Source organism: Deinococcus arcticus, from assembly GCF_003028415.1.
Classification (GTDB): domain Bacteria; phylum Deinococcota; class Deinococci; order Deinococcales; family Deinococcaceae; genus Deinococcus; species Deinococcus arcticus.
In genome coordinates this window covers 1-57671 of sequence record NZ_PYSV01000001.1, presented here as the reverse complement: position 1 = coordinate 57671, position 57671 = coordinate 1, and the positions used below count along the sequence as shown (strand labels likewise).

General features: G+C 67.3%; 51 protein-coding genes (1 of these 51 running past the window's edge). 20 read left to right on the top strand and 31 right to left on the bottom strand.

Annotation, left to right across the window (positions count from 1 at the left end; genetic code table 11):
- The 13 genes from C8263_RS00255 to C8263_RS00195 form a co-directional block, all read right to left on the bottom strand.
- Positions 1-165, bottom strand: the 5' portion of a protein-coding gene (locus C8263_RS00255) for an M-like protein (protein WP_107136100.1). Its footprint begins 114 nt before the window's first position; the window shows 165 of its 279 coding nt (coding positions 1-165); its start codon is at positions 163-165; the stop codon falls past the left edge of the window.
- Positions 166-262: 97 nt separating this feature from the next.
- Positions 263-1387 (bottom strand): DUF58 domain-containing protein, encoded by a 1125-nt coding sequence (locus tag C8263_RS00250; protein WP_107136099.1) that lies wholly within the window; start codon positions 1385-1387, stop codon positions 263-265.
- A 43-nt stretch (positions 1388-1430) separates the two neighbouring features.
- A complete protein-coding gene (locus C8263_RS00245; protein ID WP_107136098.1) occupies positions 1431-2429 on the bottom strand; it encodes an AAA family ATPase in 999 nt (332 codons plus the stop codon).
- Positions 2426-3841, bottom strand: coding sequence for a DUF4129 domain-containing protein (locus C8263_RS00240; RefSeq protein WP_107136097.1), 1416 nt, complete (start codon positions 3839-3841; stop codon positions 2426-2428). The genes C8263_RS00245 and C8263_RS00240 overlap by 4 nt, the downstream gene beginning before the upstream one ends.
- Before the next feature lie 132 nt (positions 3842-3973).
- Positions 3974-5617, bottom strand: coding sequence for an RNA polymerase sigma factor RpoD (gene rpoD, locus C8263_RS00235; protein ID WP_107136096.1), 1644 nt, complete (start codon positions 5615-5617; stop codon positions 3974-3976).
- 493 nt (positions 5618-6110) lie between these two features.
- A complete protein-coding gene (locus tag C8263_RS00230) occupies positions 6111-6476 on the bottom strand; it encodes a hypothetical protein (protein WP_107136095.1) in 366 nt (121 codons plus the stop codon).
- A 102-nt stretch (positions 6477-6578) separates the two neighbouring features.
- A complete protein-coding gene (pdxR, locus tag C8263_RS00225) occupies positions 6579-7997 on the bottom strand; it encodes a MocR-like pyridoxine biosynthesis transcription factor PdxR (protein ID WP_233218550.1) in 1419 nt (472 codons plus the stop codon).
- On the bottom strand, positions 7994-8305 hold the full coding sequence (locus C8263_RS00220) for a hypothetical protein (protein WP_107136094.1): 312 nt from the start codon (positions 8303-8305) through the stop codon (positions 7994-7996). The genes pdxR and C8263_RS00220 overlap by 4 nt, the downstream gene beginning before the upstream one ends.
- Before the next feature lie 567 nt (positions 8306-8872).
- Positions 8873-9931, bottom strand: coding sequence for a 3-isopropylmalate dehydrogenase (leuB, locus tag C8263_RS00215; protein WP_107136093.1), 1059 nt, complete (start codon positions 9929-9931; stop codon positions 8873-8875).
- Between the two features lie 194 nt (positions 9932-10125).
- Positions 10126-10620: a 3-isopropylmalate dehydratase small subunit gene (locus C8263_RS00210; protein ID WP_107136092.1), complete on the bottom strand. Its 495-nt coding sequence runs from the start codon at positions 10618-10620 to the stop codon at positions 10126-10128.
- A 10-nt stretch (positions 10621-10630) separates the two neighbouring features.
- Positions 10631-10969, bottom strand: coding sequence for a hypothetical protein (locus C8263_RS00205; RefSeq protein ID WP_107136091.1), 339 nt, complete (start codon positions 10967-10969; stop codon positions 10631-10633).
- Position 10970: 1 nt separating this feature from the next.
- Positions 10971-12206 (bottom strand): hypothetical protein, encoded by a 1236-nt coding sequence (locus C8263_RS00200; protein WP_107136090.1) that lies wholly within the window; start codon positions 12204-12206, stop codon positions 10971-10973.
- Between the two features lie 52 nt (positions 12207-12258).
- A complete protein-coding gene (locus C8263_RS00195) occupies positions 12259-13539 on the bottom strand; it encodes a homoaconitate hydratase family protein (protein ID WP_107136089.1) in 1281 nt (426 codons plus the stop codon).
- A gap of 275 nt (positions 13540-13814) precedes the next feature.
- Here C8263_RS00195 and C8263_RS00190 point away from each other — a divergent pair, with 275 nt between their 5' ends.
- Both C8263_RS00190 and C8263_RS00185 read left to right on the top strand, forming a co-directional pair.
- The gene (locus tag C8263_RS00190; RefSeq protein ID WP_146160537.1) at positions 13815-14273 is read left to right on the top strand and encodes a hypothetical protein; all 459 of its coding nucleotides are present in this window, start codon (positions 13815-13817) and stop codon (positions 14271-14273) included.
- A 317-nt stretch (positions 14274-14590) separates the two neighbouring features.
- A complete protein-coding gene (locus C8263_RS00185) occupies positions 14591-17218 on the top strand; it encodes a COG1470 family protein (protein WP_146160536.1) in 2628 nt (875 codons plus the stop codon).
- A 56-nt stretch (positions 17219-17274) separates the two neighbouring features.
- Here C8263_RS00185 and C8263_RS00180 read toward each other — a convergent pair whose 3' ends face one another.
- Positions 17275-17598, bottom strand: a complete 324-nt coding sequence (locus C8263_RS00180) for a hypothetical protein (protein ID WP_107136086.1) — start codon at positions 17596-17598, stop codon at positions 17275-17277.
- A gap of 147 nt (positions 17599-17745) precedes the next feature.
- On the opposite strand from C8263_RS00180, the gene sdhC reads away from it, so the two are divergent.
- From sdhC to C8263_RS00160, 4 genes are read left to right on the top strand one after another with little or no spacing between them, the layout of a single operon-like run.
- Positions 17746-18162 carry a succinate dehydrogenase, cytochrome b556 subunit gene (gene sdhC / locus C8263_RS00175; RefSeq protein WP_269845081.1) on the top strand — a complete coding sequence of 139 codons (417 nt, stop codon included), beginning with the start codon at positions 17746-17748 and terminating at the stop codon, positions 18160-18162.
- Positions 18162-18539, top strand: a complete 378-nt coding sequence (locus tag C8263_RS00170; RefSeq protein WP_107136084.1) for a succinate dehydrogenase hydrophobic membrane anchor subunit — start codon at positions 18162-18164, stop codon at positions 18537-18539. Before sdhC ends, C8263_RS00170 begins: the two co-directional genes overlap by 1 nt.
- A gap of 36 nt (positions 18540-18575) precedes the next feature.
- The gene (gene sdhA / locus C8263_RS00165; protein WP_107136083.1) at positions 18576-20327 is read left to right on the top strand and encodes a succinate dehydrogenase flavoprotein subunit; all 1752 of its coding nucleotides are present in this window, start codon (positions 18576-18578) and stop codon (positions 20325-20327) included.
- A gap of 18 nt (positions 20328-20345) precedes the next feature.
- Positions 20346-21107, top strand: a complete 762-nt coding sequence (locus C8263_RS00160; protein WP_107136082.1) for a succinate dehydrogenase iron-sulfur subunit — start codon at positions 20346-20348, stop codon at positions 21105-21107.
- A gap of 563 nt (positions 21108-21670) precedes the next feature.
- On the opposite strand, the gene C8263_RS00155 is transcribed toward C8263_RS00160, so the two are convergent.
- The 4 genes from C8263_RS00155 to C8263_RS00140 form a co-directional block, all read right to left on the bottom strand.
- Positions 21671-23227, bottom strand: coding sequence for a GGDEF domain-containing protein (locus C8263_RS00155; protein ID WP_107136081.1), 1557 nt, complete (start codon positions 23225-23227; stop codon positions 21671-21673).
- A gap of 63 nt (positions 23228-23290) precedes the next feature.
- Positions 23291-23482, bottom strand: coding sequence for a hypothetical protein (locus tag C8263_RS00150; RefSeq protein WP_107136080.1), 192 nt, complete (start codon positions 23480-23482; stop codon positions 23291-23293).
- A 275-nt stretch (positions 23483-23757) separates the two neighbouring features.
- Positions 23758-24114 (bottom strand): hypothetical protein, encoded by a 357-nt coding sequence (locus C8263_RS00145; protein WP_107136079.1) that lies wholly within the window; start codon positions 24112-24114, stop codon positions 23758-23760.
- Positions 24115-24245: 131 nt separating this feature from the next.
- Positions 24246-24755, bottom strand: a complete 510-nt coding sequence (locus tag C8263_RS00140) for a hypothetical protein (RefSeq protein ID WP_107136078.1) — start codon at positions 24753-24755, stop codon at positions 24246-24248.
- A 271-nt stretch (positions 24756-25026) separates the two neighbouring features.
- Between C8263_RS00140 and C8263_RS00135 the strand changes: the two genes are divergently transcribed.
- Positions 25027-25347, top strand: coding sequence for a hypothetical protein (locus C8263_RS00135; RefSeq protein WP_146160535.1), 321 nt, complete (start codon positions 25027-25029; stop codon positions 25345-25347).
- Between the two features lie 230 nt (positions 25348-25577).
- On the opposite strand, the gene C8263_RS00130 is transcribed toward C8263_RS00135, so the two are convergent.
- The 5 genes from C8263_RS00130 to C8263_RS00110 form a co-directional block, all read right to left on the bottom strand.
- A complete protein-coding gene (locus C8263_RS00130; RefSeq protein ID WP_107136076.1) occupies positions 25578-26135 on the bottom strand; it encodes a cyclin-dependent kinase inhibitor 3 family protein in 558 nt (185 codons plus the stop codon).
- Positions 26132-27136: a porphobilinogen synthase gene (hemB, locus tag C8263_RS00125; protein WP_107136075.1), complete on the bottom strand. Its 1005-nt coding sequence runs from the start codon at positions 27134-27136 to the stop codon at positions 26132-26134. Before hemB ends, C8263_RS00130 begins: the two co-directional genes overlap by 4 nt.
- Positions 27137-27545: 409 nt before the next feature.
- On the bottom strand, positions 27546-27866 hold the full coding sequence (locus tag C8263_RS00120; RefSeq protein WP_107136074.1) for a roadblock/LC7 domain-containing protein: 321 nt from the start codon (positions 27864-27866) through the stop codon (positions 27546-27548).
- On the bottom strand, positions 27863-28204 hold the full coding sequence (locus C8263_RS00115) for a roadblock/LC7 domain-containing protein (RefSeq protein WP_107136073.1): 342 nt from the start codon (positions 28202-28204) through the stop codon (positions 27863-27865). The genes C8263_RS00120 and C8263_RS00115 overlap by 4 nt, the downstream gene beginning before the upstream one ends.
- Positions 28201-28551, bottom strand: coding sequence for a roadblock/LC7 domain-containing protein (locus tag C8263_RS00110; protein ID WP_107136072.1), 351 nt, complete (start codon positions 28549-28551; stop codon positions 28201-28203). The genes C8263_RS00115 and C8263_RS00110 overlap by 4 nt, the downstream gene beginning before the upstream one ends.
- Before the next feature lie 441 nt (positions 28552-28992).
- Here C8263_RS00110 and gyrA point away from each other — a divergent pair, with 441 nt between their 5' ends.
- From gyrA to C8263_RS00090, 4 genes are all read left to right on the top strand, one after another.
- The gene (gyrA, locus tag C8263_RS00105) at positions 28993-31428 is read left to right on the top strand and encodes a DNA gyrase subunit A (protein WP_107136071.1); all 2436 of its coding nucleotides are present in this window, start codon (positions 28993-28995) and stop codon (positions 31426-31428) included.
- A 275-nt stretch (positions 31429-31703) separates the two neighbouring features.
- Positions 31704-32309: a helix-turn-helix domain-containing protein gene (locus tag C8263_RS00100; protein WP_199188248.1), complete on the top strand. Its 606-nt coding sequence runs from the start codon at positions 31704-31706 to the stop codon at positions 32307-32309.
- Positions 32310-32451: 142 nt separating this feature from the next.
- Positions 32452-33813 carry an FAD-dependent oxidoreductase gene (locus C8263_RS00095; RefSeq protein ID WP_233218549.1) on the top strand — a complete coding sequence of 454 codons (1362 nt, stop codon included), beginning with the start codon at positions 32452-32454 and terminating at the stop codon, positions 33811-33813.
- A gap of 49 nt (positions 33814-33862) precedes the next feature.
- The gene (locus tag C8263_RS00090) at positions 33863-34870 is read left to right on the top strand and encodes an NAD(P)/FAD-dependent oxidoreductase (RefSeq protein ID WP_107136069.1); all 1008 of its coding nucleotides are present in this window, start codon (positions 33863-33865) and stop codon (positions 34868-34870) included.
- A gap of 15 nt (positions 34871-34885) precedes the next feature.
- Here C8263_RS00090 and C8263_RS00085 read toward each other — a convergent pair whose 3' ends face one another.
- Positions 34886-35698, bottom strand: a complete 813-nt coding sequence (locus C8263_RS00085; RefSeq protein WP_107136068.1) for an AAC(3) family N-acetyltransferase — start codon at positions 35696-35698, stop codon at positions 34886-34888.
- A gap of 157 nt (positions 35699-35855) precedes the next feature.
- Positions 35856-38012 (bottom strand): glutamine synthetase III family protein, encoded by a 2157-nt coding sequence (locus tag C8263_RS00080; protein WP_107136067.1) that lies wholly within the window; start codon positions 38010-38012, stop codon positions 35856-35858.
- A 327-nt stretch (positions 38013-38339) separates the two neighbouring features.
- Between C8263_RS00080 and glnA the strand changes: the two genes are divergently transcribed.
- From glnA to C8263_RS00045, 7 genes are all read left to right on the top strand, one after another.
- A complete protein-coding gene (gene glnA, locus C8263_RS00075) occupies positions 38340-39704 on the top strand; it encodes a type I glutamate--ammonia ligase (RefSeq protein ID WP_107136066.1) in 1365 nt (454 codons plus the stop codon).
- A 413-nt stretch (positions 39705-40117) separates the two neighbouring features.
- On the top strand, positions 40118-41275 hold the full coding sequence (locus tag C8263_RS00070) for a branched-chain amino acid ABC transporter substrate-binding protein (RefSeq protein ID WP_107136065.1): 1158 nt from the start codon (positions 40118-40120) through the stop codon (positions 41273-41275).
- A 341-nt stretch (positions 41276-41616) separates the two neighbouring features.
- Positions 41617-42630, top strand: coding sequence for a branched-chain amino acid ABC transporter permease (locus C8263_RS00065; RefSeq protein ID WP_107136064.1), 1014 nt, complete (start codon positions 41617-41619; stop codon positions 42628-42630).
- Positions 42627-44447 carry a branched-chain amino acid ABC transporter permease gene (locus tag C8263_RS00060; RefSeq protein WP_233218547.1) on the top strand — a complete coding sequence of 607 codons (1821 nt, stop codon included), beginning with the start codon at positions 42627-42629 and terminating at the stop codon, positions 44445-44447. The genes C8263_RS00065 and C8263_RS00060 overlap by 4 nt, the downstream gene beginning before the upstream one ends.
- The gene (locus tag C8263_RS00055) at positions 44444-45253 is read left to right on the top strand and encodes an ABC transporter ATP-binding protein (protein WP_107136063.1); all 810 of its coding nucleotides are present in this window, start codon (positions 44444-44446) and stop codon (positions 45251-45253) included. The genes C8263_RS00060 and C8263_RS00055 overlap by 4 nt, the downstream gene beginning before the upstream one ends.
- Entirely contained in the window at positions 45246-45968 is a 723-nt protein-coding gene (locus C8263_RS00050) for an ABC transporter ATP-binding protein (protein WP_107136062.1), read from the top strand. The genes C8263_RS00055 and C8263_RS00050 overlap by 8 nt, the downstream gene beginning before the upstream one ends.
- Before the next feature lie 811 nt (positions 45969-46779).
- Complete coding sequence (locus C8263_RS00045; protein WP_107136061.1) at positions 46780-48216, top strand: hypothetical protein; 1437 nt, start codon at positions 46780-46782, stop codon at positions 48214-48216.
- 66 nt (positions 48217-48282) lie between these two features.
- Here C8263_RS00045 and C8263_RS00040 read toward each other — a convergent pair whose 3' ends face one another.
- Complete coding sequence (locus C8263_RS00040; protein WP_107136060.1) at positions 48283-48963, bottom strand: hypothetical protein; 681 nt, start codon at positions 48961-48963, stop codon at positions 48283-48285.
- A gap of 232 nt (positions 48964-49195) precedes the next feature.
- Here C8263_RS00040 and clpB point away from each other — a divergent pair, with 232 nt between their 5' ends.
- Positions 49196-51754 carry an ATP-dependent chaperone ClpB gene (gene clpB, locus C8263_RS00035; RefSeq protein WP_199188247.1) on the top strand — a complete coding sequence of 853 codons (2559 nt, stop codon included), beginning with the start codon at positions 49196-49198 and terminating at the stop codon, positions 51752-51754.
- Positions 51755-51929: 175 nt separating this feature from the next.
- Here the strand turns inward: clpB and C8263_RS00030 are convergent, their stop codons facing one another.
- The 4 genes from C8263_RS00030 to C8263_RS00015 all read right to left on the bottom strand — a co-directional run bounded on the left by C8263_RS00030 (position 51930) and on the right by C8263_RS00015 (position 55555).
- Complete coding sequence (locus C8263_RS00030) at positions 51930-52454, bottom strand: SRPBCC domain-containing protein (protein ID WP_107136058.1); 525 nt, start codon at positions 52452-52454, stop codon at positions 51930-51932.
- A complete protein-coding gene (locus tag C8263_RS00025; RefSeq protein ID WP_107136057.1) occupies positions 52451-52795 on the bottom strand; it encodes an ArsR/SmtB family transcription factor in 345 nt (114 codons plus the stop codon). The genes C8263_RS00030 and C8263_RS00025 overlap by 4 nt, the downstream gene beginning before the upstream one ends.
- Before the next feature lie 136 nt (positions 52796-52931).
- Positions 52932-53387: a hypothetical protein gene (locus C8263_RS00020; protein WP_107136056.1), complete on the bottom strand. Its 456-nt coding sequence runs from the start codon at positions 53385-53387 to the stop codon at positions 52932-52934.
- Positions 53388-53425: 38 nt separating this feature from the next.
- Positions 53426-55555 (bottom strand): ABC-F family ATP-binding cassette domain-containing protein, encoded by a 2130-nt coding sequence (locus C8263_RS00015; RefSeq protein ID WP_107136055.1) that lies wholly within the window; start codon positions 55553-55555, stop codon positions 53426-53428.
- Positions 55556-55673: 118 nt separating this feature from the next.
- On the opposite strand from C8263_RS00015, the gene C8263_RS00010 reads away from it, so the two are divergent.
- The gene (locus C8263_RS00010) at positions 55674-56018 is read left to right on the top strand and encodes a hypothetical protein (protein WP_107136054.1); all 345 of its coding nucleotides are present in this window, start codon (positions 55674-55676) and stop codon (positions 56016-56018) included.
- A 175-nt stretch (positions 56019-56193) separates the two neighbouring features.
- On the opposite strand, the gene C8263_RS00005 is transcribed toward C8263_RS00010, so the two are convergent.
- Positions 56194-57576, bottom strand: coding sequence for a choice-of-anchor I family protein (locus tag C8263_RS00005; RefSeq protein ID WP_269845082.1), 1383 nt, complete (start codon positions 57574-57576; stop codon positions 56194-56196).
- Between the last annotated feature and the right edge of the window lie 95 nt (positions 57577-57671).

The window sequence follows — 57671 nt, the reverse complement described above, 5'->3', positions numbered from 1 at the left end:
ACCGGGCGACTTGTTCTCCTTGTCCACCGCCGCTTCAATCTCGGCCTCGGCACTGGGGCGGCCCATGAACTGCAGGTCCACGTTGCTGATCTCGCCCTCGTGGCGCACAGTGCCTTCTGCCGGGGACGCAGGCGGTGTGGGGGTCTGGTCATCGCGCTTGGTCATGGCTGTACGCTACCGCTGGGGCGCGCCGCGTACCTGAACAGCTTCTTCATGCACCCCTGCGCCCGTCCGGGCCCCCGCGCCTGACCCCACGCGCCGTTCAGGCATTCAGCTGCAGCACGCTCTGATTGCCGCGCAGCACATACACCAGCACGCCCAGGCCTGCCAGCGCCGCCGCCCGCTGTTCCAGGTCACGCACGGTGTCGGGGGGCGCGCTCCACTGCCGCCGGGGCTGCTCGCCGGGCTCCAGATAAAAACCCTCTGGAATGGCCACAAGGCTCACGCGGCTGGCCGTGGCGCGGGCGCGCAGGGCCTGCTCCACCAGTTCGGGGGCCGCGCCCGCGCTCAGGATAATCAGGTTGCCCCCGGCCCGCACGGGGGGTAGGGCCGACACGCTCCGGGTGGGAGCCAGCCGGGCCAGCACCCCCAGGGCCGCGCGCAGGGCCCCGGGGTCGCGGCCCATGGGGGTTGCCTGGGGGCCAGTGGCCACCGCCACGGGCAGGTTCAGGTCCAGCGCGGCCTGCACCAGACTGGCGCCCAGACGCGCGGCGCTGTCGGCAAATACCTCGCCGCCCCCGCTGGTGTCCACAAACACGGTGAGGCTGCTGGCAGCGGTGCGCTCCAGTTCGCGCACCGTCAGGGTGCCGGTGCGGGCTGACAGGCGCCAGTGTACGCGCCCCGGTGGGTCGCCGGGCACGTAAGGGCGAGCCCCCCGCAGGCTGATGGGATCGTCCAGCCCCAGGCTGCGGCTCAGCTCGCCCTCGCTCAGCAGGGGACGCAGCACCTCCGGCAGGCGCAGGCCGTGGGTGCCGGGAAACACCTCCAGGGTGGTGGGCGGGCCCGGCAGCGGCAGCTGGTGCCAGAACAGGCCCAGGGGATCGGCCCAGTGCAGGGTGGCCCCGGGCCAGGTCAAGGCCCCCCGGCGGTTGAGCCGCACCTGGGTGTGCCAGTCGTGCGTGGTCTCGCCCAGGTGCAGGCCCCCGGCGGCCAGCGGTTCGTCCGGCACCACGGCGCCCGGGGTGGGGTCGGTCACGCGCACCCGCAGCGGTCGGCGGCTGTGCAGGCGCACGGTCACGGTCAGGGGCACGCTCTGGCCTTCAAACGCGGCGGGCGGCAGGGTGCGCGTGAGGGTCACGGCGGGGGGGCGGCGCGACAGGACCCACAGCCCCAGCGCGACCAGGCCCACCAGCCCCAGATACAGCAGGGCCGCCAGCACAGGGTTCATGCGGCCCCTGCCGCCACGCCGCCGGCCTCAGCCACCGGCCCGGTCACCCGGCACCTGCCCCCACCGTCATCGCCGCAGCCTCGGCAGCCGCCGTTTCAGCCGGCACAGGCTCGCGGGCCAGCACCTCCCCCACGATGGCCTCGGCGGGCTGGCCCTGCAACCGGGCCTCGATCTTCAGGCTCAGGCGGTGGGCCAGCACCGCGGCGGCCACCCGCTGCACATCGTCCGGGGTCACGAAGGCGCGCCCCGAGAGCCACGCCAGCGCCTGCGCCGAGCCCTGCAGCCCCAGACTGGCGCGGGGCCCGCCGCCCAGCGTCACGTGGGTATGGGCGCGCGTGGCCGCGCTCAGCCGCGCGATATACCCCTGCACCGCCTCCGAGACGAACACGCCCCGCACTGCCCGCTGCGCCGAGAGCAAGTCGGCCGGGGCGACCACCGCCCCCAGCGCCGCGATGGGGTGCTCGCCCTGCAGGCGCCCCAACATCCGCACCTCTTCTTCCAGCGTGGGGTACCCCACCGAGAGGCGCAGCAGAAAGCGGTCCAGCTGCGCTTCGGGCAGGCGGTAGGTGCCCTCGTGCTCCACGGGGTTCTGGGTGGCGATCACCACGAACGGCCGGGGCAACAGGTGGGTCACGCCCGATTCCGTGACCTGCCCCTCGCCCATGGCCTCCAGCAGCGCGGCCTGGGTCTTGGGGGTGGCGCGGTTGATCTCGTCGGCCAGCAGCAGGCCGGTGAAGATGGGCCCCGGCACGAACTCGAATTCACCGCTGCCCGGGCGGTACACGCTCACGCCGGTCACGTCGCTGGGCAGCAGGTCCGGCGTGAACTGCACGCGGCGAAAGCCCAGGCCCAGGCTCAGCGCCAGGGCGCGCGCCAGCATGGTCTTGCCGGTGCCGGGGGCGTCTTCCAGCAGGACGTGGCCCCCGGCCAGAATGCCGGCCAGGGCCAGCGTGGTGACTTCTTCCTTGCCCACCAGCACCTGGGCAACGTTGTGCAGCACAAGACGGGCGAACTCGGGGGTAGGGGCAGGGGTGTGGGTCATGGAGTGTCCTCGGGGGGGGTCAGGGTGGGGGCCAGGGTCTGAAGGGTGCGGGCAGCGGCCTCGGCGGCCTGGGCGTCCTGTTCGGTCAGCTGGCCGCCGTAGCGCACAGGCTCGTAGGCGGCGGTCAGAGCCTGCAGGGGAGCGGCCAGCGCGGGGTGGGCGGCGCCCAGGCGCGCGGCGTAGGCGGCGGGGGTTTCGGCGGGCGTGCGGGCCAGTCCGGCGGCGGCCAGTCCGGCGCTGGCCTCGCGGTATGCCTGACGCACGCGGTGCAGGGCTTCGGGGGCGGCGCCCTGAGCATGTGCAGCGCCCGGCTCGTGGGGGCTTTCGGCCAGGGCGGGGTCGGCACGCAGCCGCAGGCACAGCAACCACAGACCCAGGCCCAGAAACAGCAGGGCCGTCAGCCAGGGCAGTGCCTTCAGCAGCAGGGCCAGGGGCAACAGGCGCGGGGCAACGGCTTCCCCTTCTGCCCCGCCCTGGCCCAGTTCGTTCCGTGTTTCCTGGATCGGGAACCCAGGCACGCCGCTTCCATCGCTGTTCAGGAACAGCAGGCCAGCCGCCACGCCCCATGCCAGCCCCAGCATCAGCAGCCCCAGCACCATGGCCAGTTCCACCGGATGTGGAGGCCCCCGGCGCCGCGTCCGGCCCTGAAAGACCCGCCACGCCGCCGCCAGGCACAGCAGACCGCCCAGCAAGGTCAGTTCGCCCGGCAAGCCCAGTTCGCCCAGATTCATCTGTGGCGTCGGCGCGACAGAACCGCTGGCCCCCGGTTCCGGGGCTGGACGCTCGGTTTTTCGTGTAGGCGGCTGGGCGACGGCCTGTTTCCCCCCCGCCACCCTGCCCGTCTCCAGGCGCACGGCGGTCCACAGGGGCGGCGCTGGAGGCAGCAGCGCCGCCAGCAGCGCCGCCAGCAGGGTGACACCCAGGAGTCCCGCACCCAGCAGGCCCCACCACGCCCGCCGCTCGGGCCACAGCGGGTCAGCCGCGTGGTGCCCCGGCCGGGCCAGGGCTCCGCCCACCAGCGCCGCCAGGACCAGAGGCTGCGGGAACAGCAGGCCAATCAGGAGTGGGGCGAGGAGCCCGCGCCGCCGGCCCTCTTCCAGGATGGTGGCCCCCCAGATCAGCGCGAAGCCCAGGACACTGAACAGCACGTACTGAGCGCCCAGCGCTGCCAGGGCCTCCGGCTGGCCCAGCACCCCGGGCAGCGCCGTAAGCAGCCACAGCCCCAGCAGCAGTTGTGTGATCAGGGTGCGGCCCTGGGTCCACACTGGCCAGCGCACCCCGAGCGCCAGCAGGGCCGACAGCGCGGCCACCGTCCACCACGGCAGCGCCCCGGCCAGGGCCAGCGGCAGCAGGGCCACGCCGTAAGGGGCCAGGCGCGTGCCCGGCGACAGAGGCGGGGCGGCGCTTACCACAGTTCGTTCCGCACAGGGATGGGCATGACGGCGCCAGGATACGGTGTGCGGGCGCTGCGTACCTGGAGATCTGCCCAAGAGCAGCCCCGCCGCCGTCAAAGCCGGCAGCGGGGCAGGGCTAGACCTGAATGCTCAATCCAGGAAGTCGCGCAGCTTGCGGGTGCGGGATTCATGGTACTTGAGCTTGCGCAGCGCCTTGTTCTCAATCTGGCGAATGCGCTCGCGGGTGACGCTGAAACGCTGCCCCACCTCTTCGAGGGTGTGCTCGCGGCCGTCCACCAGGCCCTTGCGGAACTTCAGCACCATGGCCTCGCGCTCGGTCAGCTTGGAGAGGGCCTTTTCCAGTTCCTCGGACAGCAGGGTCTTGGCGGCGTTCTCCACCGGGCTGTCCAGGTTCTCGTCGGGAATGAAGTCGCCGTAGAAGGAATCTTTCTCGTCCCCGATGGGGGTTTCGAGCGACACCGGCTCCTGGCTGACCTTCTGCACCTCTTCGACCTTGGCGGCGTCCCAGCCGGGGCCCATCGCCTCAGCGATTTCCTCGTAGGTCGCCTCGCGCGAGAGTTCCTGCTGCAGCTGCCGCGCGGTGCGGGTGAGCTTGTTGATGGTCTCGACCATGTGCACCGGAATGCGGATGGTGCGGGCCTGGTCGGCAATGGCGCGGTTGATCGCCTGCCGGATCCACCACGTGGCGTAGGTGGAGAACTTGTAGCGGCGGCGGTACTCGAACTTCTCCACCGCGCGAATCAGGCCCTGGTTGCCTTCCTGAATCAGGTCCAGGAAGCCCAGGCCGCGCCCGGTGTACTTCTTGGCAATAGACACCACAAGGCGCAGGTTGGCTTCAATCAGGCCCTGGCGGGCGGCGGCGCCGTCTTCCATCTGGCGCATCAGGCGGCGGCGGCCCCGGTCGTCCAGGTCCAGGTCCTCGTCCAGCACCTTGCGGGCTTCCTCGCCCTCTTCAATGCGGCGGGCCAGCGCAATTTCTTCTTCCAGGGTCAGCAGCGGCACCCGGCCGATCTCGTGGAGGTACTGGCGCACCGGGTCGTTGGACACCGCGCGGGGCATGTCGTCGAAGTATTTCTCCTCGTCGTCATCCTGCGCGGCGGCCGCGACGGTGCCCTCCTCGGCGTCTGCCTCGTCGGCGTCGTCCTCGTCCTCATCCAGATCCTGAACCTCGATGTTCTGGCCGGCCAGGAACAGCTGCATGTCTTCAAAGGCGTCGGGGCTTTCGGGGTCCAGGCCCGCCGCTTCCAGGGCCGCCGCCAGCGCCGTGGCAATGTCCTCGCTGGACAGCACCCCCGCCGCGCGCCCGGCTTTCAGCAGCTCCTGAATGCTGGGGTGGGCGTAATACGGCTTCTCGGCGGGGCCGCCGGCCTTGGGGGCCAGCGCGGGCTTGGCGGTCTTGGCCGCTTTGGGCGTGGCCTTGCCGGCCTTGGGGGCCGGTTCGGGCAGGGCCGGGGCCTCGGCCACGCCTTCAGGGGCGCTGGCCGGGGCCGCTTTCTTGGTGGCCTTGGGCTTCTCGGCTTTGGGGGCCTTGGGGGCCGGGGCGCTGGCTTCGGGGCTGGCCGCCTTGGCCTTGGCAGCGGGTTTGGCGGCTTTCTTGGCGGGCGCGGCCACCGGGGTGGGAGCGGCGTCTGCGGCCGTGGGTTCAGCGGGGGCCGCTGCGCCAGCGGGCACGCGGGCGCGCGCGCGCGCAGCGGTCTTCGGGGCGCCTGGGGCAGCGCTGGCGGCGTCGGGGGCGTCTGCTTTTTTACGGGTGCGAACGGGAGAATCTGCCATGCGGCCTCCTGCAGGTGCGGGGAGAGGAAACTGACGGGAAGTGCGCGGGCCCCGGGTCCGGGCCCTGGAAGGGGGTGGCGGGGGGAGCCAGCTGAAAGCGCGTCAGTCTAGCAAACGGGCCGGGCGCGTCTGGAAAGTGAAAGCACGGGCGGTGAAGGGAAGGCCAACAGACAGGGTACGCGCTTTGGTGGGGGATGGTTCCCGGCCTGCTGGCCGGGGCCCAGGCGCCCTGCGGCTTCCGTCTGTTGCGCCGACACAGCGGACAAGCACCGCTGGGCCGGCGCGACGCCCGGAGGGGCGCCCACCTCTCCCTCGCGCTGCGGCGCCTGAAACGAGTTCCGAACCGACCGGAGGAAGCAGGAAAGAGTGCGGATGTCCGGGAATCGGAGAAACAGCCAGTTCTTTCCCGGATGTGACGGAAATGGACGGCAGTCCGTCTGACAAGTCCGCTCGGCTTGAAGCGCTGACAAAAGCGACGGGAGCGGAGTCCGTCCTACTGCCGGGCTTCTTTGATGTCCAGCTTGCCGGTAAATCTGCTGTACTCCACGACCAGTTCGTATTTGCCCTGCGCGCCGTTGGCCAGCACATTCAGCCCCCATTCGCCCTTGGGGCACACCTGCCCGGCCACCTGCACGCCCCGGGGGTCCAGCAGGCGCAGGGTGATGGTGCCGCGGTTCACCTCGCAGACCCCGCGCATGCCCAGGGTCTGCTTTTCGTCGAAGGCGTTCAGGCCGTAGCGGCTTTCCCCGGTGGCGTTGAGCATATAGGTCGGGGTCAGGGTCACGTAGCCGAAGCGCAGGCCGAACGTGAAGTACATCAGCGTCAGGACCAGGGCCAGAGCAGCAAGCAGCAACCGCATTCCCGGTAGTGTACTCCGTCTGAAGGTCCCGTGAAGACCCCCTCCCCCACCCAGGGGCGCGGCGCCAGGAAGCGGGCCCCGGTTCGCCCGCCCCCGCCGCGTTCAGGAGGTCAGGGCCGCCGAGAGCCGCGCGGCGCCGTCTTGCAGGGTGCGTTCGGGCAGATGCGCAAAACCCAGCAGCAGCGCGGGCGCGCAGGCCCCGCTGGCCAGCGGCCCCACGGCGCTCAGGCCCACGCCCAGGCGGGCGGCGCGGGCCAGCACCTCGGCCTCGGTCCAGGGCGCGGGCAGCGGCAGGTACAGGTGCAGCCCGGCCGCCACCGGCACCGGGGCCCAGCCGGGCAGCGCGCGCTGCAGGGCCGCGCACAGGGCCGCCTGCCGCCGGGCGATCACCTCGTGGGCGCGGCGCAGGTGGCGGCTGTAGGCGCCGCTGCCCAGCACGTCAGCCAGGGCCAGGGCGTCCAGCCGCGCCGGAAAGCGGTCGGTGAGGGGCCGGGTGGCGGCCAGCACGCGCAGCACTTCTGGCGGGGCCACCAGAAAGCCGCTGCGCGTGACCGGCGCCAGGCTCTTGCTAAAGCTGCCCAGCAGAATCACCTGTTCAGGGGCCAGCCCCTGCAGCGCGGCTGGGGGGCGCCCGGTGTGGTGCAGATCGGCGGCGTAGTCGTCTTCCAGCACAAAGGCCCCGGTGCGCCGCGCCCACACCACCAGCGCCTGACGCCGCGCCGCGCCCAGCGGCACCCCCGTGGGGTACTGGCAGCCCGGCGTGACATACGCCAGCGTGGCCCCGGCCGGCAATTGACCGGGCTGCACTCCCTGCGCGTCCACCGGCACCGGCACCACCTGGGCCCCGGTGGCGGCCAGCGCCGCGCGGGCGCCGGGATAGGTGGGGTCCTCCACGGCGGCCACCCGCCCGGGTTCCAGAAACACGCGGGCCAGGGCGTCCAGGGCGCTCTGGGTGCCGCCGGTGAGCATCACCATCTCGGGGGTGACCTGCGCGCCGCGCCCGGCGTTCAGGTGAGCGGCCAGGGCCCGGCGGGTGGCCAGCGGCCCCAGGCTGCCGGCGTCCTCGTGGGCGGGCTGGTCGCCCGCGCGCCGGGCCAGGGCCTGGGTCCAGGCGCGCTCCGGGTACAGTTCCGGCACCGGCTGACCCACGCGGAAATCCACGGCAAAGGGCCCGCCCGCTTCCTCCACCTGCCCGGCCAGGGCGCGCTGGGCCCAGCGGCTCAGGGGCAGGGGGGCCGGGGAGGGCGGCGGGGCCCCCAGGGGCGGGGCGGCCATCACCGTACCGCTGCGGCCCTGAGCACGCACGTAGCCCTCGGCCTGCAACTGTTCCAGGGCGTCCACCAGGGTGTTGCGCGACACGCCCAGCGCCTCGGCCAGTCGGCGGTGGCCGGGCAGGCGCGTGCCCTGGGGCACCAGACCGCGCGCTGCGGCCTCGCGCAGGGTGCGGGCCACCAGGGCGCGCCGGGTCTCGCCGGGCTGCGGGCTCAGCGGCGGCAGGCGCTCAATCCAGGCGTCACTCACGCGCCGCTCAGTTCACGCGCCAGCCACTCCGTCCGGCCACCCTCGGCCTCCAGCGCGGGGCCAGCCAGGGCCAGAAAGCGGTCACGCGCGGCCTGGGCGTCGGCCAGGGTAATCCCGTGCGCGCCTGGGTCGCGCAGCAGCGCCTGCAGCAGCGGGGCCACCGGCGTCTGGGGATGCAGCTGCCCCGCCACCACGACATCGGCGGCCCAGCGCAGCAGCCAGTCCAGCGCGTAGGGGGCCGGTTCCAGCACACAGCCCCCGGGGTAGGGAATGCGGCCCGGGGCAGGAAAGGCGACGGCGGCAGTCATGGGCCCAGGATGGAGCAGTGGGTGGGTTGGGGAACAGGAGGCCCGTTACGTGGGACACGAGAGAAGGGGCCAGGCTTGGCGACCTGACCCCATGGTTGGGGTGGTTTGGAGAAGCTGCGGAGGTTGCCCCAGCCCCCCTCCCCCGGACACGCAGAGCTGCGCAGTAGAGGGGGGGGCTTTTCCGCTGCGCTGGGCAAGAGTTCTTACTGGGGTTGGCGGCCTTGCTCCATTCGTTGGCGTGTCCGGCCTCGGCACCATCCTTCGCCGCCACGCAATGGCCCGCGCCCTTCGGACCTCAGCGCGAGTCAGCCTCTGTCACCGAATCAAGAGGAGCGACGTGCAGAGCTGCCCCGCAGAGGGGCGGTCCCCGAGCGAGTGGGGCCACGTTCGACAGCCTCGTCTGCACCTGGGCGGTACGGGGGCAAGCAGGCCCGGTGCGGCCTATCAGGTTCGACGTTCAAAAGCACAACACCGTGCGCCGTCTTTTCCTCCGCGGTTCCCACTCCCCTCTCCTGCGCACCGCTTCCTGCCTCCTTTCTTGTCCTACACCCCACGACCCACAACCCCTCACCCCACCGCTGGCGAGGTTTCCAGGGCGCGCAGCACCGCCTGGGTGAAGGTCTGGGTGTCGGCCTGCCCGCCCAGGTCGCGGGTGGGGTGCTGGCGCAGGGCCAGGGCCACGGCGCGGTCCACCTGGTTGGCGGCGTCGGGGCGCCCCAAGCCGTGGCGCAGCAGCATGCCCGCGCTCTGAATGGCGGCGGCCGGGTTGGCCATGCCCTGGCCGGCAATATCGGGTGCGCTGCCGTGAATGGGCTCGAACAACCCCGGACCGTCACCCAGCGAGGCACTGGGCATCAGCCCCAGGCTCCCGGGAATCACGGCCGCCAGATCCGAAAGGATGTCCCCGAACAGGTTTTCCGTTACCACCACGTCGTAGCGGCTGGGGTTGGCCACGATCAGCATGGCCACTGAGTCCACGTATTCATGGTTCAGGTGAATGGAGCGGTATTCGCGGTCGCGCAGCGCCTGCACGTCGCGGCGCCACAGCTCGGAGACCTCCAGCACGTTCGCCTTGTCCACGCTGGTCACGCGGCCCTTGCGCTGTTCGGCCGCCCAGAAAGCCACTTTCGCCACCCGCTCCACCTCTGGGGTGGTGTAGCGCATGGTGTTGTAGGCCACGTGGCCCTCAAGGCGGCGGTCGCCATCAAAGTAGATGCCGCCCAGCAGCTCGCGCACAATCAGAATGTCCACGCCCCGGGCCAGTTCGGGCTTGAGGGGCGAGAGGTGTTCCAGGCCCGGCTGCACCCGCACCGGGCGCAGGTTGGCGTAGCACCCCAGCGCCTTGCGCAGCGCCAGCAGGCCGGACTCCGGGCGCAGGTGCCGGGGCAGGCGGTTCCAGGGGCTGTCGTGCGCGCCGCCCACGGTGCCCAGCAGTACGGCGTCGGCGTCCTGCAGGGCGTCGCGGGTGCGCTGGGGAAAGGGGTCGCCGTGCGTGTCAAAGGCGCCGCCGCCAATGGCGTGTTCCTCGGTAATGACGTCCGGCGCCACCTCGCGCAGCACCGCCACCGCCGCTGCGGTTACTTCGGGGCCAATGCCGTCGCCGGGCAGGGTAATGATCTTGGGCATGGGGAACTCCTTGTTGGGGGGTGTGGGCTGTGGGACAGGAGCTAAGTAGCTCGCTGTTGATCTTGAGATCAACCGAGCGGGCTGGAACAGCTGCGCCGCAGAGCGAGTATCGAAAAAAGGACGTTGCACCGGGAGTGGAGACTTTGCGGTGCTCTCCTGCAAAGTCGTAACGTGAGGTGCAACGTCTTTAGAACCTACAGCCCACGACCTGCGCCCTCTTTCATGTATTCCAGCCAGCCGCCAGCCTGCTGCACGTCCAGGGCGAACTGGGGCACCGGCACAAAGCGCAGGGTCTGCCCGGTGCGGGTATTCGTGACCGTGCCGCCCGTCAGGTCCAGCTCGGCCGGGTCGCCGTCCTGAAAGGCGGCCACGATGCCCTCACATTCCAGGGCCAGAAAGCCGTTGTTGATGGCGTTGCGGTAAAAGATGCGCGCGAAGTTGGGGGCGATCACGGCCGCCACGCCAGCGCCACGCAGGGCCCAGACCGCATGCTCGCGGCTGGAGCCGCAGCCGAAATCCGCCCCCGCCACGATGATGTCGCCCACCTGGACCCGCTTCACGAAGTCCTTGTCGTAGTCCTCCATGGCGTATCTGGCCAGTTCGGCTTCTATGTCGGTGGTGAGGTGGCGGGCGGGAATGATCTCGTCGGTGTTGATGTGGTTGCGGGCAAAGACATGAACGGTGGGCATAGCGGGCTCCTTAGACAGAGGCGAAAAAGGCCAGGAGAGCAGTGAGCAGCCCCGTGGCGGGCAGGCCCACCACCGGCCACATGGCAGGGCGCTGGCGGCGCAGCAACGTGGCGCCAATCAGGCAGAGCAGCCACAGCAGCGGCCAGACAAGCAGCGAGTACGGACCAGACATGTGGTCCCACATGTCCGATTCCGCCAGGGTGTACCTCATCAGCAGGGCGGCCGGAACACCCACCAGCACGCTGCTCAGCAGGGCCTGACCCCGCGCGGCCGGCCAGCGCCACAGGCCGTAGCCCACCCAGGCGCTCCACAGGGCGGTGCCCACGGTCAGCAGGCCGCCCAGGGTCATTTCAGGCGTCTCCGGGGGTAAAGGCGCGCAGTTCTTCGGGCAGGTCCTCGCCGTACAGGTCGCGCCAGGTCACGCCGTCAAAACTCACCTCGGACTCCATGAAGGTCTGGGCCAGGGGATCGGGGTCACGCAGGGCGTCGGTGGGAATGTCCAGGCGCACGGCCGCCGGCACCGGCAGGCGCTGGCCGTCCGGCACCTGCAGTTCCTCGGCAAAGGTGGAGGTCAGCAGTTCGGCAGTCCACGCGGCCCAGGCGGCGGGGTCGCCCGCGCCGGTGGCCTCTCGCAGTTCGGTGCGCAGCCGGTCCTGGTCTTCCCCGGGCACCTCGTTCTCGTCCCATTCGATGCGGCCGTCGGCATGCACCGTCACCGCCACCGTCTCCAGGTCGAAAATCTGGGCCAGTTCGGGCGGCAGGCCGTCCTCCACGGTCTCGCCGTCCTCGTAGGACACCCAGGTTTCACCGTCCAGGGTGTAACTCGCGCCGCCGGGCGCCGGGGTCACCTCCACATTGCCCAGGGTGGCAAACGACAGGCTCAGGGGCGACTGCAGGGGCGCGGGCTGACGCAGGTCAAAGGTCACGCGCTTGGCCTGCGGGCTCTGGACCCCCGCGTCGTCCAGGGCATCCCGGTGCACTTCCAGCCACTCAGCGTCGTCCTGGCCGCACCATTCGCGGGCCAGCACCTCCAGCGGCTCCAGCAGATCGGTGGGCGGTTCGGGGTCCACATCCACGCGGCCCTCGCGCCACACCTCGGCGCGGAAGGTGGCCACCACGTCGCCCTGCAAGCTGGCGGCGGGGTGCTGCATCAGGTACTGCACGGCCCGGCGCGGATCGGTATTGGCGGGAAAGGCCTGCCATTTCTGGCCGTCGAAGGAATGCTGCTCCTCGCGCACGCGCACCCGGCCCCCCTCAATGCGCAGGTCGCGGTCTTCGGGCGCGGCGCCTAGGGCCACTTCGCCCACAAAGCGGCGGTGGGCGGGCACCGGAATGGTGGCCACGTCCTCGGCGGTGTCCAGAAAGCGGTCCACCCCGCCGTGCATGACCAGCCGCGTGCGGTAGGCGCTGGCCCAGGCCGCGCCGTAAGGGTGCGCCAGCTTCAGGGCCCCTTCCAGCCGCTCCCGCAGCCCGGCGTCTTCAGGCGCCCGGCTGAAGGTGAGCGTACCCTCCGCGTCCATGTGCGCTTCGAACGGATGCACGGCCGGCATCAGCCCCAGTTGTTTGCGGCGTTTGGCTTCTCCCATAGCGGTTAGCTTAGACCGTGGGGCGGGGCGGGATGGACCGCGCAGCCCACGGTCAGACCGCCGCTGGCGCGTTGTACGCGCGCGGATCGCTGATGAAGCCGGCGATGGCGCTGGCCGCCACCGTGGCCGGGCTGGCAAGGTAAATCTGCGCCGAGGGGTCACCCATGCGGCCCACGAAATTGCGGTTGGAACTGGAAATACACACGTCGTCCGGCCCCAGCACCCCGGAATGCATGCCCAGGCAGGCGCCGCAACTGGGGTAACTGACGCTGGCGCCCGCGTCCACGAACACCTCCAGCAGTCCTTCCTGCGCCGCCTGTTTCCAGATGGCCTGGGTGGCAGGCACCACGATCATCTGCACGCCGTCGGCGATGCGCCGCCCGCGCAGAATGCGCGCCACGTCGCGCAGATCGCTGATGCGGCCGTTGGTGCAGCTGCCCACATAAGCGTGCGTCACTGCAATGCGGTCGCTGCCCGCCACGCGGCCGTTGCTGGGAATGTGCGGGTAGGCCACGGTGGGCTCCACAGCGCGGGCGTCCACCTCTACCACCACCTTGTACACGGCGTCGGGGTCGGAGTGGTACTCGGTGTACTCCCCGGGCGTGACCCCACGCGCCGCCATGTAGGCCCGCGTGGTGTCGTCCACGGCCACAATGCCGGTTTTACCGCCCGCCTCAATGGCCATGTTGGTGAGGGTGAAGCGGCCCTCCATATCCAGCGCGTCAATGTAGTCGCCCACCCACTCCATCGCCATGTAGTTGGCGCCGTCGGCCCCAATGCGCTTGATGACTTCCAGGACGATGTCCTTGGGGGTCACCCCCGGCTGGGTTTGGCCGGTCACGCGGATCAGCATGGTTTCAGGCACCTTGAACCACACCTTGCCCGCGTAGATGGCCCCGGCGAGGTCCGTGGACCCCACGCCGGTGGCAAAGGCGCCCAGCGCCCCGGCATTGCAGGTGTGGCTGTCGCCGCTCACCAGGGTCTGGCCCGGCTTCATCAGGCCCGTGTTTTCCAGCACCACGTGGGCAATGCCGCCGCGCCCCACGTCGAAGAAGTGCTTGATGCCTTTTTCCTGCACCCAGCTTTTGAGCTTCTGGTACATCTTGGCGGCCTTGATGTTCATGGCGGGCACAGAGTGGTCCGGCACCGCCACAATCTGGTCGGGGTTGAACACCTGATCCATGCCGCGCTCTTCGAGCATGCGCAGGGCGGCGGGGGTGGTGATCTCGTGGCACAGCACCCAGTCGGTGGCGCACTCGATGAGCTGGCCCGGCACCACCCGGTCATGCCCGCTGTGGGCCGCCAGAATCTTCTCGGCAATCGTCATTCCCATGGTTCCCCCTGAACAAGAACACCCCCGGCACCTGTTCTCGGGCCGGGGGCAAATACGCGAACGCTGGGCTGCGCTCAACGCCCCCAACAAAGAAGAAGGTGGGCAGCGGCGTTGAACATGGCGGCAGTGTACGGGGTGGGGTACGTGGGCACAGGAATTGGTGTAGATAGGCGGGGCCCGGGTAGATGAGGCAGCGGCCGTGACCCGCGCGCTTTACTCTGAACGGCCCGCCGGGCGCCATACCCGGCTGTTCCTATCTACTGTTGAGGTTCCCCATGATGACTCTCCTCCTGAAATCCACCCTTCCTCTGCTGGCGCTGTCCCTGATGACGGCCTGCCACCGCTTCGCCCCGGCTCCTTTCGGTGGGATTGGCACCGAAGTGCTGACCGAACAGAGTGCCCTGGACCGCTGCACCACCGTCGCCTGGACCATGCGCGTGCTGGACGCCAGAACTGGCGAGGACCTCAGCGCCACTCTGAAGTACCGCACCCTAGTGGGCGGCAAGGTGCAGGAAGAGGAGCGCGCGTTTGGCCCGGTGCTCCTGAACAGCACGGCCCCACTGTTTCAGATTGTGATTTCGCAGCAGCCGGTCAACGATGGCCTGACCGTCAACGAGTTTACCTGCACAGCAACGGGCGAAACCGTGAAGCTGCCGGCACAAGCTCGCCAGTTGGGCGGCCTTCGGGTCACGCTGGCCGCTCAGGGTAGCTTCAACGCGAGAGAAGGACAGTAACGGAGAAGCAGTGGCCCAGAGCGCTGGGGCCCTGGAACTGCCGCCTGCGGCGAGGGTCTTTCCTCTCAGGGCCTACCTCATCCTGCTGACCCAAAGCTGACGCTCTGCCTTCCCCCACTGGGTGGGCTTGAAGCAGCCCACGTCCGGGCAAAGTTGCATGTCAAACGGTTCGGAGGACATTAGAATCCTGAGCGGTTATGAAGAAACTCCCCCTGACCACCGCCATGCTGGGCCTGACCGTGCTGCTGACGGCCTGCCCGCAGCCCACTCCCCCGGAAGGCCCCAACACAGCTACCCTGACCGTCAACCTGAGCGGCGTGAACACCGCGCCCGTGAAGGTCACAAACACTGCCACGAACGCCGTGCTGTTTGAAGGCGGACTGAACAGCGGCAAGACCTTTAGCGACCTGGCCCTGAATACCGTCCTCAAGGTAGAGCCGGGCGCTGTGAACGGCTATACTGCCCCAGCCGCGCAGACCGTCACCCTGGATGCCAGCAAGAGCATCACGCTGGAGTACAAGGCGGCCGGTGAACCGCTTGAGCCCACCCGAATCAAGGGACAGGTGACGGGCACGACCCTGCAGCTTGACGAGGCCTTCGTGGGAAGCGTGGGGGACCCCTTCTTCGGTGCAACCAAATTGACGCGCAACACGGTGAATCTGGATCTGGCAACCCTGACCCCCTCAATGAACGACCTGAGTGCCGGCTTTCTGAGCGGATGCAAGGTGGAGCGCTCGGCGCCAGATGTCCGCACGCTGTTCAACTCATCTCTGAACACTTACAGCCCCCAGGGCGATCTGCTGGGCGACATCGTCGAGACGGTGGTCTCTGGGCCCGATGCCCAACTTGGAGGGGCGGTTCTCTTCCGTATCTATGCTGATCGGGCCGCCACTTTCAAGGGCACCTGCACCACCCAGGACGGCAAGACGGAAACGATTGACCTGAACTTGAAAGCGGGCTGGAACACCACGGTCTACGGTCAGAGCGGGAACGGCTTTGTCATGCGCATGGCTGACCCTGCTGACCGCATTCAGCTCCTCTTCATTGCCGAGCAACCCAGTGTGGCCGTTCGACTGAGCACCCAGCCGCTCGTATTTTCCAGCAATGAAACGGTTTCTACGGATGTCCGCTTTATTCAGGTGGGCGGTTACACTGGTCAGGTCACCCTCAGCACGGATGTCCCGGGCCTGACTGTGGAGCCGGCCACCCTGTCACTGCCCGCCCTGCCCCGCCTGAGCGCCCAGAGCCAAACCTCGTCCATTCAGGCCATGAGCCAAGCACCGCAACTGGTGAACACCAAACTGACCTTCCGTTACACGGGCGGCAACTACAATGGTCCTTTCCGGCTAATTGTTAAAGACAGCGCGGGTAAAGAGGTGGGCAGCGCCAGTGGCATCCTGAACGCGCAGCGGCCCGGCGTCAACCTGTATGCCAGCGGTTACAACCTCATTCTGCGCCCCGGCGGCACCTTGAATGTAGATGTGACTGCGCAGGGTGTGGGGGGCTTCACGGGTGACGTGACTTTCAGCGCTACCGATCTGCCTGCGGGCGTGACCGTAACCCCGGTAACCAAACCGCTGAACGGTTCGGTGTACGTGGCGCTGCCGCTGCAGGCGTCGGCTGGCGTGGTGCCCGGCACCTATAAGATCACTCTGACAGCGGACGGCGGCAACGGCCGCACGGCCAGCACCAAAGTAGACATCACCATTCCCAAGCCCGGCGTTACGTTGGCCGTCTCTGAGGGCTATTACGGCCCAGTGCTTTATCAAGGTGGCACAGGGGCCGTCACCGTCAATGTCGCCAGCGTGAACGGCTTTAACGGCACCACCACCATCTCAATCGAGAACCTGCCAGCTGGTGTGACCGCCACGCCTAAGACCATTTCGGTCGCGCCGGGCACCACCACCACTGTTCAGATTCCGCTACAAGCCACAGCTGAAGCTACACTGGGTTCTACGACCATCCAGGTCACCAGCCCCGACCGCTCTGCCGATACCTCCACTGGTCCAGGCAATTCCACGACCACGCTCACGGTACGCCCGGCACGCATCAGCCTGGGCACCGGTGCCGGCTACGCTGTCCGCGCCACAGATGGCGTTTGGGTGACCAACAGTGGCTACGACAGTGCCACTGGCCCTTATACAAAGATTTCGCGCTTTACCATGAGTGGCGCGGCCACTACAGGTACCCTGAACACCTCGTCGGGTCAGCTGATTCACAGCTCAGAAGGCGTGGTGGTGGTGCAGAGACTATATGGAACGTCGTCGGCGCCGATCTTGATCAAGAACGACGGCACCCAGACCACTCTGCCAAACCCGAACATTCAAGACGCCGTCTTCGCGCCTCAAGCCGACAGTCAGGGCCGCGTATGGATGGTCCAGCGTGTCAGCACTTCTTCTGGCTACACCAACATGCTGGCCATCTGGACCCCCGCCACGGGTACAGTCACTGCTGTTCAGACGCTGACGAGTGGCTACAGCGCCGGCCAGGGCCGGTTTTTCATGAGCCAGGACGGGACGAAGGCTGTTTACCTGGGCGATGAGGCGCTTCTGCTTGACACCGTCACCAATACGGCGACCACCCTCACGCTGGCTCAGGGCGCCTACAGTGCGGCTGTGACCAATAGCGGCACCGTGTGGTTCAATAAATCCAGCGAACTCGCCCGGATGAACGCTGACGGCACACTCACAAAGTACCCGATCAGTATCAGCACGCTGGCCGGCTTTGACGCCAAGGATCAGAACGTTCTCTGGGGCAAAGCTGATAATCCCAATAACGTTGCCCGCATCAACACAGCGGCCCCCACTGCGACCGGCGCAGTGACTTCTTACGAACTGGGAAGCGTGATGCAGGTCGTCACGGCCACCGGCGGTGGCGCCTATGCCATCACTCGCGGTGAATTCACCGGAGGGGCAGAAACCTGGTACCTGTCCTACCTGAAGTAAACCTATGAGCAGCGGCGGCCCCTACTTCCCGGGGGCCGCCGCTGCATTGAAGACAGTCACGAGCTCAGGTCAATATCAATCACAGGCGGGGCAGGTTCCGCCCTGACCGGCTCCGGCTGCCGCTGCACATTGGGAATGGCCACCGGGGTGCTGCGGTCCAGTGGCTCGTGGCTTTGCCCTGGCCGGACCCAGGTGGTGCTGGGGCCAGCTGGGCCGCCCAGCGGACGTTTGGGCGCGGGCTGCGCGGCCTGCCGGGCGGCGCGGATAATGCCGTCCACCTCTTCTCTACTCAGCAGGCCCTTCTGTTCCAGGGTCCCCAGAATGCCCAGCACCATCTTGCGGGTGAACTCGGCTTCCAGGGTGGGGTCTTTGGTGCTCATGGGCAACAGCGTAGCGCGGCCGGGGGAGCTGTTCTGCGTGACGGGCCAGCAGCAGGCCCGGTTTCCCAGCGGGGTGATAGACTTGTGCCCGTCTGAAATCGTGGTGTGAACGGTCACCCACTCGGCATAACGTTCGCTCTAGAGTGGGTGGGCACAAGGCAGCACCGGCCAGAGCCGCCGGGCAACGACGTTGAGGAGGACTTAAGGATGTACCGAGGAAGAGAGGGGCAGTGGGCGTTCCTGCTTCACCGCCTGTCAGGACTGGCGATTCTGGCCTACCTGCTGCTGCATGTGTTCAGCATCGGGTCGTTTATTTTCGGTGAAGAGTTCTACATGGTGATTCACGAGCGCTACGACCTGTGGCCGTTCCGTGTGGGGCTGATCTTCGTCACGGCCGGCGTGGTGTACCACGCGTTCAACGGCCTGCGCATCATCATCATGGACTTCACGGGCTTTGGCGTGGCCTACCAGCGGCAGATGTGGTACGGGGTGCTGCTGATCAGCGTGGCCGCCTTCGCCTACGCCGCCTGGACGCTGTACCCGCGCATCATGGGGGGCTACTGATGATCCGCGCCCGCACCTTTACCGACGCCCGCGCGCAGTCGCACACCAACGCAGAGCTGAACTGGTGGATCTTCATGCGCATCAGCGGCCTGATTCTGATGTTCCTGATTCTGGGCCACATCTACATGACCTTTATTCAGGTCAGCGAGTCGGACGCCACCTACGACGCGGTGGTGAACAAACTGGCCAATCCTGCCTGGAAGTTCTACGACTGGCTGATTCTGTCGCTGTCCCTGCTGCACGGGGCCAACGGCGCGCGCTACTCCATTGAGGACTACGTGCGTTCACGCCCCAACCGCGCCTGGGTCAAGGGTCTGTTCTACACCGTGGTGGCGCTGGTGTTCGCCTTCGGCACCGTGGGTCTGTTCTCCATCTGAGCCCCCGCGCGGGGACACAAAGGAAGTCTGAAAACTATGCATCATCGTTATGACGTGCTGGTGGTGGGTGCGGGCGGCGCCGGGCTGATGGCCGCGCTGTATGCCGCCAAGGGCAACGTGAGCGTGGCCTGTATCTCCAAGCTGTACCCTACGCGCTCGCACACGGGCGCGGCGCAGGGCGGCATTGGCGCGGCGCTGGGCAACGTGCAGGAAGACCACTGGGAATGGCACATGTTCGACACCGTCAAGGGCGGCGACTACCTGACTGACCAGGACGCCGCCGAGGTGTTCGCCAAGGACATCATTGACGCCGTGTACGAGCTGGAGCACATGGGCCTGCCCTTCTCGCGTACGCCTGAAGGCAAGATTGCCCAGCGCAAGTTTGGCGGCCACACCCGCGACTTCGGCAAGGCGGCCGTGGAACGCAGCTGCTATGCCAAGGACCGCACCGGCCACATGATTCTGCAGACGCTGTACCAGCAGAACGTCAAGGCCGGGACCACCTTCTTCAACGAGTTCCATGTCACCGACCTGATTATTGAAGAGGGACGCTGCCGGGGACTGGTGGCCTACCACCTCGCCACCGGGGAGATCCACACCTTCCACGCCAAGGCGGTCATTCTGGCGGCGGGCGGCTACGGGCGCATTTTCAAGATCACCTCCAACGCCCTGACGCTGACCGGCGACCTGATGAGCATCTATTACCGCAAGGGCCTGCCGCTGGAAGACATGGAGTTCTACCAGTTTCACCCCACCGGGCTGGCCAAGCTGGGCATTCTGGTCACCGAGGGCATTCGCGGTGAGGGCGGCATCCTGCGCAACGACTCCGGCGAGCGCTTCATGGAGCGCTACGCGCCCACCATCAAGGACCTCGCGCCGCGCGATATCGTCTCGCGCTCCATCATCAAGGAAATCCGCGAGGGACGTGGCGTGGGCCGCGACAAGGACGCCGTCAACATTGACCTGACCCACCTGCCGCGCGACGTGATTGAAGGCAAGCTGGCCGAGATCACCGACCTGGCGCGCACCTACCTGGGCATGGACCCGGTCAAGGACCTCGTGCCTATTCAGCCCACCGCGCACTACGCCATGGGCGGCATTCCCACCGACCTGAATGGCCTGTGCCTGAGTGACGGCTCGGGCGGCAGCATTGAAGGGCTGTACGCGGCGGGCGAGCAGGCGTGCGTGTCGCTGCACGGCGCCAACCGCCTGGGCACGAACAGCCTGGGCGACCTCGTGGTGTTCGGCCGCCGCGCAGGCATCTACGCCGCGCAGTACGCCCGGCAGGTAGAGTTCCCCGACATGCCCGAAGGCGCCGAGCGCGAGACGATGGACATGTTCGAGCGCCTGCGCAGCGGCAGCGGCAAGGACAACGCCGCCGCCATCCGCAAGGAACTGCAGGAATCCATGATGAACAACGTGGGCATCTTCCGCAACGGCCCCGACATGCAGCGTCAGGTCGAGATCAATGCGGAACTCAAGGCCCGTTTCCAGAACATCACGGTTTCTGATCCCAGCCGCCGCTACAACAGTGAGCTGATCGAGGCGATGGAACTGGGGTTCATGCTTGACTGTGCGGAGGCCATGACGGCCAGCGCCCTGAACCGCACCGAGTCGCGCGGCGCGCACGACCGCGAGGACTACGCCGAGCGCGACGACACGAGCTGGCTCAAGCACACCATGGCCTACAAGGACCTGAACAAGGACGGCAACGTCGTCATCGGCTACAAGCCGGTGGCCCTCAAGGGCTTCACCCGGGCGTTTGAACCCAAGCCCCGCGTGTACTGATCCACGTAAGGAATCCCCATGACCCAGACTGCAACCAATACCGGCGTGGTGGCCCCTCTGGGGGTCCCCATGCTGCAACTGAAAGTCAAGGTTCTGCGCTTTGACCCTGAAAAGGACAAAAAGGCGCACTGGACCACCTACGACGTGGAAGCCCAGCCGGGCGACCGCGTGCTGGACGTCATCAACCACATCAAGTGGTACCTGGAACCCAGCCTGACCTTCCGCCGCTCGTGCATGCACGGCATCTGCGGCAGCGACGCCATGCTGATCAACGGTCGCAACCGCCTTGCCTGCAAGACCCTGGTGCGCGATGTGGCCAAGAACGGCGGCACCATTACTGTGGAGCCCATCCGTGGCCTGAAGGTGGAAAAGGACCTTCTGGTGGACATGGACCCCTTCTTCGACTCCTACAAGGCGATCATGCCCTACTTCATCAACGAGTCGCCGGCCCCCGCCGCCGAGCGCATTCAGAGTGAAGAACAGGCCGAGCGCATGGCGCACTCCAGCAACTGCATTCTGTGTGCGTGCTGCACGACCTCCTGCCCCATCTTCTGGGTGAACGGGTCGTACCTGGGCCCGGCCGCGATTGTGCAGGCCCACCGCTTTATCTTCGACAGCCGCGACGAGGCCACACACCAGCGCCTGGGCATCATGAACCAGAACACGGGCGTGTGGCGCTGCCGCACCGCGTACAACTGCACCGAAGCCTGCCCGCGCGATATTCCAATCACCCAGCTGATCGAGGAAGTCAAGCGCGCCGTGATGTACGGTCAGGCGTAAGCCAGCAGATAAGCAAGCAGTTCTGAACAGCCCCGGTCTATGGCCGGGGCTTTCTTGCGGCAGCTGAGGAAAAGGCGGTCACACCTGTCCCCAGCTGCCGATATGGACGCCGACCCCACCGTTGTCAACACTTTGATCTGAACGAACTGGATTTGAATGGACTGATACGAGTTCCGAAAAACTCTGTCATACATGACGGAATTTTTTCGACCACAGGGACTCGCAGAGCGGCGCAGCAGAGCGGGAAAAGAGCCGGATATTCCCCAAATTCCTGGACATCCGGCTCTTTCCCGGGTGTTCCGGACATGGACGGCAGTTCGTATGATACGGACTCGGAGAGCTGCTTTACAGAGCGAGCAGGGGAAACACGGCCCTCCGGGCGTGGCGTCGGTGCATCGGCTCTGTTCCGATCTGTCGGCGGAGCAGAGTGATCCGGGACGCCTCTGCTTCCAAAGCAGATTGGGAAGGGCAGCGGCAATGGACCAGCACCCCCGGCGCCCCTTCTGGTCTCTTGTTCGCACTGCGGCGGCATGCTGCGAGTCCGCTTGCTCCTCGCCTCCGGCTCAAGGGCGTTTCGTCTGAAAAGCGCCCACTGCCGTTCCAACGGGCACCGGGTCGCCGCCGTACACGCGGTGGCCGCCTTCGCGCTTGGCGGCGTACATCCGGGCGTCAGCCAGGGCCAGCGCAGCCTGCAGGTCCGGCGTCGTTGCCACGGCCACGCCTATGCTGGCGGTCACGGTGAGGCCCTCTGGCAAGCCCCAGCGCTGCTGCGTCATGTCCCTGCCAATCCGGTAGAGATCTCGGGCCAGCTCGTGGCCTGCGCCTGACGCCGGCGGCCGCACCACCACAAATTCCTCGCCGCCAAACCGGGCACACAGATCGTCCGGGCGTAGACCCTCCTGCAAAAGGCGTGCCACCCCGCGCAACACCTCATCCCCAGCGTGGTGCCCAGCCGTGTCATTGATGCGTTTGAACTTATCCACATCCAGCAGCGCCACCTGCGCCGGGTGGGCAGGTGTGGCCTGGGCCAGCACGGCGGCCCCCGCTTCCATCAGGTGTTGGCGGTTGTACAGCCCGGTCAGGCCGTCGCGGCGACTGATCTCCTGAATCTGGTCGTGCGCGGCGCGCAGTTCGCTCAGGGCCGCCTGCAGCTGCAGGGCCCGCTCCCGTTCGCGCTCGGCCTCGGCGCGGGCCTGCGAGGTGCAGTGCCAGACTTCCAGCGCACGCATGGTGCGCTCGCGCCGGGTGCCCTCGGCGGCCTTCCAGGCTTCACTGTGCTGCCGCTCGGCCGCCAGGGCACCGGCCAGATCGCCCGATTCTTCCAGGGCCTGTGCCAGGGGACGCAGCAAGCGGGGCTGCTCGACCAGCGGCACCCGGGCCAGCTCCGCCCGCAGCAGCTCAGCCGCGCGCGCCGCCTGCCCCCGGGCCCGCCACACCTGACATTCGGCCAGCAGCAGATCGCTGCAGGACTGCCGGATGGTCATGGGTGGCAGCGCGCGCACAGCGGCCATATGGGCTTCCGCCTGGGCCACGTCCCCTGCCCGTAAGGCGTCTTCCACTAGGATGACGCGCGCCACGGCATACAGGTCCGGCCACGTGTTGACCGCCAGGGCCAGCACCGCCGCAAGGTGCTCGGCGCGCTGCACCTCGCTCAGGCCCAGGCCTTCGGCGTACAGGGCGCTGTTCAGGTGAGCCACAATCAGGGTGTCCATCTCGCCCGCTGCCTGAGCACCCGCAATGACCTCACGCAGGGGACCAGCACAGCGTTCGGGCGCAATATCAAGAAACAGGTTGCCCAGATCATGCCGCGCCCGCCACTCCCCCGCTGTGTCCCCGCAGGCCTGGGTCACCCGCAGTTCCTGTGCATACAGCAGGTGGGCCTGATCCAGCTCCAGGGCTTCGGCCAGAATACTGGCCTGCACGTTCAGCGCGCGGCCTCGCCAGCGCCCAGTCAGGGCAGGCAGTTCCTCCACCAGGCGCCCCATGGCCCGGTCCGGGTAGCCTTCCCGCCAGTCCAGATAGGCCTCCACGACCACCCGCTGCGGCGACAGTGCGCGGGCCTGAAGCTCGGCGCGCACCCACCGGGGATTGCGGTTGCGTTCCTGCCAGAGCTCATCCATGTCTTTAGTTATAGGGGGCTCTACCTGACAATTCCGTGGCAGGGCGCGGAATCAAGGCGCTCTTCAGCTCGCCGGGGAAACTGTCCTCTCCCCCGGCACCCAGCGGCCCTCGTCCAGCAGGGCCACAAAGGCCGCCACCTGCGGGTCCAGCTGGCGGCCCGCCTGCCGCCGGATTTCCGCGACCACCTGCTCGTGGGGCCACGCGGGCCTGTAGGGCCAGACGCTCTTTGCCCAGGGCGGGCGGCTTCCAGCCACTCATTCAGGCGCCGGGCCCCGGACCGCGCCACAGGTGCGTGGCCTTCGGCTGGCCGGTGCATGGAAACAGGCCGGGACGCTGTTCGCCCGGTCCAGCCCGCGCCCACCGCTGTCGTTCCGGATACCCGCCAGACTGGGGACAGGTCGACAGCGAGGAGATTCCCCTTCCACCGTGTCGCCTTCCGCTGTGACATGGCCCATTCTAGGCACCCCGGCGCAGCACGCACCCTCACTTCCAGAGGGGGAGGCATCTCAGATTCAGGCCCAACTGCCGGTCAGGGGCCGGACACCTGGATTTCTTCCAGCCAGCGCACCTGCTTGCCCTGGGCCCGGGCGTACTCTATTTCCTGTCGGGTGTGGTGGCCCACGTAGCCGCCCGGGTTGATCACCAGAATCTCGTCGGCCAGGTCAATCTTGGAGCGGTGCAGCTCGGTCAGGCGGTTCAGGGCGGCGGCCCGCTCCCCAGCCGGCAGGTGGCTGAAAGCCTCCTCGTCGCGCTGGCGGTGGCTGCCCACACTGAGGACAATGCGGCCGGCGAGCGTTTCGGCCAGCGAGGCGGCGTCGAATTCCGCCAGGAATCGCACGCTGCCGCACAGGCAGACAATGGTGGGCCGCTCTGGCAAGCGGGTCATACGGCTTCCGGATGATCCGTTGCAGCCCCTCCGCTTCGCTGCGGTGCTTCCACTCCTCTCCGTCACCGTTTTTCCTCCTCCCTCCGGTCGGGTTCATCAGTTATTGCATAACTGATGAACCGGAATCCTTATCAGAACTGCAGGGCGTAGCGCACGCCCGCGCCGTCAAAGCACTCGCCAATGCCGCGTTCCTGGGCGTCCACGGTCAGGGTGCAGGTGAGCAGAGCCGGGGGCTCGCCCTGCGCCCGGGCAATCAGGTTGCCCGTCAGCGCCGGCACCGGGCGCCCGGCATCCACACGGGTGGCCGTCTCGAAGGCGGCTGGCGCCGAACCCGTGTTCGAGGCCCCGAACGCCACGCTGACGCCCAGGCCGCCGGGCAGGCTGCCGTTGCCAATCAGGTAGGTGCGCCCGGTATAGGTGCGGCCCCCGATCCGAAGGGTGGCGTTGTCCGGCGCAAAGGGGTCGCCCAGACGGGGCGAGAGGGTGCCGCGTGTGAAGGTGACGGTGCCCTCCTCGCCGGTCTGGGTGTTCACCAGGCGGCCTGGCGTGGCGGCGGTCATGGTCGGGGCGCAGGCCGCCAGCAAGGTCAGGACAGCCGCGCCCAGCAGCGCGGCACCGGTCAGTCTGGAAGCAGGGGTCATGGTGCGCCCAGTGTAGAGGGCGCGGGCCCGGCGGGCGTGAGGCGCTGGGGCGGCTCAGCTCTGGGCTTGCCGCCGCCGCCTCTTCGCCAGGCTGGGCCCATGCCTGCGCCTGCCGCTGCCCCCCTCCGGCCTGCCGACCACCGGCTGACCGGCACTTACCGGCCCGCGTACATCCGCAGCACCAGGGGCGCCATGGTGCTGGTGACCGGCCCTGGCCCTGGCGTTTGCCTGGGGCGGCCTGAGCGGCTTTATGGAGGGCTGGGTGGGGTGGGTGGCACTGAGCCTGGGACCTTACCTGCTGTATGTCAACTGGACCACCGCGCAGTTGCTGCGCTGGCCCCCACAGCTCAGCGCCGGGGGCCTGACCTTCATGGAGCGTGACCCGCTGGCCTACCGGGCGGTGCGCCACACCCTGCGCTGGGAGGACCTGAGGCGCGCGCAGTGGGGCGCAGGCCGGCAACGGCGCCGCGTGCTCTTTCACCGTCAGCAGGGCGAGGCGGTGCGCCTGACCCTGAGCAGCCCGGAGAACGAGGAGGCGTTCAGCGCGGCGCTGCGGGCGCAGTTGGAGGCCCACAGCGTGCCGATGAACTGAGACGGACTGCCGTCCATTTCCGTCACATCCGGGAAAGAGCCGGATGTTCCCCGCCTTCGGCGCTGTTCCAGCCCAATGCCCGGACATCCGTCTCTTTTCCTGCTCTGCTCCGCAGCTCTGTGAGTCCCTCCGGTCGGAAACATTCCGTAATGTGTTAAGGAATTTTCCGGAACTTGTCTGAAACGAGCTGGGCTTTTCCAGGTGAGCTGTCTGCCGGGTGGGGAGCCCACTCAAGGCGCCGCCGTATTCTCCCCGGCAAAGGCGTAGATAAACGCTTCCTGCCCGGCTGTTTCAATGGCGTGGGGACTGCGGCTCTGGCGCACGAGGTCAATTGCCGCCTGCGCTCCCAGGCCCGCCTGAACCAGCAGGCAGGCGGCCGTCAGCCCGGCCCGGCCCAGGCCGCCCCGGCAATGCACGACCACCCGGCGCCCATCCAGCAGGTGGGTCATCAGCTCATCCAGATAAGCGGCGAATGCCGCAGCATCCAGCGGCGCACGCCCATCAGGAATGGGAAAGGGGGCCAGTTCCAGCGCGTGGGCCTGGGCGGCGGCGTGGTAGCCCTCCATGCCCAGCAGGTCAAACTCAAAGTCCTCCAGCAGTGGGGCCAGGACGTTGGCACCCATCTGGGCCAGGGCCTGGACGTCAGCGGTCACCTCCCGGTCATGGGTCACGCCCGGCTGGTACAGGCTGCCGCCCTTCTTGCCGGGCGCGAAGGTCAGCCCCAGCTGGCCCGGCCACAGGCTGGTGGGCACCCAGTCCACGCGAATGGGGCTCTGTGCGCTGGTCATGCGGGGCCCTGCTCGCGCAGCCACCTTGCGGCGTCCAGCGCGTGGTAGGTGATGATTGCGTCGGCGCCCGCGCGGCGCATGCCAGTCAGGGTTTCCAGGACCGTGCGGCGCTCATCCATGTAGCCAGCCTGGGCCGCCGCCTTGATCAGGGCGTACTCACCGCTGACGTTGTAGGCTACCACCGGCAGATCGAATTCCCGGCGCAGCAGGCTCAGCACGTCCAGGTAGGCCAGGGCTGGCTTGACCATCAGGGTGTCGGCCCCCTGTGCTGCGTCCAGGCGGGCCTCGCGCAGGGCCTCGCGGTAGCCCCCCGCCGGGTTCATCTGGTAGCCAGCGCGGTTGCCCACGCCGGGGGCGCTGCCCGCCGCGTCGCGGAAGGGGCCGTAGTAGGCGCTGGCGTACTTCACGGCGTAGCTCATGATCGGCACGTGCGGAAAGCCCGCTTCGTCCAGCGCCGCGCGAATGGCCCCCACCTGGCCGTCCATCATGGCGCTGGGGGCCACCACGTCGGCCCCCGCCTGGGCCTGCGACACGGCCGTGCGGGCCAACAGGGACAGGCTGGCGTCGTTGTCCACGGTCCAGGCGTCGGCGCCGCCCAGGCCCGGCACCTCGCACAGCGGGCCGCAGTGGCCGTGGTCGGTGTATTCGCACAGGCAGGTGTCGGCCATGACGGTGAGGCCGGGCACCGCCGCCTTGATAGCGCGCGTGGTCCGCTGGATGATGCCCTCTGCGGCGTACGCCTGGGTGCCCAGCGCGTCCTTGTGGTCGGGAATACCAAACAGAATCACGCTGGGCACGCCCAGGGCCAGGGCTTCACGGGCCTGGGCCACGGCGCTGGCCACCGAGTGCCGGGAGACCCCCGGCATGGTGGCAATGGGCGTCACCTCCTCGCGCTCGTGCACAAAGATGGGGTGAATGAACTGAGAGGGGTGCAGCTGCACCTCCTGGGTCAGGGCGCGCAGGGCGGGCGTGCGGCGCAGGCGGCGGGGGCGGTCCATCATGACCCCACGCTAGCGCGGCGCGGCAGGGACAAATGAAGATCCCGCCCGGGCCGGGGGGCCAGAGCGGGACACGGCAGCGCCCCCAGGAAGCAGCGCCGGGCTCAGGGCCTCCGTCTCATACAGACTCCGGTGGAATCGTTGGCAGAAACGATTCCATTCGAGCGGAATCGGAAAGCTGATTCGTAGCGCGAGGGAGAGCCACACGTCCCCCCGGGCGTGGCGTGAGCAATCCGGCTCTATTCCGGATGATGGGCGTTCCAGACGGCAGTCCGTCTCATAAGGATTCCGGTTAATCAGTTATGGAATAACTGATTAACCCGACCGAAGGGAGAAGGAGAAACGGTGACGGATAGCAGTGGAAGCACCGAAGCGACGCGGAGGGGCTGTAACGGATTATCCGGAATCCGTATCAGGCGTTGCCCAGCAGGCGGCGCACGGCAAAGCGCACGCGGCCCAGGCTGCTCACCTCGTCAAAGGCAGTCAGCAGAATCTGGTCGCCGTGCGGGGTCAGCAGCACCGGGCCGCCCTCCACGTCCAGCAGCAGTTCCTGCCAGCCGGCACTCTTGAGGTTGCTTTGCAGGCTCCCAATCACGGCGCGCCCGGCGGCCACCAGGGTCAGCTCGGCGGCCGTCTGCTCGTCGCCCAGGCCCGCCTTGGCCACCACCTGTCCGTCGGCCGACACCAGCGCCGCGTGCCGCACCCCCCGCACCGAGAGCAGTTCAGCGATCACGCGCCCTCCGTGCGCGGCAGGTTGGGCAGCTCCAGCACAATCCGGGCCAGGGTCTGCTGGGCGGTGCGGGTGTCGGTGCCGCGCGTCATGGCCGCGCCCAGAATGAAGTCGGCAATGGTCACCGCCACCACCTCAATGCGCTCGCTGGTAAAGGCGATGCGGGTCACCTCGCCGGCCCCCAGGCGGCGACAGGTGCGGTCCATGCCCACGCGCAGGGCGCTGAGTTCGGCAGCCAGAGCGTCGCCGCCGTCGCCGTGGCCTTCAATGGTCAGGCCGTCGGGGCCCACCAGGGCGGCGGCCACCACGCCGGGCAGGGTGCGCAGGGAATCGAGAATCACAGCGTGGCCTCCAGTTTGCGGGCGGCGTCGCGGCCATACAGCCGCGCCTGCCCCAAGTTGCTGCGGCCGTCAATGGCCAGCAGCAGGAAATAATCGGTCTTGATGGGGTGCAGGTACACCGCCAGCCGCTCGCCCCGCACGTACAGCTCGCGCGTCTGGCCGCCGCCCAGCGTCGTGTCATAGGCGGACCGGGCCACCCGGAACAGCCCCGCGTGCTCCGCGACCAGAAGGCTCAGATCGGTATCGGTGGTGCTGTGGCCTTCAATCAGCAGGCCGTCCAGCCCGGCGATGGCCGCAGCCCACGCGCCGTCCACGTCTTTAACAAGTTGGGAGAGGTGATCGAGCATGCTGAGAACATCATAAGGGCCCGCAGCCGCTGCGGGCCGAACAGCCGGGACAGGGCGCAGTGGGGGCCAATGGGGGGAGTGGGAGGCGCGGCGCGGCCCGGCCAGAAGCGGCGGGCGACAACGGCGGGGCCTTGTGCGTATTCCGTCCAGTTCCGGACATCTGTTTCTTTTCCCTCTCTGCGGCCCAGCTCTCCGAGGCCTTCCGGCCGGAAACATTCTGTGACGCGTGACGGAATGTTTCGGAAGCCGGATCAGGGATGAAAGCGCGACCGCAGCGGCGCTGTTGCGCTACAATAGCCGGTACTGAGGGAGCCGGTTCTATTACGCTTGAAACAGAATCTCGTGATAGAATATCTCCATTCCCGGAAAGGCCGGGCCTCGACATTCTGAGCTGCGGCGGCTGTCCCCTGACCCCCCGCCCAGCCCCCCGACTGGAGCCACATGACTGGAATCTATCCTGTTGACATCACCAGCGAAGTCAAGACCAACTTCATCAACTACGCCATGAACGTGATTGTGGACCGCGCGCTGCCCGACGTGCGCGACGGTCTGAAGCCGGTGCAGCGCCGCATCATGTACGCGATGATGCTTGAAGGGCTGTACGCCAACCAGAAGCATGCCAAGAGCGCTTCGGTGGTGGGCGAGGTCATGAAGAAGTACCACCCGCACGGCGACAGCAGCATCTATGACGCCATGGTGCGTCTGGGCCAGTGGTGGAACATGCGCTACCCGATGGTTCACCCGCAGGGCAACTTCGGGTCCATTGACGGCGACCCACCCGCCGCCATGCGCTACACCGAGGCGCGCATGACCAAGGTGGCCGAGGAAGTCCTGGCCGACCTGGAAAAGAAAACGGTGGACCTCAAGCCCAACTACGACGAGACCACCGTGGAGCCCTCGGTGCTGCCCAGCGCGGTGCCCAACCTGCTGATCAACGGGGCCTCTGGGATTGCTGTGGGCATGGCAACCAACATTCCGCCGCACAACCTCACGGAAATCTGCAACGGCCTGCTGGCGCTGATCGAGAACCCGAACCTGGGCCTGGACGACATGATGGCGCATGTGCAGGGCCCGGACTTCCCCACGGGCGGTCGCATCTCCAAGGCGGGCATCCGCGAAGCCTACGCCACCGGCCACGGCGGCCTGAAGGTGCGCGGCAAGGCCCGCATTGACGAGAAGAACGGCCGCACCCAGATCATCATCTCCGAGATTCCGTACCAGGTGAACAAGACCAACCTGATTCAGACCATCAGCGCCATGTACAAGGCGGGCAAGATTCCGGATATTGCCGCCCTGCGTGACGAATCGGACCGCAAGGACCCCGTGCGCATTGTGATTGACCTCAAGCGCGGCGCGATTCCCACGCTGGTGCTGAACCAGCTGTACAAGTACACCCAGCTGCAGGGCACCTTCACGATCATCAACCTCAGCATCGTGAACGGCGAGCCGCGCGTGCTGCCGCTCATTGACACCATGCAGTATTTCCTGGCGCACCGCCGCGACGTGGTGACCCGGCGTACCCAGTACGACCTGGACAAGGCGCAGGAACGCGCCCACATCCTCGAAGGGCTGCTCAGGGCGCTGGACCACATTGACGAGGTCATCAGCCTGATCCGCGCCAGTAACACCGGCGCCGAGGCGCGCGACGCCCTGATGGCCCGCTTTGGCCTGACCGAGGTGCAGTCGCAGGCGATTCTGGACATGCGCCTGCAGCGTCTGGTGGGCCTGGAGCGCGAGAAGCTGCAGGGCGAGTACGACGAACTGCAAAAGACGATTGCCTTCCTGCAGTCCATCCTGGGCGACGAGAAGCTGCTGTGGCGCGAGATCAAGAAAGAGATCCGCCACGTGCGCGACAGCTATGGTGACGAGCGGCGCTCGACCATCACGCTGCTGGAAGAGGACATCAGCAAGGAAGACCTGATTGCCGTGGAAGACATGGTGATTACCATGACCAAGGCCGGCTACCTCAAGCGCACCAAGCTGGACGCCTACCGTGCCCAGAGCCGGGGCGGGCGCGGCGCATCGGGCGGCAAGCTGCGCGAGGAAGACGTGAACACCCGCGTGTTCGTGGGCTCCACGCACGACTACCTGCTGTTCTTCACCGACGCCGGGCGCGTGTTCCACGAGAAGATCTACGATCTGCCCGAAGCCGGGCGCGACGCCAAGGGCACGCACATCCGCAACCTGCTGCCCAGTCTGCGCGAGGACGAGAACATCGCCTCCGTGCTGAGCGTGAAGGGCTTTGACGAGGCGGGCTGCTTTATCTTCGCCACCAAGAACGGCATCGTGAAAAAGACGATGATCACCGATTACGGCAACATCACGTCGGCGGGCCTGATTGCGATTAACCTGCAACCCGGCGACGGGCTGATTGGCGTGGGCATCGTGCAGGATGGTGACCATGTGGTGCTGGCCACCCGCAACGGCAAGGCCATGCGCTTCGAGTCCAGCGAGGTGCGCGACACCGGCCGCGCCACCCAGGGCGTGATTGGCATTCGCCTGCGCGACGGAGAGGACGACGCCGTGGTGAGCATGGCCCTGGTGCCCGGCAGCGACGTGGACAGCGAGCTGCTGGCCGTGAGCGAGTGCGGCCTGGGCAAGCGCACCCCGGTGGCCGACTACCCGGCCAAGGGACGCGGCGGCATGGGCGTCATCACCCTGGACGTGACCGACAAGACCGGCAAACTGGTGACCCTGGCGCGTGTGGGCGGCAACGAGGAACTGATGGTGCTGACCGAGAAAGGCACCGTGATCCGCACGCGCGTGGAAGAGGTGCGCGTGACCGGCCGCAACGCCCAGGGCGTGAAGGTGATCAACATTGCCGACAAGGACAGTGTCATCAGCGCCTTCCCGATTCGCCGCGAGGACGAGCTGTAAACCCGGGACCCTGACTGGAGCCGGGGCCTCTGCGCCCCGGTTTTTTTCTCTCTGTTCATGGGGCCCCGGTGAGAGCCAGCGCCTCGGCCCCGCCCTGAAAAAGGCCCACCCAGCGCGCCTTGCCTGCCATATGACCGGGCAGCCAGTCTGTAACCTCAACATGGATTAAAGAAACAAAACTGTTTACAAAAAAGTGATTTTGGGTTACACTGTGAGCACGTCGGGAATGGTCCCGGCCCCCTGGTTCCACCACTTCCGCCCAAGGAGGCGACCAAATGACGACTACCAATACCCGCACGTTTGTGGACACCGTGACCTACCGCCCCGGCGCCGTGATTCTGTACCCCGGCAAAAGCGACATGCTCTACCGCGTTTCCACCGGTCTGGTACGCGTGCACACCATGGACGACGACGGCAACGGCCTGACGCTGCGCTATGTCAAGCCCGGCGAATACTTCGGGGAAGAAGCCCTGGCCGGCGTGAACCGCGCCTACTTCGCAGAGGCCGTGACCGACAGCGCCATTGACGTGATCAACCCCGCTCTGATGAGCGCCGAGGACAACCTCGTGGTGACCACGCACCTCGTGCGTACGCTGGAGCGCGCCTACGAGAGCATCTACCGCTTGGTGGGCAAGCGCCTGCGCGCCCGCATTGCCGGTGAACTGCTGGAACTCAAGGACACCGCGCTGGCCACCCAGCTTGACAGCGGCGAGACCATGATCTACGCCACGCACGACGAACTGGCCGCCGCCGTGGGCAGCGTGCGCGAGACCGTCACCAAGGTCGTGGGCGAGCTGAGCCGCGAGGGCGTGATCAGCGCCGGCTACGGCAAGATCACCCTGAAGGACGAAGCGGCCCTGGGGCAGATCGCCGCGGCCTGAGCCAGCCCCACTTTCCACACCGCTGCCCCGCCGGGCGGCGGTTTTTTCTGTTCGCTGTTGCCTGGAACGGCCGCAGGCTCAAGCCGCCATGGCTGGACAGTTGCCATTCCCACCGCACCCCGGGTGTGCGTACACTCAGCCGGTGAACGCGACCTACACCGAAGACCGCCCGCTGCGCGTGGCCGTGATTGGCAGTGGCCCCAGCGGCGTATACGCTGCCGAGGCGCTGCTGAAACAGACCGCCCTGCCTGTGCAGGTGGATGTCTACGACCGCCTGCCCACCCCCTACGGCCTCGTGCGCTACGGGGTGGCGCCCGACCACCTGACCATCAAAAGTGTGACCCGGGGCTTTGAAAAGACCCTCTCGGACCCGCGCGTGCGCTTTTTTGGCAACGTCGAATTCGGCGCGGACCTCACCTATGAGGAAGCGCGTGCCCACTACGACGCCCTGCTGTACGCCGTGGGCGCCAGCAGTGACCGCCGCCTGGGCATTCCCGGTGAGGACCTGGCGGGCAGCATGAGCGCCACCGAGTTCGTGGCGTGGTACAACGGCCACCCCGACGCCGCCGCACGCGAGATGGTGCTGCACGCGTGCGGCGTGGCCGTGGTGGGCGTGGGCAACGTGGCCCTGGACGTGAGCCGCATTCTGGCCAAAACCCCCCAGGAACTGCATGACAGCGATATCGCCGGGCACGCGCTGGACGCTCTGGCTCACAGCCACGTGCGCGACATCTGGATTCTGGGGCGCCGGGGACCTGCGCAGGCGGCCTTTACCACCAAGGAACTGCGCGAATTTGGCGAGCTGAGCGACGCCGAGCCGGTGGTGAACCCGGCCGAGATTGCGCTGACGGAGGCCGAGGAAGCCGCCATCACCGACAACACCAAGAAGAAGAATGTAGAGGTGCTGCGCGACTTTGCCGCGCGTGAAGCCGAAGGCAAGCCCCGGCGCGTGCACCTGCGTTTTCTGGTCTCGCCGGTCGAGATCCTGGATGACGGCCAGGGCCGCGTGGGTGGCCTGAAGGTGGAGCGCAACCGCCTGGACGAACAGGGCAATGCCGTGGGGACCGGCGAATACGAGGTGCTGCCCGTGCAGATGGTGCTGCGCTCGGTGGGCTACCGGGGCGTGGCCCTGCGTGGGGTGCCGTTTGACGAGCGGCGCGGCGTGATTCCCAACGCAGACGGGCGGGTGGACGGCCGCCCCGGTGAATACACCGCCGGCTGGATCAAGCGCGGGCCCAGCGGCGTGGTGGGCACCAACCGCAAGGACGCCACCGATACCGTGGCCGGGCTGCTGGCCGACGCCCAGTCGGGCGCGCTGCCCCCGGCGGCCCAGCCTGGGCGGGTGGCTGTGGAGGCGCTGCTGGCGGGCAAGGGCGTGCACGTGTACTCCTTTGAAGACTGGCAGGCGCTGGATGCCCACGAGCTGGCGCAGGGCAAGGCCCAGGGCCGCCCCCGCGCCAAGGTGGTCCACCGCGACCACATGCTGGGCATTCGCAAGGGCTGAAACTGCCCACCTTCCCGCGTTCCTGGCCCCCACGCCGGGGACGTTTTGCATGGGGGCCTCTGGCATACTCGCGGGCATGACGGACCTGCACGCAGATGTGGTGGTGATCGGGGCCGGGCCGGCGGGCCTGCACGCGGCGTTCTACGCGGCGTGGCGCGGCCTGCAGGTGCGCCTGCTGGACGCCCGGGGCGAACCCGGCGGCCAGCTGAGCGCCCTGTACCCCGACAAGCGTGTGTACGACGTGCCCGGCCTGCCGGCGGTCCCCGCCGCCGAGGTGGTGGCGGGGCTGGTGCGGCAGCTGGACGGGCTGAAGGTCCAGCTGCACCTGCACACGCTGGCCCAGGGGCTGGAACGAACCGGAGAAGGCTGGCAGGTGCAGACCCAGACCCCGGAAGGCCAGCGGACTTTCACGGCCCCGGCGGTGATTCTGGCGCCCGGCCTGGGCGCGCTGCTCCCACGTGAGGCGCGCGTGGCAGGCGAACACGCCGACGTGCACACCGACCTGCCCGAACCCGGAAGCCTGCGCGGCCGCCGCGTGCTGGTGGTGGGCGGCGTGCCCCAGGCCACCCGCGCCGCACTGGAACTGGCGGAGGCCGGGGCCCAGGTCACCCTGACCCACCGCCGCGCCGGCTTCCGGGGCCGCCCCGCCGAACTGGCGGCCCTGGCGGCGGCCCAGGCCGCCGGCACCCTGGCCGTGCTGGCCCCCGCTGCCCTGACCCACCTGAGCCCGGGCGCCGCCCACCTGACGGTGAATGGCGAGCCCCAGACCCTGCCAGCCGACACCGTGCTGGTGCTCAACGGCTACCTGCCTGACCTCTCCCCCGCCCTGGGCTGGCCGCTGGACTGGCAGGGCGAGTACGTGCCGGATGGCCCAGGCGGCGCCACCGCGCTGCCGGGCGTGTTTGTGGCCGGGGACGTGGCGCAGTCGGGGGGCGACTTCAAACTGATCTCCGTGGGGCTGGCGCAGGCGGCGGTGGCGGCCAACCACGCCGTCCACCATGTGCGCCCAGACCTGAAGGTACGCCCCGGCCACAGCAGCGAAAAGCGGCTGTCGTAGCTGCAGAGCTGGGGCTCAGCCCACCAGGCCCACGTGGCGGCGCGGGGTCAGGCCCTGCTGGCGCACCAGCGCGCGCACCTCCTGGCAGCGGCATGAACGGTAGGAGCACAGCAGGCTTTCCGGGTCCTGCGCCAGCAGGCGCACGGTGGCGTCCACCAGTCGCCGCACCCGGTACAGCCGCAGGGTGGCGCCCCCCACCTGGGCGCTGCGCAGGCCCAGGTGCACTTCTGGCGCCAGCTGGTCAAAATCCGCCGAGCAGTTGGGAAAGGCGGTGGGCACCACCTGCCCCCCCAGCGGCACGTAGCGGGTCAGCAGCGGCATTCCGGCCAGATGTTCGCCGTAATGCACGCTGGTGTTGCTGCCAAAGTCCACGCCCATCAGCAGGGCGTAGCCGTCCAGGTCGTACAGGGCGCCAATGGGCTGGTACGGACTTTGCAGGGTCTGGGCCTGGGTAATCCGCCCGGCTTCCTGCCCCAGCGCAATGAAGCTGAGGGTGGGATGAAACGAACGCTGCGCCTCGGGGCGGTCCACGAGTTCCTGTGGTACGCGGCCAATGTCCCGGCTGACGCGCGAGGTGCGGCTGAAGCGCGCGTGCGTGACCGATGTGGGGCGCGACAGCAGCGTGTTGTAGGTAAACGCCGGGGCCACCACGGTGGCGCTGCGGGCGGCCAGGGCGTCCACCACCGCAGGCGCGCCGCCGTCTAAGGTGCCAAAGGCTTTGAGGCTGGCATGCACGATCACATGCTGCGAGCCGTCCAGCCCCAGCGCCGCCAGCCCCTCGTCCAGCTCGGCAGGGGTGACAGCAGATCGGCGCAGCAGGTTCAGCACGCAGACAGTTTACTGCGGAGCGCGGGAGGCGGGAGGCGGTCACGGGACAATGCAGGCCCCTGGCCGTGTCAAGCTCCGCTTTGCCCGCGCACTGCGCACCACTCCCCAAAAAAAGCGCCCTGGAACCTTCGTCCCAGGGCGCCTTTCCCTCCCCGCCTTACTTCACAAACAGCATCTGGCGGTAGGTGGGCAGGGGCCAGTGGGCCTCGGCCACCAGTTTTTCCAGGCGGTCGGCGGCCACGCGGACCTGCTGCATGGCGGGCAGCACGTGGTCGCGCATGTGGTGGGCCTTTTCGTGCACCTCGTCGCCGCCCAGGGCCGCGTTGTGCTCGCTCAGGGCCTGGGTGGCGTCGTACAGGGCGTCGGTGGCCGCTTCCAGTTCACCGGCCAGCGCCTTGACCGCGCGGCTGCCCCCGGCGGCGTGCAGCTCGCCCAGGTACTTCACGGCGGCGGGCAGCATCATGGTGCGGGCCATGTACTCGGTGGTTTCACCCTCAATGTTCACCGTCTTGAAGTAGATGTCGTACATGATTTCCTGGCGCGCGGCCAGTTCGCGGTCGCTCAGCACGCCAAATTTGGCGAACAGCGCACCGTTCTTCCCGTCGGTCAGGTGCTCCACGGCGTCCAGGGTGGTGCGCAGGTTCAGCAGGCCGCGCCCATGCTCGGCTTCCTGGTGCCACTCCTCGCTGTAGCCGTCGCCGTTAAAGACGATGCGCTTGTGCTTGGTGTAGGTGGCCTTCACGATGTCGGCCACGGCCGCGTTCAGGTCCTCACCAGCGCCCAGCTTCGCTTCCAGTTCAGCTGCCAGTTCGCTCACGGCGTCGGCCACGATGGTGTTCAGCACCGTGATGGGAAAGGAGATGCTCTGGCTGCTGCCCGCCGCGCGGAACTCGAACTTGTTGCCGGTAAAGGCAAAGGGGCTGGTGCGGTTGCGGTCCCCGGCGTGGCGGGGCAGCGGCGGCAGCACGTTGGTGCCCAGGCCCAGCAGCCCGGCCTCGCTGCCGCGCCCACCCTGACCGGATTCCAGGCGGTCAAAGATCTCGGTCAGTTCGCTGCCCAGGAAGATGGACAGAATGGCCGGCGGCGCCTCGTTGGCCCCCAGGCGGTGGTCGTTGCTGGCGCTGGCCACGCTGATGCGCAGCAGGTCCTGGTGGTCGTCCACCGCCTTGATGACCGCCGAGGTGAAGAACAGGAACTGCAGGTTCTCGTGGGGGGTGTCGCCGGGCTCCAGCAGGTTCTCGCCCTTGTTGGTGGCCATGCTCCAGTTGCAGTGCTTACCCGAACCGTTCACGCCCGCAAAGGGCTTCTCGTGCAGCAGCGCCACGAGGCCGTACTTGCGCGCGGTGTTGCGCAGCACCTGCATGGTGAGCTGCTGGTGGTCGGCGGCAATGTTGCTGTCCTCGAAAATGGGGGCGATCTCAAATTGCCCCGGCGCCACCTCGTTGTGGCGGGTCTTGACCGGAATGCCCAGGGCGTACAGCTGGGTTTCGGCGTCGGTCATGAAGCTCAGCACGCGGTCGGGAATGGCGCCGAAGTAGTGGTCTTCCAGTTCCTGGCCGCGCGGGGGCTGGGCCCCGAACAGGGTGCGCCCGGTCATCACGAGGTCGGGGCGGCGGTAGAAGTATTCCTCGGCAATCAGGAAGTATTCCTGCTCGGCGCCCAGGGTGCTGCTCACGCGGGTGCCCTCGCTGGCGCCAAACAGCTTCAGGGCGGGCGTCACGGCTTTGTTCAGGGCCTCCACCGAGCGCAGCAGCGGCGTCTTGTGGTCCAGCGCCTCGCCGGTCCACGAGGCAAAGGCCGTGGGAATGCACAGGGTCGCGCCGTTGGCGTGGCGCATGATGAACGCTGGTGACGAGGCGTCCCAGGCCGTGTAGCCGCGCGCCTCGAAGGTGGCGCGCAGGCCGCCCGAGGGAAAGGAGCTGGCGTCGGGCTCGGCCTGAATCAGTTCCTTGCCGCTAAAAGCCGCAATCGCCGCGCCGTCGCCGTCCGGCGAGACAAAGGAGTCGTGCTTTTCCGCCGTGGAGCCGGTGAGCGGGTGAAACCAGTGGGTGTAGTGGGTAGCGCCCTTTTCCATGGCCCAGGTCTTCATGGCCAGCGCCACGGTGTCGGCAATGGTGGGGTCCAGGGTGGCGCCGCGCTCCAGGGTGGCCTGCAGGCTCTTGAAGGTGGGCTTGCTCAGGCGCGTCTTCAGGCCCTCCAGCGTCAGCACGTCGCTGGCATACACGCCCGTCACGATGTCATGGGGGGTGGCGCTGGCCGAGGCGTCGGTGCGCCAGTTGCGAGCCGCCGAGATCACATCGAAGTCATGGTTCATGTCGCTCCCTGTGCGCGGCAGAGGGGAACAAGCGGCGCGCCGGACGCATCCCGTGAGAATTCACACCGCCTGCTGTGGGCTTGCCCCTGCCGGGCTTCCTTACCCGGCGAGTATAGGAGGCAGGTCCAGGCAGGGTCAACGCAAAGTTCTGAACAAGATGACAGGCCAGGGCGCGGCTGTCCTGTTTCTCGGGCCAGAGTGTGCAGTTTGTTGAACACAGAAGGCACATCCGTTCAGTTTTGGCGCGACATCTGGAAAAAGATTGGCCGGGCCCAGCCCAGGCCGTAGCATGGCAGCATTTCCCGCGCCCCCCGGAGGACCGCTGCCATGACGCCCCGCCCTACCCCCCCCATTCCCCCCACCCGAGAGCAGATCCTGCAGGAGCTGCAAGACGCCGAGGTGAAATTCCTGCGGCTGCAATTCACTGACATCCTGGGCACCACCAAGAACGTGGAGGTGCCCAAGTCCCAGTTTCACAAGGCCCTGAGCGGCGACGTGACCTTTGACGGCAGCGCCGTGGAAGGCTTCACCCGCGTGGAAGAGTCCGACATGCTGCTGCGCCCGGACCTGGGCACCTTTCTGATTTACCCGCAGTTTTCCCGCGAGGAAGGCGAGCGCGGCAAGGTGGCCCGCCTGATCTGCGACGTGACCTTGCCTGACGGCACCCCCTTTGAGGGCGACCCCCGGCAGGTCCTCAAGCGCCAGATGGCGCGCGCCGCCGCCCTGGGCTTCGAGATGTTCGTGGGCACGGAACCGGAGTTCTTTCTCTTCGAGCGCACCCCCGATGGCCGGGGCAGCACGGTCACCCACGACAAGGCGGGCTACTTCGATCTGGCGCCCATTGACAAGGGCGAGCGTATCCGGCGCGAGATTACCAACAAACTGGTCGAGATGGGCTTTGAAATCGAGGCTGCGCACCACGAGGTGGCCCCGGGCCAGCACGAGATTGATTTCCGTTACGCCCCGGCCCTGGAAACCGCCGACCGCATCGCCACCTTCAAGTTCGTGGTCAAGCGCGTGGCGCTGGAATACGGCCTGCTGGCCTCGTTTCTGCCCAAGCCCATGCCGGGCGTGAACGGCTCGGGGATGCACTGCCACCTGAGCCTGTTCAGAGGCGGCAGCAACGCCTTTGCCGACCCGGACGGCGAATACGGCCTGTCACGCACTGCGCAGCAGTTCATCGCGGGGCTGCTGGACCACGCGGGCAGCATGGTGGCCATCACCAATCCGCTGGTGAACAGCTACAAGCGGCTGGTGCCGGGCTTTGAGGCGCCGGTGAACGTGGCCTGGAGCACCAGCAACCGCTCGGCGCTGATTCGCATTCCAGCCAAGCGCGGCCACTCCACCCGCGCGGAAATGCGTATGCCTGACCCCAGCTGTAATCCGTACCTGGCGCTGGCCGTGATGCTGGCCGCTGGCCTGGACGGCATTGAGCAAGCCATGGAGCCGCCGCCCGCCATTCAGCGCAACATCTTCAAGATGACCGTGCGCGAAAAGCGCCACCACCGCGTGCGCGAACTGCCCACCGATCTGCGCGAGGCAGTGGACGAACTGCAAAAGGACGAGGTGATGGCCCGCGCGCTTGGCGACCACGTGCTGGACCATTTTGTGGCCGCCAAGCGGGCCGAGTGGCGCGAGTACAGCGCGGCGGTGCATGCCTGGGAGCTGGAGCGCTACCTGGACCTGATCTAGGGAAGTCGCTGCCCATTGAGGCAGTGGGGGCAGGACACCCCCCAGGGCAAGGCGCGGCGGCAGGCAGGCGGGCGACCAGAGCCACATCCGCCTAGACAATCAGGCCGCTCAGGCAGGTTTTGGCTCTTGAATGGCCCGTCTGAAGCCCGCTGACCCGGCGCAGACTTGCGCCAACACCTGCGAATGCGGCTCTAACCTTGAGAGCTTTCCCCAGTTGACGCAGCATTATTGCCGAGAGACTGAATAACGGAGCAACAGATGCGGCAAGGCACGCGCAATATGACCGAAACATTTCACAGCGACTCATGAATGGCGCATTGACAGACCCTAAAGGCGCTTCTAAAATTGCCGCATCTCTACACCGCACCCGGGTCACTTCTCAGGCCCGATGTGCATTCATATCCGGAGGATTCATGAAGAAGACCGCGTTTTCGCTGACCGTCCTGGCTGCCCTGGCGCTGGGCACCGCCTCCGCCCAGACCACCATCAAGATTGCCAGCCTCAGCCCGCTGTCCGGCGGCCAGAGCGACCTGGGCTCCCAGATTCGCAACGGCGCGCAGCTGGCCATCAACGAGTACAAGGCCCAGTTCAAGAAGCTGGGCTTCGACCTCGTGCTCGTGCCCTACGACGACCAGGCCGACCCCGCCACCGGCACCTCCGCCGCCAACAAGATTGCCGCCGACCGCCAGATTCTGGCCGTGGTGGGCACCCTGAACAGCGGCGTGGCCATCCCCGCCAGCGCCGTGCTGGTCAAGAGCCGCGTGGCCATGGTCTCGCCGGCGAACACCGCCAACGGCGTGACCGACCGTGGCCTGAGCAACATGAACCGCATCGTGGCCCGTGACGACGCCCAGGGTCCGGCCGGCGCCAACTTCATCAGCGGCAACCTGAAGGCCAAGAAGGTCTATGTCCTGAACGACAAGACCGCCTACGGCGAGGGCCTGGCCAAGGAAGTCGAAAAGGCGCTGAAAGCCAAGGGTGTGCAGGTGGTGGGCAACGAAGGGACCGAAGAGAAGAGCGACTTCTCGACGATCATCTCCAAGATTCGCCTGCAGCGCCCGGACGCGATTTACTTCGGCGGGATCTACAACCAGGTGGGCGTGTTCATCAAGCAGCTGCGCGAAGCGGGCATCAACACCCCCGTGGTGGGCGGCGACGGTCTGGACAGCGGCGAACTGCCGGTAATCGTCGGCAAGGCCAACGCCAACAACATCTACTTCACCACCGTCGCCGCGCCCATCAGCGCGCTGCCGGCCGCCCGCGTCTTTGCCACCAGCTACAAGAAGACCTTCAACGACGACGCCCAGGGCTTCGGGGCCTTCGGGTACGACGCGGCCAAGGTCGTGGTGCAGGGCGTGCTGAACGCGGTGCGCGCCAACGGCAACAAGCTGCCCAGCCGCGCGCAGGTGGAAAGTGCTATCCGCAAGGGCAGCTACACCGGCCTGCTCTCGGGGAACGTCAGCTTCAACTCGGCCGGTGACCGCAAGTCTGCCACCCTGTACGTGATGAACGTGACGGGCGGGCAGTTCAAGCTCAGCACCAGCATTCCCGTCAAGCCCGTCAAGCAGTAAGTGGGCACCCTGGGTCCAGGAGTAAGCCCCCTGGACCTGCCCTTTCAGCAGACCCCGTACCACTCTGGGGCCGGGCCACGCGGCCCGGCCCTTTACATGTGTATAGTAAGCGCGCACGATCACTTCTCGGTCAGAAAGACTGGACGGCGATTCTGCACCGCTCTTCCCCTCTGCTGGTGGCGCAGTACCATGCATCCAGACCCAGGCTTCCGAAGCGGCGCCTCTGGCAAAGGCCACTGGCCCTGATCCTGTTTCTCGCCCCTGCCCGCTTCGCTCTCGCTTCCTGCGGCGCCGCTCCCTAGGGGGCCGCGCCCTCCCCTCTTTGAAAGGAGTTGAGTTCTTTGGATTTCGCCACTTTGTCGCCGTTTCTGGTGGAGGTGGTCGTGGGCGGCCTGGTGCTGGGCTTTGTCTACGCGATCATCGCGCTGGGGTACACCATGGTGTATGGCGTGCTGCAGCTGATCAACTTTGCCCACAGCGAAGTGTTCGTGACCGGCGCCGTGGTGGGCTTTGAGGTCTTCCGCGTGCTGGCCGGCGTGAACATGAACGGCTACCTGAAGCTGCTCATTGCCCTGGTGGCCGCCATGGTGATTGCGGGCGGCCTGAATGTCCTGATTGAGCGCTTGGCCTACCGGCCCCTGCGCAACGCGCCCAAGCTGGTGCCGCTGATCACGGCCATCGGGGTTTCGCTGATCCTGCAGGACGTGCTGCGTATCATCGAGGGCTTCCAGGGCCGCTTTGACCTGACCTACACGCTGCCGCAGGGCTTTGCGGGCCCCTTCTGCGGCCCCGACAGTTCGTGTGCAGGCGTGGGCAGCTTCCTGAACACCATCGGCGTGCGGGTCAAGGTCACAGACATCATCGTGATTGTGGTGTCGCTGGTCAGCCTCGCGGCCCTGAACTATCTGGTCAACCGCACCCGCATGGGCAAGGCCATTCGCGCCGTGGCCCAGGACCGCGTCACAGCTGGCCTGATGGGCATTGACGCCAACCGCATGATCAGCGCCACCTTCCTGATCGGCGGGGCGCTGGGCGGCATCAGCGGCGTGCTGTTCGGCATGAAGTTCGGCACCGTGAACGCCTACAGCGGCTTTGACCCGGGCATCATTGCCTTTACGGCGGCGGTGCTGGGCGGCATCGGCTCCATTCCGGGCGCGGTGCTGGGCGGCCTGACGCTGGGCGTGATTCAGAACCTCATCGGCGCCATGAGCGTGCTGGGGGGCGTGCTGGGCATTGCCAACCTGGAAGCGATTGACGCCTCGTACCAGCGTATTGGGGCCTTTATCGTGCTGGTTCTGATTCTGATCTTTAAACCCACCGGCCTGCTCGGCAAGAGCAACGTGGAGAAAGTATGACCGCCGCGCCCCGTAAGCCTGCGCGGGCTTCCCAGGCCGAGCAATCGGTGCTGCTGCTGCTGTTTTTTCTGGTCACCAGCGCCGCGCTGCTGGTGTCGCACAACAACGACCTGCTGGCACAGATGGGAACCCTGGGCACGGTCCTGAAAAACCCCATTCTGGACGCTGTGATGGTCAGCCTGTTTCTGGCCAACATTCTGTTTGCCTACCTGTGGCGGGCGCACCCGGCGGTCAAGGCCACCGTGGCGCTGGGCAGCCTGCTGTTCGTACTGCCGCTGGCGGGCCGCGCTGACACCAGCCTGCTGGATCTGAGCATTCAGATCATGATCTTCGCCGCCCTGGCGCTGGGCCTGAACATCGTGGTGGGGCTGGCGGGTCTGCTGGACCTGGGCTACATTGCCTTTTTCGCAGTGGGCGCCTACACGTGGTCTATCTTTGCCAGCCCGCGCTTCTCGGAAATCCTGAGCTACTTCGGGGAAAACCCGGGGGCCGGCGCGACCGGGACCCTGGCTCTGGGCGCCGTATCGCTGGTGGGGGGCCTGGGCGGCTACCTGGCCCTGCAAAGACGCCGCGCCGAACAGGTGCGCCCCGGCGCTGCCTGGACCGCAGCCCTGGGCATGATCGTGGCCCTGGTGGCGTGGTTCTTTCTGGGCCGCGGCGTCTTTACCCTGAGTGAACAGCCCTGGAGTCTGGTGGGGCTGGGCGCGCTGCTGCTGCTGTGCGCCTTCGTGCTGGGGGGGCAGGCTCTGGCCCAGGCACGCGGGCGCGACGTGCGCGGCGGCCTGCTGAACTTCAGCCGGGTGATCGCCGCGCTGCTGGGCGTGGCCGGCGTCTTCCTGGTCACCCGCGCCGCCCTGGTGCTGATGTCCGGGCAGGCCGAGGGGCTGTCGGGCGGCATCAACCCGGCCCTGTTCTGGCTGTTCCTGGCACTCTCCATCTTCACAGCTGCCGTGGTAGGCGTGCTGATTGGCCTGCCGGTGCTGAAACTCAAGGGCGACTATCTGGCGATCATCACGCTGGGCCTGGGCGAAGTGATTCGCGTACTGGCCCTGAACCTGGACCTGTACTCGGCCGGCTCGCAGGGCATCACGCCGGTGGGCAGCGCCTCGGTGCCGGGCTTCAATGCGCTGGCTGGCCGCCTGGGCTTTGAGGAATCGCAGTACAACCTGCTGTTCCTGTACCTGCTGGTGCTGGTGGTGATCGTGGTGATCATGCTGGTGAACGCGCGCCTGGACAAGAGCCGCATTGGCCGCGCCTGGATCGCCATCCGCGACGATGAAGTGGCCGCGCAGGCCATGGGCGTGCCGCTGCTGCAGACCAAGCTGATCGCCTTTGCCACCGGCGCCTCGTTCGCCGGGGTCATGGGCATGATCTTCGCCGCCAAGCAGACCTTTATCAGCCCAGAGAGCTTCGTGCTGAACGAGAGCATCATGGTGCTGGCGATGGTGATTCTGGGCGGCATGGGCTCGATTCCCGGCGTGGTGCTGGGTGCAGCCGTGGTGGCGCTGCTGCGCTTCCGGGTGCTGCCGGGCCTGGGTGAAGCCAGCGCCAACGTGGACTGGATTCCCCAGCAGGTGAACCCGGCGCAGCTGCAGAAGCTGATTTTCGGCGCCATCCTGGTGGCCATGATGCTGCTGCGCCCAGAAGGGCTGCTGCCCAGCAGACGGCGTCAGCTGGAACTGCACCACGACGACAATCAGGAAGACGACAGCGGGCAGGGCAACGCCGGCGCGCTGGGCAAGGGCAACCAGGGCGACGTGTACAGCCCCGGTCTGGCCCCAGTGAAGGAAAATGACCGCAGCGGAGGCGCCAAGTGAGCGGCAACATTCTGGAAGTCGCAGGGGTCACCAAGGTCTTCGGCGGCCTGACGGCCGTGAACGACGTGACCATGAACGTGCCCGAACGCAGCATCGTCAGCGTGATCGGGCCCAACGGTGCGGGCAAGACCACCTTCTTTAACATGGTCACCGGCATTTACCAGCCCACCCGCGGCAGCATTCAGCTGGCCGGCGAGAATCTGGTGGGGCTGCAGCCTGATCAGGTGACGGCGGCGGGCATTGCGCGCACCTTTCAGAACATCCGCCTGTTTTCCACCATGACCAGCGAGGAAAACATCATGGTGGGGCGGCACTCGCGCCTGAAAAGCGGCTTCGTGGACGCCGTGCTGCGCACCAAGCGCTTCCACGCCTCCGAGCAGGAAGCCAGAGACGCGGCGCGCGTGATGCTGGATTTCGTGGGACTGGGGAAGTGGCGCCGGGAACTGGCCACCAACCTGCCCTACGGCGATCAGCGCAAGCTGGAAATTGCCCGCGCACTGGCCACCACGCCCAAGCTGATCCTGCTGGACGAGCCGGCGGCGGGCATGAACCCCCGCGAAACCGAGGACCTGAAAGCCCTGATCCGGCGCATCCGCGACGAACTGGGCGTGACGGTCTGCCTGATTGAACACGACATGCGGCTGGTCATGACCCTGTCCGAGCACATCACGGTGCTGGACTACGGCACCAAGATTGCCGAGGGCGTGCCCCACCAGGTGCGCAACGACCCCCGCGTGATGGAAGCGTATCTGGGCCGGGGCGCGGCTGCCGGCGAGTACGGGAAGGAAGAGCGCCCCCATGCCTGAAGCCATGCTGGAACTGAACGACGTTCACACCTACTACGACCACATTCACGCCCTCAAGGGCGTCTCCATGACCGTGAACGAGGGCGAGATCGTGGCCCTGATCGGCGGCAACGGCGCCGGGAAAACCACCACCCTGCGCACGGTCAGCGGCATGATGAAGCCCCGGCAGGGTGCGGTCACGATGAACGGCGTGAGCATCGCCGGCATTCCCGCCCACCACATCCTGAAGATGGGCATGAGCCATGTGCCCGAAGGCCGGCGCATCTTCAAGGACCTGACCGTGCGCGAGAACCTGGATGTGGGCGCCTACTCGGTCACCGACCGCAGCTTGATTGAGCACCGCATTCAGGAGGGCTTTACCTTCTTTCCGCGCCTGAAAGAGCGTGAAAACCAGCTGGGCGGCACCATGTCGGGCGGCGAGCAGCAGATGCTGGCCATTGCCCGCGCCCTGATGGTGGCGCCGAAGCTGCTGCTGCTGGACGAGCCCAGCATGGGGCTGTCGCCCCTGTTCGTGGAAGCCATCTTCGACATCATCGTGAAGCTGAACAAGGAGCGCGGCACCACTGTGCTGCTGGTGGAGCAGAACGCGAACATGGCCCTGAGCATTGCCCACCGCGCCTACGTGCTGCAGACCGGCGAGATCAAGCTGTCGGGCAACGCCGCCGACATCGCGCAGGACGAGAGCGTGCGCAAGGCCTACCTGGGCGAGGACTGACCCGGCTTTTGCCTGCTGCTGGGGCCGATCTGCCGTGCGGCAGGTCGGCCCCACTTTTGCTGGTGACCGGGCCGGCACGGGGATAGCCTGCTGCCCCTGTTCACGGCCCTGCTGCTGGGCGCCTGCACGCCCGTTCAGGTGGCCGTTGATCCGGCCACGCTGCCCAGCGCAACGGACGATGGCCCGCACCCTTCTCCAATGGAGTGGTGATATGTGAGGGCCTAGCTGCCGGACGACGCACTGGCGCTGCACTGGGCGCAGTTTCGCGTGCGCGGCAGCCCCCTGCCCACACCGCTGATGATCTCGCATATGGCCGTCACCGACCTGAGAGCCAGCACCCTCAGCTTTCTGGAACAGCCAGCCGGCCTGGGCGAGGCCACCTTTCCCCCGCTGCAACTGATACGAGTTCCGAACAATGCCGTCATCCATGACGGAATGTTTCCGACCGGAGGAACGCGCAGAGCGGCGGAGCAGATCAGGAACAGAGGCGGATGTCCGGGCATTGGACCGCCCCCAGCCGAAGGCGGGGCACATCCAGTTCTTTTCTGGATGTTCCGGACATGGACGGCCGTCCGTCTGACCCGGACTTCGCCGTTCACTGGGGCCGATCTGCTGCGTGCAGATCGGCCCTTCCCCTTTCCTGGGATCACCGCGAGGGGCGCTCTACCTGACGGGACACGGGAAAGTCAACCGCAGGTCTGGCAAGCGCGAAAAACTTCACGCTCTACACTCCGGAGCGGCCAGCCCAGCCTGAGCCAGCTGCGCCACTATCCCTTCACCGCTTCCGGGCGGTGCTTTTTCAGGAGTGCCCATGAACCGATTGTTTGCCCTGACTGCCGCCCTGACCCTGCTGGCCCCCCAGGCCCACGCCCTGCCCACCATGATTGACTGCACCAGGGACAGCGCCAACGCGCGCTGCGTGGCCAAAAGTGCCCCCGACGGCGTGGGGGCCATCGGCAGCGGCTCGACCTTCTACCAGGGCGGCGCCGAGCAATTCCGCGGCGGCTTCGTTTCGGCCGATGGCCAGACGCTGTATCTGGCCCTGGAAACCCTGCGCAACACCGACCCCTTTGGCGTGGTGATGGCCGTGGACCTGAACACCGGCAACCGACGGGTGGTCAGCGGCTACCTGAACACGATGGAGAAGGTGGGCAAGGGCGTGAAGGTGCAGGGCGACCGCGACACGCTGGATCTGTACACGCTGGGCAATATTTACGACGTGCAGCCCCTGCCCGACGGCTCGCTGCTGGCCCACACCGGGCAGTTGATTCGCATTGACCCCCGCACCGGCGACCGCACCCTGCTGTGGACCCCCACCACGGCGGGTGACACCCGCGTGCGCGACACGGTGGAACTCAAGTACGCCGATCCGCGCCGCCCGGCCCAGACCGGCGGCGCGGCCCCCAGTGCGCCCGGTGTGTCTGTGCCCAACACCACCGTCTCCACGCCCATCGGCAACGTGAATGTGGGCGGCCTGCTGGGCGGGCTGCTGGGCGGTCCCAGGCCAGCGGCGCCCGCGCCTGCACCGGCCCCGCAGCCCACCGCGCCCGGCAACGGCTACTTCTGCACCCAGCTGGACCCCAAGGCCGTAACTCCGGCGCTGCCGCACACCTATATGGCCACTGACGCCGAGGGCAACGTCTACATGATGGGCAGCAACAGCCCCATTGGCTCAGGCTTTGCGCTGTTCAAGCTGGACGCGAAGAACGACTACCGCTGCACCTCCGTCTCGCGCTTCGACGTGAGCGGCGACAACGTGCAGGGCAGCGGCATTCCCTGGACCAGCAGCCTGGCCGGCACCGGGCCCATCTTCGGGGATTTCGCAGTCAACGGCACCACCCTGTACGCCTCAGGCGGGCCCAACCCCAACTACATCGTGGTCAGCGTGGACATGAAGACGGGCGAGCGCCGCCTGATTTCCGGCCAGACCGATCAGGCGGGCGCGCAGGTCTTCAAGAAGGGCCAGGGCGCGGCGCACATTGGCAGCGCGCTGGTCTACAGCGGCGGCGCGCTGTACACCACCCAGGCCCAGGTATCGGCCGAGCCCTTTGCCCTGGTGCGCATTGACCCCGCCACGGGCGACCGCACCCTGATTGAGCCCCCCAAGGGCACGCCGCTGAGCAAGGGCCGCGCCAGCAGCGCCACCCTGTACCCCATTCCCGGCAGCACCCAGCTGATCGTGGGCTTTGACGGCGCCCTGCATGTGATGGACCCGGCCACCGGCCTGAACTACATCCTCTCGCGCTAGGCGGGCAGGAGAGTGAAGAGCGCGCGCGGCCTGTTCCCCATTAGGCCGCGCGCGCTTTCTGCCTCTCTATCCCTTGCAGGTGAGGTTCACGCGGAAACTGGGGTCCCTGGCATAATTCACGGTTTTGTACAGGGTGCTGCCGCCCCGGCGCAAGGCGCTGACATCCACCGGCACAATCAACTTGACGGGGGGGTTGGCCTGCAATTCGGCGTTGGTGGGGTTTCCGCCCTGCCAGGAGAAGGGCAGGTCCATCAGTACGCCCGCGCCAGGGGACAGGTCCGTCATCATGCGGTCGTTAAATGCCGAGGCCAGCCCGCTGAGGCCCAGCGCCTTGAAATCGCCGTTTTTCAGCGCCACGCCGATGCCCTTTTCGATGCCCGTGCGGTAAAAGCTCAGGGCCTGCTTGCCCCCATTGCGGATCTCGGTGGTCACCACCCAGCCGTAAGAGTTGCCGTTGCCCGCGTCCGGCACGTACTTCACGGCGGTGGCCCGCAGACGCCAGGTGCCGTTGAACAGCCATTCATTCAGGCAGCCCTCGGCGGCGCCCAGCGGCCCGGCCCCGCCCGCTGCTGTAAGGGCCTTTTGCAGCTGGTCCAGCGCCACGTAAGTGCGTCCGCCCACCTTCACGGTGTCCAGGCTGACCGGCTGGCCGCCGATGGTGACGGTGGTTTTCTGGGCAGCGGCGAGGGCCGACAGGGCCAGCGACGAGAGAGCGAGCAGGGCAAGAACAGCGGGGGTGTGGTTCATGAGGAAACCTCCTGTGGTGGGGTCACGGTAAGCCGCCGGGCGTGACTGGGGCGTGATCGGACAGCTTCATCATGGCCGTGGCAGCGTTGCGTGGCCGTTGCGGCTGGGCGCAGGGGCGTACCCTTGCAATCCCAGCCACGTTTTTCAAGCCGCAATAAACTTGACATAACTGCACTCAAGTTTCAGAATGGGTCCAGTTGACCCACCACCTATCTTTCCCGGAGGTTCCCCTTTGAATCCCGAACGTTTTACCGAAGCCAGTCTGCAGGCCCTCCAGACCGCGCAAACGCTGGCACAAAACAGCAACCACCAGAACCTGACCCCCGCGCACCTGCTGCGCGCCCTGACAGACAATGACACCGCCGCCCGCGCCCTGACGCTGGCGGGCGGCAACCTGAGTGCCATTCGTGAAGCCCTGGACGCCGAGCTGAGCAAGTTGCCCCGCGTGCAGGGCGGCGGCGAGAACCTGTACCTGGACCCCGCGCTGGCGCGCGCCTTTCGCGCCGCCGACACACTGGCGGGGCAAATGGGCGACTCGTTTGTGGCGGCCGACACCCTGCTGCTGGCCCTGCGCGGCGAGTACCGGGGCAGGGGCCTGCCGGCTGAAGCTGACCTGAACCGCGCCGTGACCGAACAGCGCAAAGGAAAAACCGTGACCAACAAGACCAGTGAACAGCAGTTTGACGCCCTGGCGAAGTACGGCACCGACCTGACCCAGCGCGCCAGGGACGGCAAGTTTGACCCCGTGATTGGCCGCGACGAGGAGATTCGCCGCGCCATGCAGATTCTGCTGCGCCGCACGAAGAACAACCCGGTGCTGATCGGCGAGCCCGGCGTGGGGAAAACCGCCATTGCCGAGGGCCTGGCCATCCGCATCGTGAAGGGCGACGTGCCCGATGGTCTGAAGGACAAGCGCATCGTCAGCCTGGAAATGGGCAGCCTGCTGGCCGGCGCCAAGTTCCGGGGTGAATTTGAGGAACGCCTGAAGGGCGTCATTGACGAGGTCATTGCGTCCGAGGGCGAGATCGTCCTGTTCGTGGACGAGATTCATACGATTGTGGGCGCCGGCAAGACCGAGGGTAGCCCCGACGCCGGCAACATGCTCAAGCCCGCCCTGGCGCGCGGCGAACTGCACCTGATTGGCGCGACCACCCTCAGCGAATACCGCGAGATCGAGAAAGACCCCGCCCTGGAACGCCGCTTTCAGCCCGTCTTTGTGGACGAGCCCAGTGTGGAAGACACCATTTCCATCCTGCGCGGGATCAAGGAGCGGTATCAGGTCCATCACAACGTCGAAATCACCGACCCAGCGCTGGTGGCCGCCGCCCAGCTGTCTCACCGCTACATCACGGACCGGCAGCTGCCTGACAAGGCCATTGACCTGATTGACGAGTCGGCCGCACGGTTGCGCATGGCCCTGGAAAGCAGCCCCGAGCGCATTGACCAGCTGGAGCGCCGCAAGCTGCAACTGGAAATCGAGCGCGAGGCCCTGAGGCGAGAAAAAGACCAGGACAGTCAGAACCGCCTGCTGGATATTGAGGGCGCCCTGAAAGGCCTGACCGACGAGCTGAGCGATGTGCGCGCCCGCTGGGAAGGCGAGCGGCAGGAGGTCGCCGCCCTGCGTGAAAAGCGCGAGGCACTGGATCAGGTGCGCACCGACATGGACCGGGCCAAGCGCGACTATGACCTGCAGCGTGCCGCCGAGCTGGAATACGGCAAGCTGCCGCAGTTGGAAAAAGAGGTGCATGACTTAGAGCAGAAGCTCAAGGGCGCCGAGTTTGCCCACACCCAGGTGACCGAGGAGGACATCGCCTCAGTGGTCAGCCGCTGGACCGGCATTCCGGTGAACAAACTGATGGAAGGCGAGCGCGAGAAGCTGCTGAAGCTGGAAGAACAGCTGCATGGCCGCGTGATTGGCCAGGACCGCGCCATCGTCAGCGTGGCTGACGCCATTCGCCGCAGCCGCGCAGGTCTGAGCGACCCTGGCCGCCCGCTGGGCAGCTTCATGTTCCTGGGGCCAACCGGGGTGGGCAAGACCGAGCTAGCCAAGGCTCTGGCCGAGTTCCTGTTTGACAGCCAGGACGCGATGGTGCGCATTGACATGTCCGAGTACATGGAAAAGCACACGGTGGCGCGCCTGATTGGCGCCCCTCCCGGCTACGTGGGTTTCGAGGAAGGTGGCCAGCTGACCGAGGCTGTGCGCCGGCGCCCCTACGCGGTGCTGCTGTTCGACGAGATTGAAAAGGCGCACCCCGACGTGTTCAACGTGCTGCTGCAGGTGCTGGACGACGGCCGCCTGACTGACGGCCAGGGCCGCACGGTGGACTTCCGCAACACGCTGATTATCCTGACCAGCAACATCGGCAGCCCCCTGATTCTGGAAATGCAGCACCGGGGCGAGGAGTCCGCCAGCATCCGCGACGCGGTGATGGGTGAATTGCAGGGCCACTTCCGCCCCGAGTTCCTGAACCGCGTGGACGACATCATCGTGTTTGACGCGCTGACGGCCGCCGACCTGCACAAAATTGTGGACATTCAGATGCGCGGCCTGACCAAGCGCCTTGCAGAACGCCGCATCAGCCTGCACCTGACGCCCGCCGCCAAGGACCGCCTGGCCGAAGTGGGGTACGACCCCGCTTTTGGCGCCCGCCCGCTGCGCCGCGCCATCAGCCGCGAGCTTGAAACGCCCCTGGCCCGTGAGATTCTGCAGGGCCACGTGCCGGACAGCAGTAGCCTGACGGTGGATTACGACGGGAGTGCGTTTAGCTTCCAGACCGGAGCACTGAATTAGGCGGATGGCAGATGGCTCAAGGCCGCGATGCCGCCGCCTCAAGCAACAGTCAGGAAGCCGCTAGGGACGTCATGTTTTGACCCTCTCCTCTTGAGGAACTCAGGAAAGAGGTCCACCCCACAACCGAAAGAGCCGCCTCCACGCACCGGGAGCGGCTCTTTCCTTGCTGTGGCGCTTACTCGCCCTGCCCTGCCAGATGCTCGGCCAGCCGCTCCCACGTTTCGGTGATGCCCTGGAGCATGCCCATGTCCATGACGGTCTTCAGGGCTTCGGGCGTGCTGTACACCGAGCGGCTGACCACGCGCGTTTTCCCGCCCACGTCCTCAAAGGTCAGAATGCTCTGGGTGGCGGGCATCTGGTCATTGATGGTGCCCTCGGCATCCGAAAAGTAGTCGGTGTAGACCAGGCGACCCGGCGCGTCAATCTCGTCGTAAATGCCCAGGCCCCACGACTCCATGCCGTAGAAGTCGCCCTGGTTCTTATCCTCGCACTTCATGCAGTAGTGCCAGCGGCCACCGGGGCGCAGGTCCACCGCGCAGTGGGTCAGTGTCCAGCCGCGTGGCCCCCACCACTGGCGCAGGTGGTCGGGCTGGGTGAAGGCGGCAAAGACCAGTTCGGGCGGCGCCGCGAAGGTGCGTTCCAGCACGAGTTGCGTGTCGTTTTCGATGCGGTGGGTCAGGGTGAGGGCAGCGCTGGTCATGGGGTCTCTCCTGGGTCATCTGAAGGGGCGGGGGTCTGAAGTTGCCGAAGATAATCGTCCAGCCGGTCAAAGCGCTCTTTCCACAACTCCTGAAAGGTGGCCAACCAGTCATCCAGGTCCTGAAATGGTTCTGGGCGTAGGTGACAGATGCGGCGATTGGCCTGCGGGCGCAGCTCAATCAGTCCGGCGTCGCTCAGGACGCGCAGGTGCTTGGACGCCTGCGGCTGCTTGAGGTCAAGGCGGGCGGCAAGTTCACCCACGGTCAGCGGCGCCCCCCGCAGCAATTCCACCATCTGGAGGCGGTGCGGGTCCGCCAGCGCCTGAAAAGTTTGCGTGTTCACATCTGCTTGGCCACCCCTTTTGATGACCTCAGTATGCCATTTTTGGAATATTCTTGTCAAGGAATGTAGATTACATGGGACGACAGCAATAAAAAAAGCCGCCCAGCCGAAGCGGGCGGCTCAGCAGCAGCGGTGTTTAGCGGCTGACGCTGACGTTGGCGCGGGGTTCCAGGGCGTAAAAGGCCACCACGGCGACCAGGGTGCCCACCCAGCCGGGGGCGCTGCCCAGGTCCAGCTCGAAGGGGCGGCCCAGCACGGTGCTGCCCAGCTGGCCCACCAGTTTCTCGCCGGTCTGCTGCGCCACCACGTTCCAGCCCACGATGGGCTCGCCCATGTAGCCGGTCACGCGGTCCACGCCGCGCAGCGTGAGGTTCTGGGCGCCCACGTTGCCCTTCAGCTCGCCGTCCTGCAGTTCAATCTTCACGGAATCGGCGCCGACGCTGCCCTGCACGCCGCGCTCGGTGATTTCGAGGTTGATGTCCTTGCCGTGCAGCTTGCCGCCCGCGCGGCCCTTGATGGTGTCGCCGTCAATGACGCAGCGGATGCCGTAGCCGTCCGCTCCGCCGAGGCGGCCCTTGATGAGATCTTCCATGCGCGGAAGTATAGAGCATTTCCCGAAAATGCCGGGTTTTAGCCTGTGCCCGGCTCCTCTGCCCCGGAGCGCCGCTGGATCAGCCCCAGCCGCTCGAAATAGGCGCGGCGGGTCAGCCGCAGGCCGTCGTCTCCCAGTTCCACGCGGCCCACATTCCAGTGCTCAAAAAGAATGCGCAGCGTCCCGCCCAGCAGCGCGGCGCCGTACCACGCGGGCGGCTCACCGTTCCAGCGCAGGGTGTAGCCGTCCCAGGCAAGGTGCGCGCAGCCCTCGTTGTGGGCGGCCCAGAACATGCCGCCGTCCTCACCCAGTCGCTGGGCGCGCACGGTCAGCGGCGGCTCGCGCACCTGGGCGTCGTACTGGGGGGCTTCCCAGACCTGGGCATACAGGCCATACAGCGTCTGCTGCAGCGCGTGGGCCTGGGCCCGCAGGCGGGCTTCCTCGCGGCCGGTCAGGGTGCCGGGGGGACGGTCCAGCTCGGCGCGGATGGTCCCCAGCTGCGCCTCCAGCCCAGGCAGGCGCTGCCGGGGCGTGGGCGGGGGTGGGGGCGGCGGCGGGTCGCCCTGCAAGGTGGCCGCCGGGTCCAGGTACTCGCAGCTGCCCCAGCCCCCCACCTCGCGCAGCACACTGTCCTCAATAACCCACAGGCGGGTGGCGACCTCGCGGGCAAAGCGGCGGTCGTGGGTCACGATGACCACGGCGCCCCCGTAGGCCTGCACTGCGCCTTCCAGGGCCTGCAGGACCTCGACATCCAGGTGGTTGGTGGGCTCGTCCAGCAGCAGCAGGTCGGCCCGCAGCCCACTGACCAGCGCCAAACCAGCTCGTGCCCGTTCCCCACCCGAGAGGTCTTCGGGGGATTTGGGCCAGTCGGCGGCGCCAAAGCCCGCGCGGCCCAGCAGACTGTTCGCCTGCCGTCCAAAGCGGCGCTCGAACTGCGCGTGCAGCCCCTCGCCGGGGGTCAGGCCGTGCCAGGTCTGGTCCAGGCTGGCCACCGTGACGCCGTTGGCCAGCCGCAACACGGGTTCGGGGCCGCGCTCGCCAGTCAGGGGGTCAGCCTGGGGTGGGTCGGGGTGCAGTTCTCCGGCCAGCAGGCGCATCAGGGTGGTTTTGCCGGTGCCGTTGGCGCCCATCAGGGCCACGCGGTCGCCCTGACGCAGGCGGAAGGCCGCGTTCCCCAGCACCACGCGCTCGCCGTAGGTCTTGGACAGGTGCTGGCCCCAGGCCACCAGCGGCGCGCGGGCCGTGCCCGACAGCAGGCGCATGCGAATCTGACGTTCGGGGAGTGGGGCTTCGGGAACAGCCACCCGCTCGGCGCGGGTTTTCAGGGCGCGCGAGCGGCGGCCCCAGCGGTCCAGGGTCTCAACACTGCCGGCCAGCCGCGCAGCTTCCTGTTCGCCCAGCCGGGCGGCGCGGGTCTGGGTGCGGCGTTCGAGTTCGCGCACGGCGCGGGCGCGGGAGTAGCCGCCGGGGTAGCCCACGCCCTGGCCGCCTTCCAGCCACAGGCTGCGGGTGGCCACGGCATCCAGAAAATCGCGGTCGTGGCTGGTCAGCAGCACGCCGCCCCGGAAGTCGCGCAGATAGCCTTCCAGCCACTCGCGCATGCGAATGTCGAGGTGGTTGGTGGGCTCGTCCAGAATGAGCAGGTCCGGTTCGCGGGCCAGGGCCAGCGCGAGGGCCAGGCGGGTCTTCTCGCCGCCCGAGAGCGTGGCGGCCTCTCGGTCACGAAACCGCGTGAGGTCCAGCATCCCCAGCACCCGGGCCACGCGCGACGGCCAGCGGAAAGCGTCGGCCTCGTCCAGGCGGGCGTGCAGAGCACTCCAGGCGGCCAGGGCGTCGGGGTCACCCAGGTTGGCCTCCAGCACCAGCAGCTCCTCCTCTAGTTCCCGGTAGGGGTGCGCGGCGTCCAAGAGCGCCTGCACCGAGAGGCCGGGCGGGTGCGCGTGGTGCTGGGCCAGCACCGCTGTGCGCAGGCCCCCTTCCCGCCAGACCTCGCCGTCCTCGGGGACCAGTTCGCCGGTCAGCACGCGCAGCAGGGTGGTCTTGCCCGCCCCGTTGCGACCCAGCAGAGCCACCCGTTCGCCGTCCGTGACGCTCAGCGACACGCTGTCCAGCACCACCCGTTCGCCGTAGCGCACGGTGATGTTGGAAGCAGCGATGAGCGTGGGCACGCCGGTCAGGCTAGCAGAGCCCAGAAGGCGTGAACTGCGCCGAAATGCGCAGACGCCCCTAGTGGCGGGGTGGGCAGATGAGCCTGCGAGGCGTATGACCGACCCCTAGCCTGGGGCCATGACCACATCCGCTGCGTCCATTCAGGCCGGGTGGCGCGTGACCGCGCTCATCCTGGGCCTCCTTCTGGCCTCGTCTGTGCTGGGCCTGCTGGCTGGGCTGGTGCTGGGGACATTGAATGTGCTGGCGCTGGCCCGCTTTGGCCTTGAACTCTGGCTGTGCTGGCAGGTCTACCAGGGCAAAGCCTGGGCGCGGCTGGTGCTGTGCCTGCTCCTGCTGGGGGCGGGCGTGCAGATGCTGCTGGGTGGGGCCGTGCTGTTTGGCCTGCTGCCCATCCTCTTCGCCCTGGCGCTGTTTTTCACGCCGCAGGTGAATGCCTACATGGACTACGCAGCGCAGCAGTAAGCCGGGGCAGCGGTGAAAAACCCAGGCCAGGTTGGTGAAGGGCGAGCCCGGAGAATGCGGCTGAACACGCCGGGCACCTTCACTCTCTGCCACCCGGAGGGGAAGGTGGAAAAAGCCTCGTTCTCGCCGTCATAAAGGAGCGAGGCATCCTGCCCCGGCCCCCCCTTGCTCACGTTTAGCGCGCCGCCAGGGCTTTACTCACGTTGATGATGCTCACGCTCCCGGCTGGGTCCACGCTGTAATCGGCGCTGGGTTCGCCCTCGTTCGCCACCAGCAGGAGCTTGCCGTCCGGCGAGAAGGTCAGCATGTCGGGCTGGGCGCCCACAGCAATGGCGGGGGCGCGCTCGGTGCCGTCGGGGTTGAGAAAGGCCACCTTGCCCGGGTCGGTCTTGGTGATTGCCTCCACGGCCACCGCCACCACGCCATTAGACACCGCCACACTGTTGGCACTGCGGCCGTACGCGCTCAGGCTGACCGACTTCACGAACCGGGGCTGGGCCACGTCGGCCAGGGTCAGAATGTCCAGGCTGCCAGTGGCCCCGTTCACCACAAACAGTTGCTTGCTGCCCTTGTCGTAGGCGCTGATTTCCGCCACGCCCGCGTCGTAGGTGTACGGGCTGGCCTGGTAGCGGCCCGCCAGGGTCAGATTGCCGCTGTCTTCCACGGCATACACGGTCACGCTGCCGCTGACCTCGTGGCTGGCGACGAGCAGGGCCTTGCCGCTGGGGCTGTCGGCAGCCGGAATGAACAGCAGCCCTTCGGGGGCGAGGTCGCCCGCCAGGCCACTTCTGGGGTCAGCCGCAGGGGTCACTGTGTGGCGGTAATCCACGAAGGCCGGGGCGGCGGGCGTGCTCACGTCCAGCACCATGAGGCCGCCCGTGCGCTCCAGGCCCACGAAGGCCAGCGTGCGGCCCGCCACCACGCCCGTGGCCACGCCTTCGGGCTCTGGGCCTTTGTTGTCGCTGCGGGTGTCGAAGGTGCTGGCGGTGCCGCTACTGTTAAAGCTGGAAGCACTCAGCTCGGCGGTTTTGGCTTCAAAGAGGCTGCCGGTGTCGGCCACCAGCTCCAGGTCGGCGTTCCAGACGCTCAGGCTGCGGGCACCAAAAGCCACCAACCGGTCGGCGTCGCCGTCCCCATCGGTGTCGGCGTCGGGCTTGCTGACGACCAGGCGCCCCAGCGCGGCGTCGGCTTTCAGCGCGGCCCCATTGGGAAACGCCGCCGCGTCCAGCGTCAGGGCCGAGACCTTCACCTCGTCCAGATAGGCCGCGCCGTAATCACGGGTGTCGCCTTCATTGGCGGTGAGCAGGTAGGTGCGGCCCCCCACCGAGATGCTGGCGATGGCGTCGGGCATGTACGCGCCCAGCACCGGCCAGGGCTTCAGGTTCACGCCGCCGTCCCTGTCGCTGGCGTCAAAGGCGTTGGCCGCCAGGGCATGGTTCTTGTACCCCAGCGATTTCAGGGCCACGATTTCGCCGCGCGTCAGGTCCACCGTGGCCATGGCGTTGCTTTCTTGCAGGGTCACATATTGGTAGTCCGTTGACTGGTCGAAAGCGCACACTGGGCCATGAGCCAGGATCGTGTGGTGCCTGATCCACTGGAGACCTACTGCACCCAGTTGGATCACGTCTTCAACCGGCCCACGCAGCGCGAAGC

Excerpts from the sequence above, each read along its gene's own strand:
- C8263_RS00250 (WP_107136099.1), bottom strand. The coding sequence starts at position 1,387 with ATGAACCCTGTGCTGGCGGCCCTGCTGTATCTGGGGCTGGTGGGCCTG.
- C8263_RS00245 (WP_107136098.1), bottom strand. The coding sequence starts at position 2,429 with ATGACCCACACCCCTGCCCCTACCCCCGAGTTCGCCCGTCTTGTGCTG.
- rpoD (WP_107136096.1), bottom strand. The coding sequence starts at position 5,617 with ATGGCAGATTCTCCCGTTCGCACCCGTAAAAAAGCAGACGCCCCCGAC.
- C8263_RS00230 (WP_107136095.1), bottom strand. The coding sequence starts at position 6,476 with ATGCGGTTGCTGCTTGCTGCTCTGGCCCTGGTCCTGACGCTGATGTAC.
- C8263_RS00220 (WP_107136094.1), bottom strand. The coding sequence starts at position 8,305 with ATGACTGCCGCCGTCGCCTTTCCTGCCCCGGGCCGCATTCCCTACCCC.
- leuB (WP_107136093.1), bottom strand. The coding sequence starts at position 9,931 with ATGCCCAAGATCATTACCCTGCCCGGCGACGGCATTGGCCCCGAAGTA.
- C8263_RS00210 (WP_107136092.1), bottom strand. The coding sequence starts at position 10,620 with ATGCCCACCGTTCATGTCTTTGCCCGCAACCACATCAACACCGACGAG.
- C8263_RS00205 (WP_107136091.1), bottom strand. The coding sequence starts at position 10,969 with ATGACCCTGGGCGGCCTGCTGACCGTGGGCACCGCCCTGTGGAGCGCC.
- C8263_RS00200 (WP_107136090.1), bottom strand. The coding sequence starts at position 12,206 with ATGGGAGAAGCCAAACGCCGCAAACAACTGGGGCTGATGCCGGCCGTG.
- C8263_RS00195 (WP_107136089.1), bottom strand. The coding sequence starts at position 13,539 with ATGGGAATGACGATTGCCGAGAAGATTCTGGCGGCCCACAGCGGGCAT.
- C8263_RS00190 (WP_146160537.1), top strand. The coding sequence starts at position 13,815 with ATGATGACTCTCCTCCTGAAATCCACCCTTCCTCTGCTGGCGCTGTCC.
- C8263_RS00180 (WP_107136086.1), bottom strand. The coding sequence starts at position 17,598 with ATGAGCACCAAAGACCCCACCCTGGAAGCCGAGTTCACCCGCAAGATG.
- C8263_RS00170 (WP_107136084.1), top strand. The coding sequence starts at position 18,162 with ATGATCCGCGCCCGCACCTTTACCGACGCCCGCGCGCAGTCGCACACC.
- sdhA (WP_107136083.1), top strand. The coding sequence starts at position 18,576 with ATGCATCATCGTTATGACGTGCTGGTGGTGGGTGCGGGCGGCGCCGGG.
- C8263_RS00160 (WP_107136082.1), top strand. The coding sequence starts at position 20,346 with ATGACCCAGACTGCAACCAATACCGGCGTGGTGGCCCCTCTGGGGGTC.
- C8263_RS00155 (WP_107136081.1), bottom strand. The coding sequence starts at position 23,227 with ATGGATGAGCTCTGGCAGGAACGCAACCGCAATCCCCGGTGGGTGCGC.
- C8263_RS00145 (WP_107136079.1), bottom strand. The coding sequence starts at position 24,114 with ATGACCCGCTTGCCAGAGCGGCCCACCATTGTCTGCCTGTGCGGCAGC.
- C8263_RS00140 (WP_107136078.1), bottom strand. The coding sequence starts at position 24,755 with ATGACCCCTGCTTCCAGACTGACCGGTGCCGCGCTGCTGGGCGCGGCT.
- C8263_RS00130 (WP_107136076.1), bottom strand. The coding sequence starts at position 26,135 with ATGACCAGCGCACAGAGCCCCATTCGCGTGGACTGGGTGCCCACCAGC.
- hemB (WP_107136075.1), bottom strand. The coding sequence starts at position 27,136 with ATGATGGACCGCCCCCGCCGCCTGCGCCGCACGCCCGCCCTGCGCGCC.
- C8263_RS00110 (WP_107136072.1), bottom strand. The coding sequence starts at position 28,551 with ATGCTCGATCACCTCTCCCAACTTGTTAAAGACGTGGACGGCGCGTGG.
- gyrA (WP_107136071.1), top strand. The coding sequence starts at position 28,993 with ATGACTGGAATCTATCCTGTTGACATCACCAGCGAAGTCAAGACCAAC.
- C8263_RS00100 (WP_199188248.1), top strand. The coding sequence starts at position 31,704 with ATGACGACTACCAATACCCGCACGTTTGTGGACACCGTGACCTACCGC.
- C8263_RS00090 (WP_107136069.1), top strand. The coding sequence starts at position 33,863 with ATGGGGGCCTCTGGCATACTCGCGGGCATGACGGACCTGCACGCAGAT.
- C8263_RS00080 (WP_107136067.1), bottom strand. The coding sequence starts at position 38,012 with ATGAACCATGACTTCGATGTGATCTCGGCGGCTCGCAACTGGCGCACC.
- glnA (WP_107136066.1), top strand. The coding sequence starts at position 38,340 with ATGACGCCCCGCCCTACCCCCCCCATTCCCCCCACCCGAGAGCAGATC.
- C8263_RS00070 (WP_107136065.1), top strand. The coding sequence starts at position 40,118 with ATGAAGAAGACCGCGTTTTCGCTGACCGTCCTGGCTGCCCTGGCGCTG.
- C8263_RS00060 (WP_233218547.1), top strand. The coding sequence starts at position 42,627 with ATGACCGCCGCGCCCCGTAAGCCTGCGCGGGCTTCCCAGGCCGAGCAA.
- C8263_RS00050 (WP_107136062.1), top strand. The coding sequence starts at position 45,246 with ATGCCTGAAGCCATGCTGGAACTGAACGACGTTCACACCTACTACGAC.
- C8263_RS00045 (WP_107136061.1), top strand. The coding sequence starts at position 46,780 with ATGAACCGATTGTTTGCCCTGACTGCCGCCCTGACCCTGCTGGCCCCC.
- C8263_RS00040 (WP_107136060.1), bottom strand. The coding sequence starts at position 48,963 with ATGAACCACACCCCCGCTGTTCTTGCCCTGCTCGCTCTCTCGTCGCTG.
- C8263_RS00030 (WP_107136058.1), bottom strand. The coding sequence starts at position 52,454 with ATGACCAGCGCTGCCCTCACCCTGACCCACCGCATCGAAAACGACACG.
- C8263_RS00020 (WP_107136056.1), bottom strand. The coding sequence starts at position 53,387 with ATGGAAGATCTCATCAAGGGCCGCCTCGGCGGAGCGGACGGCTACGGC.
- C8263_RS00010 (WP_107136054.1), top strand. The coding sequence starts at position 55,674 with ATGACCACATCCGCTGCGTCCATTCAGGCCGGGTGGCGCGTGACCGCG.